The 56671-nt window shown below is 62.9% G+C and carries 49 protein-coding genes and 1 tRNA gene (1 of these 50 cut by a window edge); 30 read left to right on the top strand and 20 right to left on the bottom strand.

All coding sequences use genetic code 11. The annotated features are described in order from the left end of the window. The 5 genes from NKG99_RS26775 to NKG99_RS26755 form a co-directional block, all read left to right on the top strand. Positions 1-862 carry the 3' portion of a LysR substrate-binding domain-containing protein gene (locus tag NKG99_RS26775; protein WP_352871995.1) on the top strand. It extends 62 nt beyond the left edge of the window, so only the last 862 of its 924 coding nucleotides appear in the window; the start codon falls outside the window, past its left edge; it ends in the stop codon at positions 860-862. 122 nt (positions 863-984) lie between these two features. Beyond that, positions 985-2079, top strand: a complete 1095-nt coding sequence (locus NKG99_RS26770; RefSeq protein WP_352871994.1) for an ABC transporter ATP-binding protein — start codon at positions 985-987, stop codon at positions 2077-2079. 68 nt (positions 2080-2147) lie between these two features. Next, positions 2148-3263: an ABC transporter substrate-binding protein gene (locus NKG99_RS26765; RefSeq protein WP_352871992.1), complete on the top strand. Its 1116-nt coding sequence runs from the start codon at positions 2148-2150 to the stop codon at positions 3261-3263. Between the two features lie 25 nt (positions 3264-3288). Then, the gene (locus NKG99_RS26760) at positions 3289-4122 is read left to right on the top strand and encodes an ABC transporter permease (RefSeq protein ID WP_352871990.1); all 834 of its coding nucleotides are present in this window, start codon (positions 3289-3291) and stop codon (positions 4120-4122) included. Then, positions 4122-4928, top strand: a complete 807-nt coding sequence (locus tag NKG99_RS26755; protein WP_352871989.1) for an ABC transporter permease — start codon at positions 4122-4124, stop codon at positions 4926-4928. The genes NKG99_RS26760 and NKG99_RS26755 overlap by 1 nt, the downstream gene beginning before the upstream one ends. Before the next feature lie 90 nt (positions 4929-5018). On the opposite strand, the gene NKG99_RS26750 is transcribed toward NKG99_RS26755, so the two are convergent. After that, the gene (locus NKG99_RS26750; protein WP_352871988.1) at positions 5019-6086 is read right to left on the bottom strand and encodes a glycosyltransferase family 2 protein; all 1068 of its coding nucleotides are present in this window, start codon (positions 6084-6086) and stop codon (positions 5019-5021) included. Positions 6087-6688: 602 nt separating this feature from the next. On the opposite strand from NKG99_RS26750, the gene NKG99_RS26745 reads away from it, so the two are divergent. The 14 genes from NKG99_RS26745 (at position 6689) to NKG99_RS26680 (ending at position 22282) form a co-directional block, all read left to right on the top strand. Next, the gene (locus tag NKG99_RS26745) at positions 6689-7096 is read left to right on the top strand and encodes a DUF3168 domain-containing protein (protein ID WP_352871987.1); all 408 of its coding nucleotides are present in this window, start codon (positions 6689-6691) and stop codon (positions 7094-7096) included. 173 nt (positions 7097-7269) lie between these two features. Then, positions 7270-7569 carry a hypothetical protein gene (locus NKG99_RS26740; protein ID WP_126068492.1) on the top strand — a complete coding sequence of 100 codons (300 nt, stop codon included), beginning with the start codon at positions 7270-7272 and terminating at the stop codon, positions 7567-7569. Between the two features lie 91 nt (positions 7570-7660). Beyond that, positions 7661-8326, top strand: a complete 666-nt coding sequence (locus tag NKG99_RS26735; RefSeq protein ID WP_023812809.1) for a response regulator transcription factor — start codon at positions 7661-7663, stop codon at positions 8324-8326. Continuing rightward, on the top strand, positions 8310-9743 hold the full coding sequence (locus NKG99_RS26730; RefSeq protein ID WP_352871986.1) for an ATP-binding protein: 1434 nt from the start codon (positions 8310-8312) through the stop codon (positions 9741-9743). The genes NKG99_RS26735 and NKG99_RS26730 overlap by 17 nt, the downstream gene beginning before the upstream one ends. 188 nt (positions 9744-9931) lie before the next feature. Beyond that, positions 9932-10369 (top strand): RT0821/Lpp0805 family surface protein, encoded by a 438-nt coding sequence (locus NKG99_RS26725; RefSeq protein ID WP_352871984.1) that lies wholly within the window; start codon positions 9932-9934, stop codon positions 10367-10369. A 126-nt stretch (positions 10370-10495) separates the two neighbouring features. Continuing rightward, positions 10496-11635, top strand: coding sequence for a c-type cytochrome biogenesis protein CcmI (ccmI, locus tag NKG99_RS26720; RefSeq protein WP_352871983.1), 1140 nt, complete (start codon positions 10496-10498; stop codon positions 11633-11635). Positions 11636-11643: 8 nt separating this feature from the next. After that, positions 11644-12087: a cytochrome c maturation protein CcmE gene (ccmE, locus tag NKG99_RS26715; protein ID WP_352871982.1), complete on the top strand. Its 444-nt coding sequence runs from the start codon at positions 11644-11646 to the stop codon at positions 12085-12087. A 31-nt stretch (positions 12088-12118) separates the two neighbouring features. Then, complete coding sequence (locus NKG99_RS26710) at positions 12119-14110, top strand: heme lyase CcmF/NrfE family subunit (protein WP_352871981.1); 1992 nt, start codon at positions 12119-12121, stop codon at positions 14108-14110. Continuing rightward, a complete protein-coding gene (locus tag NKG99_RS26705; RefSeq protein ID WP_352871980.1) occupies positions 14107-14574 on the top strand; it encodes a cytochrome c-type biogenesis protein in 468 nt (155 codons plus the stop codon). Before NKG99_RS26710 ends, NKG99_RS26705 begins: the two co-directional genes overlap by 4 nt. A 131-nt stretch (positions 14575-14705) precedes the next feature. Continuing rightward, entirely contained in the window at positions 14706-16256 is a 1551-nt protein-coding gene (locus tag NKG99_RS26700) for a Do family serine endopeptidase (RefSeq protein WP_352871979.1), read from the top strand. A 310-nt stretch (positions 16257-16566) separates the two neighbouring features. Further along, positions 16567-17241: a response regulator transcription factor gene (locus NKG99_RS26695; protein WP_352871978.1), complete on the top strand. Its 675-nt coding sequence runs from the start codon at positions 16567-16569 to the stop codon at positions 17239-17241. Positions 17242-17248: 7 nt separating this feature from the next. Next, on the top strand, positions 17249-18724 hold the full coding sequence (locus tag NKG99_RS26690; protein WP_352871977.1) for a sensor histidine kinase: 1476 nt from the start codon (positions 17249-17251) through the stop codon (positions 18722-18724). Beyond that, positions 18724-21744, top strand: a complete 3021-nt coding sequence (locus NKG99_RS26685) for a bifunctional [glutamine synthetase] adenylyltransferase/[glutamine synthetase]-adenylyl-L-tyrosine phosphorylase (RefSeq protein ID WP_352871976.1) — start codon at positions 18724-18726, stop codon at positions 21742-21744. Before NKG99_RS26690 ends, NKG99_RS26685 begins: the two co-directional genes overlap by 1 nt. A gap of 58 nt (positions 21745-21802) precedes the next feature. After that, positions 21803-22282 carry an EF-hand domain-containing protein gene (locus NKG99_RS26680; protein ID WP_352871975.1) on the top strand — a complete coding sequence of 160 codons (480 nt, stop codon included), beginning with the start codon at positions 21803-21805 and terminating at the stop codon, positions 22280-22282. A gap of 45 nt (positions 22283-22327) precedes the next feature. On the opposite strand, the gene NKG99_RS26675 is transcribed toward NKG99_RS26680, so the two are convergent. Both NKG99_RS26675 and pepN read right to left on the bottom strand, forming a co-directional pair. Then, positions 22328-24649, bottom strand: coding sequence for a PAS domain-containing sensor histidine kinase (locus NKG99_RS26675; RefSeq protein WP_352871974.1), 2322 nt, complete (start codon positions 24647-24649; stop codon positions 22328-22330). A 193-nt stretch (positions 24650-24842) separates the two neighbouring features. Next, entirely contained in the window at positions 24843-27488 is a 2646-nt protein-coding gene (gene pepN / locus NKG99_RS26670) for an aminopeptidase N (protein WP_352871973.1), read from the bottom strand. Positions 27489-27643: 155 nt separating this feature from the next. Here pepN and NKG99_RS26665 point away from each other — a divergent pair, with 155 nt between their 5' ends. Both NKG99_RS26665 and NKG99_RS26660 read left to right on the top strand, forming a co-directional pair. Next, positions 27644-29950 carry a xanthine dehydrogenase family protein molybdopterin-binding subunit gene (locus NKG99_RS26665; RefSeq protein ID WP_352871972.1) on the top strand — a complete coding sequence of 769 codons (2307 nt, stop codon included), beginning with the start codon at positions 27644-27646 and terminating at the stop codon, positions 29948-29950. A 71-nt stretch (positions 29951-30021) separates the two neighbouring features. Then, positions 30022-30924, top strand: a complete 903-nt coding sequence (locus NKG99_RS26660) for a DMT family transporter (protein ID WP_352872009.1) — start codon at positions 30022-30024, stop codon at positions 30922-30924. Here NKG99_RS26660 and NKG99_RS26655 read toward each other — a convergent pair whose 3' ends face one another. From NKG99_RS26655 to NKG99_RS26645, 3 genes are read right to left on the bottom strand one after another with little or no spacing between them, the layout of a single operon-like run. Beyond that, positions 30925-31737: a helix-turn-helix domain-containing protein gene (locus NKG99_RS26655; protein ID WP_352871971.1), complete on the bottom strand. Its 813-nt coding sequence runs from the start codon at positions 31735-31737 to the stop codon at positions 30925-30927. A 47-nt stretch (positions 31738-31784) separates the two neighbouring features. Next, positions 31785-32666 carry a uracil-DNA glycosylase gene (locus tag NKG99_RS26650; RefSeq protein WP_352871970.1) on the bottom strand — a complete coding sequence of 294 codons (882 nt, stop codon included), beginning with the start codon at positions 32664-32666 and terminating at the stop codon, positions 31785-31787. Between the two features lie 48 nt (positions 32667-32714). Next, positions 32715-33359, bottom strand: coding sequence for a hypothetical protein (locus NKG99_RS26645; protein ID WP_352871969.1), 645 nt, complete (start codon positions 33357-33359; stop codon positions 32715-32717). Between the two features lie 10 nt (positions 33360-33369). On the opposite strand from NKG99_RS26645, the gene NKG99_RS26640 reads away from it, so the two are divergent. The 3 genes from NKG99_RS26640 (at position 33370) to NKG99_RS26630 (ending at position 35998) form a co-directional block, all read left to right on the top strand. Continuing rightward, the gene (locus NKG99_RS26640) at positions 33370-33516 is read left to right on the top strand and encodes a hypothetical protein (RefSeq protein WP_352871968.1); all 147 of its coding nucleotides are present in this window, start codon (positions 33370-33372) and stop codon (positions 33514-33516) included. A 63-nt stretch (positions 33517-33579) separates the two neighbouring features. Beyond that, positions 33580-35259: an electron transfer flavoprotein-ubiquinone oxidoreductase gene (locus tag NKG99_RS26635; RefSeq protein ID WP_352871967.1), complete on the top strand. Its 1680-nt coding sequence runs from the start codon at positions 33580-33582 to the stop codon at positions 35257-35259. Between the two features lie 139 nt (positions 35260-35398). Beyond that, positions 35399-35998 (top strand): DUF922 domain-containing Zn-dependent protease, encoded by a 600-nt coding sequence (locus NKG99_RS26630; protein ID WP_352871966.1) that lies wholly within the window; start codon positions 35399-35401, stop codon positions 35996-35998. 4 nt (positions 35999-36002) lie between these two features. Here NKG99_RS26630 and NKG99_RS26625 read toward each other — a convergent pair whose 3' ends face one another. The 5 genes from NKG99_RS26625 to NKG99_RS26605 all read right to left on the bottom strand — a co-directional run bounded on the left by NKG99_RS26625 (position 36003) and on the right by NKG99_RS26605 (position 39702). After that, on the bottom strand, positions 36003-37037 hold the full coding sequence (locus tag NKG99_RS26625; RefSeq protein ID WP_352871964.1) for an endonuclease/exonuclease/phosphatase family protein: 1035 nt from the start codon (positions 37035-37037) through the stop codon (positions 36003-36005). Between the two features lie 102 nt (positions 37038-37139). Further along, on the bottom strand, positions 37140-38603 hold the full coding sequence (locus NKG99_RS26620) for an AMP nucleosidase (protein ID WP_352871963.1): 1464 nt from the start codon (positions 38601-38603) through the stop codon (positions 37140-37142). 159 nt (positions 38604-38762) lie between these two features. Then, entirely contained in the window at positions 38763-38957 is a 195-nt protein-coding gene (locus NKG99_RS26615) for a hypothetical protein (RefSeq protein WP_352871962.1), read from the bottom strand. Positions 38958-38997: 40 nt separating this feature from the next. Continuing rightward, a complete protein-coding gene (locus NKG99_RS26610; RefSeq protein ID WP_352871960.1) occupies positions 38998-39156 on the bottom strand; it encodes a hypothetical protein in 159 nt (52 codons plus the stop codon). A gap of 204 nt (positions 39157-39360) precedes the next feature. Next, entirely contained in the window at positions 39361-39702 is a 342-nt protein-coding gene (locus NKG99_RS26605; protein WP_352871959.1) for a DUF2147 domain-containing protein, read from the bottom strand. A 449-nt stretch (positions 39703-40151) separates the two neighbouring features. Between NKG99_RS26605 and NKG99_RS26600 the strand changes: the two genes are divergently transcribed. Together NKG99_RS26600 and NKG99_RS26595 are read left to right on the top strand one after the other, a co-directional pair. Next, the gene (locus NKG99_RS26600) at positions 40152-40418 is read left to right on the top strand and encodes an SEL1-like repeat protein (protein WP_123167916.1); all 267 of its coding nucleotides are present in this window, start codon (positions 40152-40154) and stop codon (positions 40416-40418) included. A gap of 458 nt (positions 40419-40876) precedes the next feature. After that, positions 40877-41998, top strand: a complete 1122-nt coding sequence (locus tag NKG99_RS26595; protein ID WP_352871957.1) for an ABC transporter substrate-binding protein — start codon at positions 40877-40879, stop codon at positions 41996-41998. A gap of 90 nt (positions 41999-42088) precedes the next feature. Here the strand turns inward: NKG99_RS26595 and NKG99_RS26590 are convergent, their stop codons facing one another. From NKG99_RS26590 to NKG99_RS26565, 6 genes are all read right to left on the bottom strand, one after another. Then, positions 42089-44071 carry an acetyl/propionyl/methylcrotonyl-CoA carboxylase subunit alpha gene (locus tag NKG99_RS26590; protein ID WP_352871956.1) on the bottom strand — a complete coding sequence of 661 codons (1983 nt, stop codon included), beginning with the start codon at positions 44069-44071 and terminating at the stop codon, positions 42089-42091. Positions 44072-44264: 193 nt separating this feature from the next. Beyond that, a complete protein-coding gene (locus NKG99_RS26585; protein ID WP_352871955.1) occupies positions 44265-44792 on the bottom strand; it encodes an O-acetyl-ADP-ribose deacetylase in 528 nt (175 codons plus the stop codon). Between the two features lies 1 nt (position 44793). Then, entirely contained in the window at positions 44794-46401 is a 1608-nt protein-coding gene (locus NKG99_RS26580; RefSeq protein WP_352871954.1) for a carboxyl transferase domain-containing protein, read from the bottom strand. Position 46402: 1 nt separating this feature from the next. Then, entirely contained in the window at positions 46403-47566 is a 1164-nt protein-coding gene (locus NKG99_RS26575) for an isovaleryl-CoA dehydrogenase (protein ID WP_352871953.1), read from the bottom strand. Positions 47567-47625: 59 nt separating this feature from the next. Then, positions 47626-48276 carry a TetR/AcrR family transcriptional regulator gene (locus NKG99_RS26570; protein WP_352871951.1) on the bottom strand — a complete coding sequence of 217 codons (651 nt, stop codon included), beginning with the start codon at positions 48274-48276 and terminating at the stop codon, positions 47626-47628. A 71-nt stretch (positions 48277-48347) separates the two neighbouring features. Then, a complete protein-coding gene (locus NKG99_RS26565; protein ID WP_352871949.1) occupies positions 48348-48629 on the bottom strand; it encodes an acylphosphatase in 282 nt (93 codons plus the stop codon). Between the two features lie 165 nt (positions 48630-48794). On the opposite strand from NKG99_RS26565, the gene NKG99_RS26560 reads away from it, so the two are divergent. After that, on the top strand, positions 48795-49787 hold the full coding sequence (locus NKG99_RS26560) for a bifunctional helix-turn-helix transcriptional regulator/GNAT family N-acetyltransferase (protein WP_352871948.1): 993 nt from the start codon (positions 48795-48797) through the stop codon (positions 49785-49787). 38 nt (positions 49788-49825) lie between these two features. Here the strand turns inward: NKG99_RS26560 and NKG99_RS26555 are convergent, their stop codons facing one another. Both NKG99_RS26555 and NKG99_RS26550 read right to left on the bottom strand, forming a co-directional pair. Then, on the bottom strand, positions 49826-50938 hold the full coding sequence (locus tag NKG99_RS26555; protein WP_352871946.1) for a pyridoxal phosphate-dependent aminotransferase: 1113 nt from the start codon (positions 50936-50938) through the stop codon (positions 49826-49828). A 137-nt stretch (positions 50939-51075) separates the two neighbouring features. Further along, positions 51076-52239, bottom strand: a complete 1164-nt coding sequence (locus tag NKG99_RS26550) for a porin (protein WP_352871945.1) — start codon at positions 52237-52239, stop codon at positions 51076-51078. A 452-nt stretch (positions 52240-52691) separates the two neighbouring features. Between NKG99_RS26550 and NKG99_RS26545 the strand changes: the two genes are divergently transcribed. From NKG99_RS26545 to NKG99_RS26535, 3 genes are all read left to right on the top strand, one after another. Beyond that, a tRNA-Ser gene (locus NKG99_RS26545) sits at positions 52692-52782 on the top strand. Positions 52783-52930: 148 nt separating this feature from the next. Continuing rightward, positions 52931-54046, top strand: coding sequence for a porin (locus tag NKG99_RS26540; RefSeq protein ID WP_352871943.1), 1116 nt, complete (start codon positions 52931-52933; stop codon positions 54044-54046). A gap of 242 nt (positions 54047-54288) precedes the next feature. Next, positions 54289-55377, top strand: a complete 1089-nt coding sequence (locus NKG99_RS26535) for a tyrosine-type recombinase/integrase (RefSeq protein ID WP_352871941.1) — start codon at positions 54289-54291, stop codon at positions 55375-55377. Positions 55378-55435: 58 nt separating this feature from the next. Here NKG99_RS26535 and NKG99_RS26530 read toward each other — a convergent pair whose 3' ends face one another. After that, a complete protein-coding gene (locus NKG99_RS26530) occupies positions 55436-56335 on the bottom strand; it encodes an alpha/beta fold hydrolase (protein WP_352871939.1) in 900 nt (299 codons plus the stop codon). Positions 56336-56671 lie beyond the last annotated feature (336 nt).

The raw sequence follows: 56671 nt of genomic DNA, 5'->3' as shown, positions 1-56671 counted from the left end.
CTGGCGCGCCGCCGACGAGTTGCACCTGACCCGCAGCGCCGTCAGCCACCAGCTTCGGCTGCTGGAGCGCGACCTCGGCTTCGACCTGCTCGAACGCATCGGCAAGGGCGTGGCGCTGACGCCGCGCGGCCAGCGCTACGCCAGCGATGTGCGCAAGGCGTTGACCGTGCTGGGCGACGCGGTGACGCGCCATGCCGGCACCGGCGTTGGCGGCTCGTTCAGCGTCAGTTGCACGCCTGGCTTCGCCTCGTTGTTCCTGTGCACCCATATCGGCGAGTTCCGGCAGATGTACCCTGACGTGGCGCTGCGCGTCCTGACGCCACGCCGGCTGGATGATGTCAGCAATGCCGACGCCGATGCCTTCATCGCATTTGGCGTCGGCAACTGGCCGAACCGCGCGGTCGAGCTTCTGTGCGAGATCTCCTTCACGCCGCTGTGCAGCCCGACGCTGCTCAACAAGGTCGGTGGATTCTCAAAGCCAGCCGACGTTTTGCGCGCCAACCTCCTGCATCTCGGCGATACCGAGGACTGGGCGCGCTGGCTGGCATTGTCGAAGGTCGAGAACCCCGACCCGGAGGGCGGCATATTCTTTTCGGACATGAATCTCGTCTTCTCGGCCGCGATCGCCGGCCAGGGCATGGCTATGGGCGACGAACTGACCAGTGGCAAAGCGCTGGCCGAAGGCAGGCTGGTGCGTCCATTCGATATCGCGATCAAATCACCGCGGTCGTACTTCCTGGTCTCCGAACACGCCAAGGCCGCGCATCCGGTGCTCGACGCCTTTGCCAGATGGTTGCGGTCGAAGCTCGCGGAGAGCAATGCCAAGGGCATGGCGGACCACGGGCGCCACGCCCGGGTATAGCCGACCACGGCCGCCATCGATTGGATAGATGAATCAAATTTGCCGATCAGGCGAAAACTATTCGGTTGCGGTGAGGCCGCGCGCTGCCCTACGATTTCTCCTGAACCGAGGAAACAGGCAGGATGCAGCAACCCGGCCGGGCCGCAGAGATCAAGGCAATTGGGATCGGCAAGAGCTTCGGCTCGTTCCGTGCATTGGACAATCTGTCGCTCGATATCGGCCGCGGCGAGTTCCTGACCCTGCTCGGACCGTCCGGTTCGGGCAAGACCACATTCCTGATGATCCTTGCCGGCTTCGTGCAGCCGAGCGAGGGCCGGCTGTTCAGCGACGGCGTCGACATCACCGACCGGCCGGCCGAACAACGCGCCGCCGGCATGGTGTTCCAGGGCTACGCGCTGTTCCCGCACATGAGCGTCGATGCCAACATCGCCTTCCCACTCAAGGTGCGCAAGAAATCGGCGGCCGAGATCAAGCGCCGGGTCGGCGAGATGATCGAACGCGTCGGCCTCAAGGGCCACGAGAAGAAGCTGCCGGCGCAGCTGTCAGGCGGTCAGCAGCAGCGCGTGGCGCTGGCGCGCGCGCTGGTGTTCGAGCCTGGCGTGCTGTTGCTCGATGAGCCGTTCTCGGCACTCGACAAGGGTCTGCGCGGCCAGATGCAGGCCGAGATGAAGCGGCTGCACCAGGAGACCGGCACCACCTTCGTCTTCGTCACCCACGACCAGAGCGAGGCACTGGCGCTGTCGTCGCGCGTCGCCATCTTCAACCATGGCAAACTGCTGCAGGTCGGAGCGCCCGACGAGGTCTACGACCGGCCGGACAATCGCTTCGTCGCCGAGTTCCTCGGCGAGATCAACATGCTGCCGCTGAAGGGGGTCCGCCCAGCCGACAATGGCTTGACCGGCCTCTGCGAAGACCGTGCGGTCTCCGTGCGTTGCAAGGCCGAGGCGGTGCGCGGCGATGCGATCCTGGCGATCCGGCCCGAGTACATGTCGATATCAGGGGAGGCGGCGGCCGGTGAGAACGGCATCGCCGCGACAGCGACCAACTCCACCTATCTCGGCGCGGCAACGCGGCTTGACCTGACGACGCGGCAAGGCGCCAAGGTCACGGTCTCCGTGCCCAACGAGATAGCGGCGGCCGCGCTCAGCAAGGGCAACGCCGTCTGGCTCACCTGGCCGGCTGAAAAGGGTTTCCTCCTTCCGCATGGAGGACAATGACGAACGGTGTGGCGAGACACCTGCCCACCACTTTGCGGTACCATCAACGACAAAAAAGGGGAACTGACATGACACACGATACCAAGAAACAAGCCATCGAGAGCCTGTCCGCCAGGGCAGGTCGCGGCGAAATCTCGCGCCGCCAATTCACGCAGCTGGCAGCATTCGTGCTGGCCGGCACGCCGATGATGCTGCGCTCGACCGGTGCCTTTGCCGCGGCCAAGGAACTGGTGCTGGTCAACTGGGGCGGTGACGCCATCACGGCTTACGACGCCGCCTACGGCCAGCCCTTCACCAAGGAAACCGGCATCACCGTCAAGATGGATGGCTCGGGGCCGACCGAAGGCGCCATCGCTGCGCAGTTCAAGAGCGGCGCGCCGACCTGGGACCTCGTCGACGTCGACCCGTTCTCCGCCATCACGCTCGGCGCTCAGGGCGCCCTCGAGCCGATCGACTATGCGATCGTCGACAAGAAGAAGATGCGCGAAGGCTTTGGCTGGGAATACGCCGCCTCGACCTATTTCTTCTCCTATGTCATCGCCTACGACTCCGAGAAGTACGGCAAGGACGCGCCGACCGGCATGGCCGATTTCTTCGACGTGAAGAAATTCCCCGGCAAGCGCTCGCTCTACAAATGGGGCGTGTCGAGCTGGGAAGCCGCCCTGCTGGCCGACGGCATCGCGCCGACGTCGCTCTATCCGCTCGATCTCAAGCGCGCGCATGACAAGATCGCCGCCTTCAAGGAAAACGTCGTTGCCTATTGGGGCGGCGGTGCCGAAAGCCAGAGCGTGCTGCTCAATGGCGAGGCCTCGATGGCGATCGTCTGGTCGACGCGCGCTTCACTGATCGAGCAGGACTCGGGCGGCAAGATCAAGTTCATCTGGGACCAGGGCCTGATCTCGCCCGGCGCGCTCGCCGTGCTCAAGGGCAATCCTGGCGGCAAGGACGCGGCCATGAAGTTCATCGCCAGCACCCAAGACCCGCAAAAGCAGTTGGTCATGTTCGACAAGCTCGGCCAGGGCCCTGCAAATCCAGCTACCGACGCGCTGATCCCCGCCGACAAGAAGCGCATCAACCCGGTCGATCCCGAGAACATGAAAAAGCAGATCGCGCTCGACATGGACTGGTACGCCAAGAATTACGGGGCAGCGCTCGACGAATACACCAAGATCATCTCGGCCTGACCAGGGCCGGGATGATCGGGTCGAAATGAGATCCTATCTCTCCGACAGGATGGGCGCGGCGCTGTTGATGGCGCCGCTGCTCCTGTTTCTTGTCCTCGCCTATGCCTGGCCGTTCCTCGGCGTCGTCAAATGGAGCTTTACGCTGCCGCCGCCCGGGCTCGGCCAGTATAACGCACTGCTCACCGACGATCTGGTGCAGTCGGTGTTCATCCGCACGCTGCGCATCGCGGCGATCGTCACCGTGGTTTCGGTGGCCGCTGCCTACGCCATCACCGTCGTCTGGGTGCGCGGAACCCCGGCACAGCGCCTGATCGCCGAGTTCTGCATTCTAGTACCCTTCTGGATTTCCGTCCTGACCCGTGCCTTCGGCTGGGTGGCGCTGCTGTCCAATCGCGGCCTGATCAACACGTGGCTGCAGGCGATCGGCTTCATTTCCGAACCGCTGGCGCTGGTGCGCAACGAATTCGGCGTCATCGTCGGCATGACGCATTTCCTCATTCCTTTCGCCGTCTTCCCGCTGGCATCGGCCATGCGCAGCCTCGACGACCGCGTGCTGCTGGCCGCGCGCGGCCTCGGCTCCAGCCGCATGCGCACCTTCTGGACGGTGTTCGTGCCGATGACGCGCTCCGGCATCATCGGCGCGGCGATGATCGTCTTTGTGTTTTCGCTCGGCTTCTTCGTCACGCCGGCGATCCTTGGTGGCGGCCGCAGCGTCATGATCGCCGAGCTGATCTATCTGCGCATCTTCCAGAGCCCGGATTGGGGCCTGGGGGCGGCGATCAGCGTGGTGCTGGTGCTGTTCGTCGGCGCGCTGATGGCGCTGCTGTTCCGTTATGTCAGACCGAAGCAGCTGATCTGATGCCGACCTATCGGCCCGGTCCCGTCTCGCTGATCATCGCCGCCTTCGTCGCGCTGTTCCTGTTGATGCCGCTGCTCGCCGTCATCCCGGTGTCGCTGACGCCGAGCCGCATGCTGGCGATGCCGTCGGGCGAACTGTCGCTGCGCCACTACCGGTCGCTGGTCGAGGATCCGCGCTGGCTCCAATCGATCCTGCTCAGCATCCGCATCGGCATCGTCAGCAGTGCCTTTTCCACCGTGCTGGCGCTGTGCTTCAGCCTCGGCGTGTGGATGTTCCAGCCGCGCTTCACCGCGGCACTCGTCGGCTTCGTGCTGCTGCCGATGGTGGTGCCGCCCGTGGTTTCGGCGATCACGCTCTACTTCCTGCTCACCTCGATCTCGGGCTTCAGCTCGTTCTTCGGCTATGACACCTGGCTGGGTGTCGCCATGGCCCACTCGGTGATGACCGTGCCGTTCGCCACCGTTCTGATGCTGGTCTCGCTCAGCCAGCTCGACCGGCGCATCGACCTTGCCGCGCGCGGCCTCGGCGCCTCGGTGTGGGAGCGGGCCACCCGCATCATCATGCCCAACATCAAGTTCGGCATCGTCACCGCGGCACTTCTGTCCTTCGTGCTGTCCTGGGAGGAGATCGGCGTCACGCTGTTCATCACCTCGGTCAACGCCATCACGCTGCCCAGGCTGATGTGGATGGGCCTGCGCGACAACATCGACCCGGCGATCGCCGCACTCTCGGTGATCCTGATCATCATCACGGTGCTGGTGCTGGCGGTGCGCAGTTTCGTGAACCGGATGAACGCGGGGCAGTGAGAAGGCAAAGCGTGGCGCAGGCCCGCTTAAGACCTTCGGGCAAAGCTTTCCTCCCATCCCGCCGGACATCTCGCCCACAAGGGCTTCGGGCTACCCCATCGCGCGGCGGATTGTCCTGGACAGGCGGGCAAGGAATGTTGGTCGGGACGATGCGTCGAGCTTCCACGACAGCACCGCCATGGCCATTTGCCGCGGCAGCATGCCGACCGACAGGAACCAGGCGGCAAGCACGGCACGGCGGCGCAGGGACGCCGTCATTTCGAGGCTGGCGACAGCGCCCGCGGCCGCTAGCGCCAGGCGGGAATCGTCGGCCACGGGGTGCCGGTGCCTGTCCGCGCAGAGCGATGCCAGCCGTTCTTCCAGATGGACCGGATCATGGCGAACAATTTCTGCCGGCACGACGGTCAGGCCGGCCTGCGATGCCTGGTCCGACAGCGCCTCCATGCGGTGGAAATCGTGCTCTACCCGCCAGCGTGCCCGTTCGGCGAGCTTTTCACCGAAAACCGAATGGTTGGCGCCGTGGATTCGGTAAGCGCCGACACATTCATCGATGGACTGAACGTGACCATACAGCGGCGCCAGCGTCGCAAGATAGCCGTCGGCGCCCTGGCGAAAATCCGATTCCGGAATCGGCATGATCGATTCCAGGGTCGTCCGGTCAAAGGCCAGCCCGCTGGTTACGGTCGTCTGGTAGCGCCCCTTGCGCAGAAGTTTCGGCATGACATCGCCGCTGTCGAAGGGCAGTTCCGGCGGCGGAAAGACGTCCTTGATGCGTTGCCGGTCATCGACGATGTGCAATCTGGATTGCACCTGGGCGGTTGCCTCGTCCCAGGTGTCGACGATCCTGGAGACGGCTTCCGGATAAAGATAATCGTCGGCGTCGAGGAAGAGGACGATTCGGCCCGAGCTCGCGGCAAAGCCGGTGTTGAAGGCGGCCGCGTGCCCGCCATTCTTTCGTCGCGGACAAGCGAGGATCCTGTCGCCATAGGATTTCATGATCGTCGTGGAATTGTCCTGCGATGCATCGTCGACGACGATGACTTCGACATCGTCGTGGTCCTGCTCCAGCGCGCTGTCGATGCTACGTTCAAGGAAACGCGCGTAATTGTAGTTCGGAATAATGATGGAAACTGGGATTTTGTGGGGGGTGGACTGCATCGCATTCGACCTCGCATCTTGCTTTGGTTTTGGCAGACCCCGCTCGTGGGCTGCCTCCTCTTCAAGCTCGCTCCGCGAATTTGCCGAGGAAAAGCCTCGCCTTTTCGTCGGGTGACGGACCACGTCACTCTTTCACGACTTGATGAAAAGCCGCCATCGCCTTCGAGGATCGCGGTGGCTGACTGGGGTACGCCGGCCAGCCCAAAAGCTCCGACGCTCTTGGTTATCGACCAAGCCCGACGGAAATGGTGTCGCGTTTGGTCACAGTGGGACCGCAGCGGACGCCTTGAAGGCACGTTAGATACTGGCCTTTAAATGCGGCTGGAACAAGCCGCTATCCGAAAACTGATGTCCAGAGGCGTGGCCAGATGGTGTCAGACAAAACAAACCTCACCGAGACGCGGCCAATCCTGCCTAGATCGCAAGGCTGCTCGGCGCCCCGTGACGACGTTGTTGGCGAAGTCGTATCAGCATTCATCAGTTCTATGACGAATCGCCATCGCCTCCGCGCGTCGAATGGTTATATCTGACACAATATGCAGAACGCAGGCAGGCTTCCGAAAGGCAATGGTCGGCAGCGCAAAGGCTAGAGGAAGAGGACGATGACCGCGCCTGGCGATTTGCAGCAGGCACTGTTTCTGAGGCTCAAAAGCGATGCAGCCCTGTCGACCTTGCTGGGCGGCGCGGGATTGCTCGAACGGGCAACCGACAATGCCGCTTTTCCCTACGTGACTTGTGGCCAGACCTCTGCCTTTGACTGGGATACGGGCGCGGAGAACAATAACGATCAGCTGGTCACTCTGCATGTCTGGTCGAAAGCCCAGGGGGAAGCCGAAACACTTGCCATCATGGACGCTATCAAAGCGCGGCTCGCCAATGCGGCGCTGGAGATTGGCGCCCACGGCCAGACACGACTGTCGCTCGAATTCAGCGAGGTTCGCCACGACGAGGATCTGCTCGTGCATCACGGGCTGCTGCGTTTTCGCGCGATAACGCAGGAAAACGCCTGATACGCTTTCAATATGGTCGAAACGGAGTCTAGACTGGACTCTCGCGGGATTTCACGGTTGACGCGGTGAAATCCCAGGTTGACTGTCTCGCGTTGCAGGGGTGTGGCGAGGATGTTTTCGGCGCCGTTCACTGTTCATTTCACGTTCAGCACCGATGCGTTACAACGTCGACCATGAAAACGCTTCGCTCCCACTTCCGAACCGCGACACTGGCGCTCTGTGCTGCCGGGCTGTTTGCGTCGCAGGCGATGGCGATGCCGGTCATCGCGCCCGACCAGGCCAGCCCGATCCTGCTGGCGGCGTCCGATTGCTACGCGATCGGTCAGCAGGTGGCCGAACAGAATGGCGGAACGCTGGCCAAGGCCTCGCAATCGACACGTGGCGGCCAGCCTGTCTGTGTCATTGTCGTGCTCGTTCCTGGCAAGGACGGACAACGTCCGCGCCGTTCCGAAATCGTCGTTCCGCTGAACTGACCCACTCTTCCATTTTACAGACCTCCGTTTCCCAGGCCGCCGGAATCGGCCTATACCTGACCCTAGCTCTTCAACAGGTATCGAACTCCGCATGCGCGTACTCGTCGTCGAGGATGACAAGGATCTCAACCGGCAGATATCGGATGCGCTGGTCGATGCCGGCTACGTCGTCGACCGCGCCTTCGACGGCGAGGAAGGCCATTTCCTCGGCGACACCGAGCCCTACGACGCCGTCGTGCTCGACATCGGACTGCCGCAGATGGACGGTATCAGCGTGGTCGAGCGTTGGCGGCGCGGCGGCCGCAAGATGCCGGTGCTGATCCTGACGGCGCGCGACCGCTGGAGCGACAAGGTCTCCGGCATCGATGCCGGCGCCGACGACTATGTCACCAAGCCGTTCCACATCGAGGAGGTACTGGCGAGGCTCCGGGCCCTGATCCGGCGCGCCGCCGGCCATGCCTCGTCCGAACTGACCTGCGGACCGCTGCGCCTCGACACCAAGGCGTCAAAGGCCGATGTCGACGGCGTGCCGCTGAAACTGACATCGCACGAATTCCGCCTGCTTGCCTATCTGATGCACCATATGGGCGAGGTCGTCTCGCGCACCGAACTGGTCGAGCATCTCTATGACCAGGATTTCGACCGCGATTCCAACACTATCGAGGTGTTTGTCGGGCGGCTGCGCAAGAAGATGGGCATCGACATGATCGAAACCGTGCGCGGCATGGGCTACCGCATGCGTGAGCCGGAGGCGTAACTCGGAACCGCTCAAATCAATCGCAAGGACGCCGCTTTCGCTGCGTTTGTGGCCGCGTTCGCTGACGTTCCGCGTCATCGCCTTTTCCACGGTCTGGGCGATCGTGACGCTCGTCGTCATCTTCACCCTGATCACTACCCTCTACCGCCAGGCCAGCGAGCGCGGCTTCGACAGCCTGCTTTCGGCGCACCTGTTCAATTTGATCGGCTCCATCGGTATTTCCGACAACGGTGCGCTCACCGGCGCTCCCGACCTCGGCGATCTCCGGTTCTCGGAGCCGAATTCGGGCTGGTACTGGTCGGTGGAGCCCGCCTCGGAAGGCGTACATGGCGATCTCCACTCGTCTTCGATGACCACGACAATCCCGTCGCCGAGCGTTGCCGATGTGCCGTTCAACGCCAGCTTCCAGCGCAGCTATGCGGCCGAAGGCATCGACGGCGAGCAGCTCGAAGTATTCGAGAGCGAATTCGTTCTCGATTCCAAGAACCGCGCCGCGCGCTTCCGCGTCATGGGCAACCAGAGCGAGCTCGAACAGGAAATCGCCACCTTCCAGCGCCGCCTGCTGACTTATCTCAGCCTGTTCGGCGTCGGCATGATCGCCATCAACGCGATCGCCATTCTGCTCGGCCTGCAGCCGCTGCGCCGGGTCAGGAACGCGCTTGCCATGGTGCGCGAGGGCACAGCGCAGAGGCTCGACGGCCGGTTTCCGGCCGAGATCGAACCGCTTGCGAACGAAACCAATGCGTTGATTGAAAACAACAGGCGCATCGTCGAGCGATCGCGAACCCAGGTCGGCAATCTCGCCCATTCGCTGAAGACGCCGCTCGCGGTGCTGCTCAACGAGGGCAGGGCGCTTGGCGGCGCCAAGGGACAGCTGATCACCGAACAGGCCGCTTCCATGCAGAAGCAGGTCGAGCACTCTCTGCAGCGCGCCCGCGTCGCGGCACAACGCGACAGCGTCGTCTACCGCACGCCGGTGACGCCGCTGGTGCAGCGCATGGTCCGGGTTCTACAGAAGCTCAATCCGCGGACGAACCTGTCGCTGTCATTGCCGGCGACCGAAATCGTCTTCGCCGGTGAACGCGAGGACCTTGAGGAATTGCTTGGTAATCTTCTCGAAAACGCGATGAAATGGGCAAAAAGCGCGGTGTTGGTCTCGGTCGTGCCTTTGACCGGCAAGGACGATCCGACCGGCCTGTTTGAGATCAGCATCGAGGATGACGGCCCGGGCATTCCCGAGGACAAGGCGCGCGAGGCGCTGAAGCGCGGACGGCGTCTGGACGAGACAAAGCCCGGAACAGGTCTGGGGCTGGCCATTGTCGCCGACCTCGTCAACGAGTATGGAGGCGTCCTGGCGCTCGAACGGTCCGGCATGGGCGGATTGAAGGCGGTGGTGCGATTGCGGAGCCTTCAGTGATGTTCAGCCACGGCCATTCGACATCGATGGATGGGGCATGTTATGGCGGCATGTCGATTGGTCCCGGATTGGCCGGCAGCGGCCAAATTTCCGACAAATATCAATACTATGGCCACGTCAGCTTCTCCGATGACGCGGCCCCCGGCTCATTCATAACAGGCTCCAACTCAAGAAAACCGGTTGTTGGCATGAAGATTCGCGTCGCGCTTGTTTCCGCATTGCTGGCCGTTTCCGGCTGCACCACCTTGAGCGGCAAGGGGCCGACCGTAGCAGTGACACCGGCCTCGACGCCTCCTTCCAGCGGCAAGGTGACCACGACGATCATTTCGGCGATGGGCGGCGGCCTCATCGGCGGGTCGATCGGCGCCGGCCTCAGCGAGACCGAGAAGCGCAGTGCGCTCGAGGCTGAATACAAGGCGCTCGAGTACACGACCAGTGGCCAGAAGGTAACGTGGAAGGGCGCCCAGGCTTCGCACTATGGCGAGGTGGTTCCGGCACAGCCCTATCGCGTCGGTTCGCAGGATTGCCGCCAGTACACGCAGACGGTGTTCACCGGCGGGGCCGGAGTGACGGCGCGTGGAACCGCTTGCCGCAACACCGACGGCAGCTGGACACCGCTGACCTAATCAAAGACGGGTCCGGTTGGTATCCGGTCGGTTGATGTCGATCAAGGACATGTGGCGCGCCTGCCGTCAAAGCGTCGCAGGAAGCCTGTGTTGGCACGGCAGAACTCTGCCACTATTGGAAGAACCATGCTGTTCTGGGTCATAGCCGCAATTCTCACGCTGGGTGCAAGCCTGGCGGTGCTGCTGCCGCTGGCCGCCAGCTCGAAGGGCGCGTCGTCGAGCGGCGATCACGATCTCGAAGTCTATCGCGACCAGTTGTCCGAGCTTGACCGCGACGCTGCGCGTGGCTTGATCCAGCCGGCGGAAGCTGCCGAAGCGCGCGCCGAGATCGCTCGCCGCATCCTTCGCCTCGACAATGCGGCAACGACGGGCCAGGCGTCCGTCGGCCGAGCCTCGGTCGCGGCAAGGCTGGTGGCAACCGCGGCCGTGCTGGTAGTGCCGCTGGTCAGCTGGGGCCTTTACAGTCAGCTCGGCTCACCCGATTTGCCGTCGCAACCGCTCAGCGAGCGGTTGGCCAAGAACCCGGCCGACAGTTCGGTCGACGAATTGGTGGCGCGGGCCGAAGCCCATCTTGCCGCCAATCCTTCCGATGGCAGGGGCTGGGATGTGCTCGCGCCAGTCTATCTGCGCATGCAACGCTTTTCCGATGCGGCGGCGGCCTATCGCAACGCTATACGCCTCGATGGCGACAGCGCCGTTCGCCAGGCCGGTCTTGGCGAGGCGATCGCCGGTGCGGCAGGCGGCATTGTCTCGGCCGATGCACAGAATGCCTTCGAGGCGGCCTTGAAACTCGACCCGGCCAATGCGAAGGCGAGCTTCTACCTGGCCATGGCGCTGGCGCAGGAGGGCCGCACCAAGGAGGCGGCCACGGCCTGGCAGGCAATGTTGGACAAGCTGCCGCCGGAGTCGCCATGGCGCAGTGCGGTCGAGCAAGCGCTGGCTAGGTCCGGCAGTTCCGCAGTCGCTTCCGGCGGCGCCACCAACGGTCCCGATGCCGGCGATATCGACGCTGCATCCTCGATGTCTCCCGCTGATAGGCAAGCCATGATCAGCACGATGGTCGCGCGCCTCGACGACAAACTGCGGCAAAATCCGCGCGATCCGGAAGGTTGGATGCGGCTCGTTCGTTCCTATGTCGTGCTGGGCAAGGCCGATCTGGCACGTCAGGCGCTCGGTCGCGCCATTGCCGTCTTTGGGGCCGACAGTGACGAAGCGAAAAAAATCACCGCCTTTGCCGCCACGCTTGGTCTGACGGCGACGGAGTAGAGTAAGACATGACGCGCAAACAGAAACGATTGTCGGTGATAGCGGGCGGGTTGGTTTTCCTCGGTGTCGCCACCGGGCTGACCTTCTACGCGCTTGGCCAGAAGGCCTCCTATTTCTACATGCCGGCCGATCTCACAACCGCCAATGTCCAGCCTGGCCAGCGCATCAGGCTGGGCGGGCTGGTCGAAAAGGGCACGATCCAGCGCGGGCAGGGGGCGACGGTCGGCTTTTTGGTCACCGACACGCACAAATCGGTCAAGGTCACCTATACCGGCATCCTGCCCGACCTTTTCCGCGAAGAGCAAGGCGTCATCACCGAAGGCACCTTCGGCCCGGACGGCGTCTTCGTTGCCGACAGCGTGCTGGCCAAGCATGATGAGCGCTATATGCCCAAGGAGGTGGCCGACGGCCTGAAGGCCAAGGGCGTCTGGCAGGAGAGCAAGAGCGAATAGCTCTGGCAGGAGAGCAAAGTGAATTGCAGCCATGGTTGAAACCGGACATTTCGCCTTGGTCCTGGCGTTTGCGCTGTCACTGGTGCAGGCGCTCGTGCCGCTGCTTGGCGCACGCCTGAACAACCAGCGCCTGATGGCGGTCGGTGCGCCAGTCGCGGTGACCGGCTTTGCCCTGACGGCACTGTCCTTCGTGGCGTTGGCGACCGCCTATGCAAGCTCCGATTTCTCGGTGGCGAGCGTGTGGGAAAACTCGCATTCGCTGCAGCCATTGATCTACAAGATCACCGGAACCTGGGGCAATCACGAAGGCTCGATGCTGCTCTGGGTGCTGATCCTGACCTTCTTCGGCGCCCTTGTCGCCGCTTTCGGGTCAAATCTGCCGGCGACGCTGCGCGCCAACGTGCTTGCCGTGCAGGGCGCCATCGGCGCCGCCTTCTTCCTGTTCATCCTGGTGACATCCAATCCGTTCATCCGGCTCAATCCGGCGCCGATCGAGGGCCGCGATCTCAACCCGATCCTGCAGGATCTCGGCCTCGCCATCCACCCGCCCTTCCTCTATCTCGGCTATGTCGGTTTCTCGATCTGCTTTTCCTTTTCGGTCGCCGCCCTCATCGAAGGACGCATCGATGCGTCCTGGGCGCGCTGGGTGCGGCCGTGGACGCTGGTCGCCTGGATGTTCCTGACCGGCGGCATCGCCATGGGATCGTACTGGGCCTACTACGAACTCGGTTGGGGCGGTTTCTGGTTCTGGGATCCGGTCGAGAACGCCTCCTTCATGCCGTGGCTGTCCGGCACTGCGCTGCTCCATTCGGCGATCGTCATGGAAAAGCGGTCGGCGCTGAAGATCTGGACGCTGCTGCTCGCCATCCTGACCTTTTCGCTGTCGCTGCTCGGCACCTTCCTGGTGCGCTCGGGCGTCTTGACTTCGGTGCACGCCTTCGCCACCGATCCGACACGCGGCGTCTTCATCCTGTGCATCCTGACACTGTTCATCGGCGGCTCCCTGGCGCTGTTTGCGTTGCGCGCCTCGCGTCTGACGGCCGGCGGCCTGTTTCATCCGATTTCTCGCGAAGGCGCGCTCGTCCTCAACAATCTGTTCCTGACCACGGCCACCGCGACCGTGCTCGTCGGCACGCTCTATCCGTTGGCCGTCGAGGCCTTTTCCGCCGACAAGATTTCGGTCGGCGCGCCGTTCTTCAACCTCACGTTCGGACCCTTGATGGTGCCGCTGCTGCTGGTGGTTCCGTTCGGGCCGCTGCTGGCCTGGAAGCGCGGCGATGTCTTCGCCGTCGCCCAGCGCTTGATGGTGGCTTTCGCCGCGGCCCTCCTGGCAACGCTGGTCACCGCTTTGTTCATCGACGGCGCGTCGGTGTTTGCGGCCCTGGGCATCGGCCTCGCCGTCTGGCTGATCCTCGGGGCGCTCACCGACCTTGCCGTCAAATCCGGCTTTGGCAATGTCGCGCCGGGGATCGTGGTCAGGCGCCTGCTCGGCTTACCGCGCTCGGTCTTCGGCACCGCCTTCGCTCATCTTGGCCTTGGCCTGACCACGCTCGGCATCGTCGGCACGCTTTGCTTCGGCACCGAGAAGATCCTGTCGATGCATGCCGGCGAGACCGTCGAACTCTCCGGCCATACGGTGCGTTTCGTCGGGCTTTATCCGGCCCAGGGGCCGAACTACAGCGAGGATCGCGGCCGCTTCGAACTGATCGGCGTCGGCGGCGGTCCTGTTGCCGAAATCAGCTCCGCCAAGCGGTTTTATCCTGTGCGGCAGATGACGACGACGGAATCCGGCATCAAGACGATCGGCCTCTCCCAGCTCTACATCTCGCTCGGCGACGAGGGCAATGACGGTTCCGTCGTGGTGCGTCTGTGGTGGAAACCGCTGGTGACGTTGATCTGGGGCGGCGGCCTGGTGATGATGGCGGGCGCGGCGATGTCGCTGATGGACCGGCGCCTGCGCGTCGGCGCGCCGTCGCGGCGGAAAAGACAGGCGAGCGCTGTGACGTCCTTGGGCCTGCCATGAGCGCAAGATTTTCGCTGACCTCGCTTGTCCTGCTGCTGGCGCTGTTTTTCGCCGGCACGGCCCTGGCGGTGAAGCCTGACGAGATGCTGCCCGATCCGGCGCTCGAGGCGCGGGCGCGGGCGCTGTCGGAAGGCCTGCGCTGCATGGTCTGCCAGAACCAGTCGATCGACGAATCCGACGCCGACCTTGCCCGTGACCTGCGCATCCTCGTGCGCCAGCGCCTCGTCGCCGGCGATACCGACCAGCAGGTGATGGATTACGTCGTCTCCCGCTATGGCGAGTTCGTGCTGCTGAAGCCGCGTTTCGATCTGCGCAATGCGTTGCTGTGGGGCACGCCTGTCCTGCTGTTGCTGGTGGGAGGCGTTTTCATCGTGCTGACCGCGCGGTCGCGCCGCACGCTGGCGACAAGATCCCTGTCCGCCGAAGAGCAGGCATCGTTGGATGCCATATTGCGCCGCGATTGACGCCGCCGTCACTGCCAAACATTACCAAAGTTTCATGTGTCGGAAATGGCGCCGTAATGTGCGCTTCTCTAATTCTCTCTTCCCGAGGATGCCGATCGAGCAGCATCCATTTGAAAGAGGATACGAGAACCATGAATATTGCCCCCAATTCATATTCCCTCACCCGCAAGCATCTGCTGGCTGCCGTCGCGTCCATCGCCGTGGCCGGTGCGATCGGCGTCGGCGCGCTGACCAGTGGAACCAGCCCTGTTCTGGCCGACGCCGTGCGCGTCGAGGCGCCGCAGGTGCCGGGCTTCGCCGATGTCGTCGAGCGCGTTTCTCCCGCCGTTGTCAGCGTCAAGGTCAAGGCCAAGATCAGCCCGGCGGCCGATGATGGCTCCGACCAGTCCGACGATCCGGACGGAATGAACAACATGCCCGATAACCCGCAGCTGCGCCGCTTCTTCAAGGAATTCCGCGGCTTTGGCGACCAGAACGGTCAGGACGGTAACAGGCGCTTCAGCCACCGTGACCACAATAACGGCCAGCCGCGGCCGGTTGCGCAGGGATCCGGCTTCTTCATCTCCGATGACGGCTATCTCGTCACCAACAACCACGTCGTTTCGGAAGGCTCGGCCTTCACCGTGGTGATGAATGACGGCAAGGAACTCGACGCCAAGCTGATCGGCACCGACCCACGCACCGATCTCGCCGTGCTCAAGGTCGAGGGTGTCGGCAAGTTCACCTACGTCGACTTCGCCGACGATTCCAAGGTTCGTGTTGGCGACTGGGTGGTGGCCGTCGGCAATCCGTTCGGCCTCGGCGGCACCGTCACCGCCGGCATCGTCTCGGCCCGCGGCCGCGACATTGGCGCCGGCCCCTATGACGACTTCATCCAGATCGATGCGTCGGTCAACCGCGGCAATTCGGGTGGCCCGACCTTCAACCTCAACGGTCAGGTCGTCGGCATCAACACCGCGATCTTCTCGCCGTCCGGCGGCAGCGTTGGCATCGCCTTCGACATTCCCGCTTCGACCGCCAAGCAGGTCGTTCAGGACCTGATGAAGAGTGGTTCGGTGCAGCGCGGCTGGCTCGGCGTCGAAATCCAGCCGGTCACGTCCGACATCGCCGAATCGCTCGGTCTGAAGTCCAACAACGGCGCGCTGGTTTCCAGCGCCCAGGACAATGGCCCCGGCAAGAAGGCCGGCATCACCGCCGGTGACGTGATAACCCAGGTCGACGGCAAGGACGTTGCTTCGCCGAAGGAACTGGCACGCCTGATAGGCGCCTTTTCGCCCGGCAAATCTGTCGACGTCACCGTGTGGCGCGACGGCAAGAGCCAGACGGTCCAGGTCGATCTCGGCACTCTACCCACCAGTGACAAGCAGGCATCTGCCGACCAGCCGCAGCCGCCCGCTCCGGCCAAGCCCGACACTCTGGCCGATCTCGGACTGACCGTCACCAAGTCCGAAAGTGGCAAGGGGCTGGTGGTGACCGACGTCGACCCCGACAGCGATGCCGCAGATCGCGGCATCCAGCCAGGCGACGTCATCACATCAGTCAATTCGACCGAGGTGAACGGCACAGACGATGTCACCAAGGCGATGACCGACGCAGTCAAATCCGGCCGCAAGGCGGTGCTGATGCAGATTACCCGCGACGATACCAATCGTTTCGTCGCACTGCCCGTCGCCAAGGGCTGACGCTGTTCGACTTTTCCGGTGCGGCCGTTTCAAACACCCCCGAGCCGCCGCACGGGAAAGCATGGAGGAGCGCGCGTTAGTCAGTCATCGTGCTCTCCCCCGGCGGCAGCGGGCCTCCCATCGCCCGCTGCCGCACTATCGTCTGAAAGCCTGCTTGTCGTCTGAAAGCGTTTCGGCGGTCTTGGCGCAACCACATCGGGGACAAGGACTTTATCGCACACGGCTTCGGATGATCTTGATCGCGATGGCAAAGGCCACAATGCAGATGTCTGCCACTCAACCTTCCGGCGAAATCGCGTATAACCGTCCCATGAAGATTCTCATCATAGAGGACGATCGCGAGGCCGCGGATTACTTGCAGAAAGCCTTTACCGAGGCCGGTCACACCGCGCATGTCGCCGGTGATGGCGAAACCGGCTTCGCGCTCGCCGATGCCGGCGACTACGACGTGATGGTCATCGACAGGATGATGCCGCGCCGTGATGGCCTGTCGGTCATTGCCGGTCTGAGATCCAGGGGCAACACGACCCCGGTGCTGATCCTGTCGGCGCTGGGCGAGGTCGATGACCGGGTCACCGGCCTGCGCGCCGGCGGCGACGATTACCTGACCAAGCCCTATGCCTTTTCCGAGCTTCTGGCCCGCGTCGAGGTGCTGAACCGCCGCGCCAGCGCCAAGGAAGCCGAAACCGTCTACCGCGTCGGCGATCTCGAACTCGACAGGCTGTCGCATTCGGTCCGTCGCGCGGCGCGCGAGATCACGCTGCAGCCACGTGAATTCCGCCTGCTGGAATATCTGATGCGCCATGCCGGCCAGGTGGTGACGCGCACGATGCTGCTCGAAAATGTCTGGGACTATCATTTCGATCCGCAGACCAATGTCATCGACGTCCATGTCTCGCGGCTGCGCGGCAAGATCGAGAAGGGCTTCGACAAGCCCATCCTGCATACGGTTCGCGGCGCCGGCTATATGCTGAAGAGCAGTTAGCGGCAGCATGGCTCTTTCCGTGCCAGCCATCATGAAGACGACGGCAGCGCGGCTTTCGGCGCTCTACCTCCTGCTCTTCGCGCTCTGCGCGGTGGCGCTCGTCTTCTACATGACCTCCCTGTCGGCGCGCATGCTGACGGGGCAGACCCAGGACACCATCAACGACGAGGTGCTCGGTCTGGCTCGCGCCTATCAACGCGGCGGCCTGCCGGTGTTGGTCCGTGTGGTCGAGGCGCGCTCGCGCCAGCCCGGCGCAAACCTCTATCTGATCGCCGATGCCAACGGCCAGATTCTGACCGGCAATGTGCAGAGCCTTGAACCGGGCGTTCTCGAAACCGAAGGTTGGACCAGCAGCCCGTTCTCCTACCAGCGCTTTGGCGAAGGAGAACTCGAGCGTCTGCGCAATCTGCCCGCCGAGCAGGGTACCAACCAAACCGAGCAGAACGACGCGCAGGCCCAGGGCGAAACGGGCCACAACGCCATTGCGCTGGTGCTGCGGCTGCCAAACCAGATGATCATGCTGGTCGGCCGTGACCTCGGTGAGCCGGAGCGGTTTCGCGCCGTCATCCGTCGCGCCCTGATGCTGGCGCTCGGCATGATGGGGCTTGGCGGGCTGCTGATCTGGTTCTTCGTCGGCCGCGCGGCGCTGAAGCGCATCGACAGTGTGTCGGAGGCCAGCCGCCGCATCATGGGTGGCGACCTGTCCGGCCGGCTGCCGGTGACCGGGACCGGCGACGAGTTCGACCGGCTTTCCGAAAACCTCAATGTGATGCTGGCCAGGATCGCCACGCTCAACGAAGGCTTGAAGCAGGTTTCCGACAACATCGCGCATGATCTGAAGACGCCGCTGACGCGGCTGCGCAACCGGGCAGAAGCGGCGCTTTCGGGTAAGCACAAGACTGCCGACTACCGTCAGGCACTGGAAGGCACCATCGCCGAGTCCGACCAACTGATAAAAACCTTCAATGCCATCCTGATGATCTCCCGGCTGGAGGCTGGCTACTCCTCGGAGAACACCGACCGCGTCGATCTTGCGGGGGCCGTGCGCGATGTCGTCGAACTCTACGAGCCGGTGGCGGAGGAGGCGGGCGTCTCGCTGGAGACAGACGTGCGGGAGACGGTTTTCGTCAACGGTAACCGCGAACTGATCGGCCAGGCGCTGTCGAACATCGTCGACAACGCCATCAAATATTCGACCGACGTCGCTGCTCAGCCGGCTGTGCGCGTAGCCCTTGAGCGAACCGGCACGGATGTTCGGCTGTCGGTCGTCGACAATGGCCACGGCATCCCCGACGATAGCGACCGCGCTCGCGCGACGGAACGTTTCGTGCGGCTGGAAAAGAGCCGTTCGCAGCCGGGTTCCGGTCTTGGCCTCAGCCTCGCTAAGGCCGTCATGACATTCCACAATGGCCGGCTTGATCTCTTGCCTGGCAATCCCGGACTATCCGTGGTCATGAGTTTCCCGGTACGGGAGGATCACTGATGAGCACGGCTGCGAAGCGGGCGGTGGCGCAATGGCTGCTGAAGCCGTCTATCAGCCTTGCTCCACTTGACGAGAACCGTTCGCGGCAAGAACTGGCCGAGATCGCCTCCGCCGCAAACGAGGAAGGGCTGACACGGCTGGCCAGGTTCCTGGCCGGCAAAGGGGAGGGCCAGGATTTCCTGGCAGCCATCTTCGATCTGTCGCCCTTCCTGCGCGACACGGCACGTCGCCGGCCGCGGATGCTCGATGGGCTGTTCGAGCAGACGGTCGAGGATCGGCTGAAGGCGATCGGTGCTGCCATCGACCAGGCGCACCTGGCCGAGGCGGTCTCGGAAGCCGGCCTGATGATGGAACTGCGCCGGTGCAAGGCCGAGGCGCATTTCCTGATCGCGCTAGCCGATCTTGCCGGTGAAGCCGAAACGGCGCTGACGGTGCGGCGGCTGAGCGACCTTGCCGATGCCTGCACCCGCGCCGCCGTCGACTTCCTGCTGCGTGACGCGCATGGCCAGGGCAAGCTCAAACTGCCGGATCTCGACAATCCGTCGAAGCAATCGGGCTGGATTCTGCTCGGCATGGGCAAGCTCGGCGCGCACGAGCTGAATTTCTCCTCGGACATCGATCTTGTGGTTTTCTTCGATCCGGAAGCGCCGGCCGTCGTCGATCCGCTTGACGCCACCGAGCTGTTTTCGCGCCTAACGCGCCGCCTGGTGCGTATCCTGCAGGATCGCACCGAGCACGGTTATGTCTTCCGCACCGATTTGAGGCTGCGCCCTGATCCGGGTTCCACCCCGCTGGCGATTCCGGTCGAGGCCGCACTGCGCTACTATGAGGCGCGCGGTCAGAACTGGGAGCGTGCCGCCATGATCAAAGCGCGTCCGGTGGCCGGCGACCTGGCAGCGGGCGCGGCCTTCCTCAAGGAGCTCCAGCCCTATATCTGGCGCAAATACATGGACTACGCGGCGATTGCCGATGTCCATTCGATCAAACGCCAGATCCACGCCCACAAGGGCCATGGCGAGATCGCGGTCAAGGGCCACAACGTCAAGCTCGGTCGTGGCGGCATCCGCGAGATCGAGTTCTTCGTCCAGACCCAGCAGCTCATCGCCGGCGGCCGCTTCCCGGAACTGCGCGGCCGCGAGACCGTGCCGATGCTCGGCCAGCTTGCGGCGCGCGGCTGGATCACCGCCGATGCGCGCGACGCGCTGGCGCGTCAGTATTGGTTCCTGCGCCGCGTCGAACATGCCGTGCAGATGGTTGCCGACGAGCAGACGCACACGCTGCCGGAAGACGATGAGGGGCTGGAGCGAATCGCCCGTATGTTGGGCTTTGCCGACGCCTCCGCTTTTTCCCAAGCGTTCCGCACTTCGCTGCAGCAGGTCGAACGCCATTACGCGGCTCTTTTCGAAACCGCGCCGGAGCTTTCGACCGGCATCGGCAATTTGGTATTCACCGGCGATGTCGACGATCCCAATACGTTGCAGACCTTGCACGGTCTCGGCTTTCAGCGGCCAAGCGACATCTGCCGCGTCATTCGCGGCTGGCATTTCGGCCGCTATCGCGTCACCCAGTCGGCGGAGGCACGCGAGCGGCTGACGGAACTGACACCGGCGCTGTTGCGGTCCTTTGGCCAGACGCGCCGGGCCGACGAAGCCCTGATGCGCTTCGACGAGTTTCTCGCTGGCCTGCCGGCCGGCATCCAGCTGTTTTCCCTGCTGCAATCCAATCCAGCCCTGTTGAAGCTTCTGGCGACAATCATGGGTGCGGCACCCCGGCTGGCGGCGATCATCACGCGCCGGCCGCATGTTTTCGACGGTTTGCTGGACCCGGCCTTGCTGACGGAGCTGCCGGACCGCGCCTATCTGTCGGCGCGGCTTTCCGCCTTCGTCGAGGGCGACCGGCTGTATGAGGACGTGCTCGACCGGCTGCGCATATTTGCCTCCGAGCAGAAATTCCTGATCGGCGTCAGGCTGCTGGCCGGCTCGATCGACCCTGCGCGCGCCGGCCGCGCCTTTTCCGATCTGGCGGATCTCACCATCGAGGCGGCGCTGCAGGCGGTGACAACCGAATTCGCGGCGCGCCACGGCACGATTGCCGGGGGCTTGGTTTCCCTGCTCGGCTTAGGCAAACTCGGCAGCCGAGAGTTGACCGCCGGATCGGATGTCGACCTGATCCTGCTCTACGACCACGCGCCGGATGCCGAGGAATCCGATGGCGCCAAGCCGCTGGCGCCTTCGCATTACTACACCCGCATGACGCAGCGGCTGATCGCGGCGGTGTCCGCGCCGACGGCGGAGGGGGTGCTCTACGAACTCGACCTGCGCCTGCGGCCATCCGGCAACAAGGGCCCGGTCGCCACCCATATCGATGCCTTCAAGAAATATCAGCGTCAGGAAGCCTGGACGTGGGAACACATGGCGCTGGCACGGGCGCGTACCATTGCCGGCAACCCCAGCCTGTGCAGCGACGTCGAGGCGGAAGTGGCGGCGGTGCTTGGCCAGCCTCGCAACGCCGCAAAGGTGATGGCCGAGGCCTCGGACATGCGCGCCATGATCGAGAAGGAAAAGCCGCCGCGCGACCTTTGGGACATCAAGCTGATCCCCGGTGGCCTCATCGATCTCGAATTCATCGCTCAGGTGGCCGTCATCACCGGGCAGGTCGAGGCTGGGCCGCGTGCGCCGGCCGTGCCAATTGCACGTGCCCCGGCCGCGCCAATGGCACGTGCCCCGGCCGTTGCACGTGCCACCGGCACGGCCGAGATCCTGTCGCGTCTCGCGCCGGGCTTCGCCGATGCCGGGACAAGGCAGGACCTTGGCGACGCCTACTCGCTCTATCTGGCACTGACCCAGATGACGCGGCTGTGCCTCACCGGAGCCTTTGAACGCGACGATGTTCCACCGGGGCTGTCGGATCTGCTTCTGGCGGTGACCGATCTGCCGGATTTCGGTGTGCTGGAAGCACATCTCAAAGAGACGTCGCAAAAGGTCAGGAAAGATTTCGACCTTTTGCTTCGTACGGGATGACCGCGACGAGCGGCTATCTCGGACCGCATCGGGGGTGACGATGCAACAGGAGAAGACCATGAGAAAGACAACCAAACTTGCCCTTGCCTTCGTTGCCTTGGCCGGCGCCGTCGGCACCACGGCCTATGCCGAAAACAATGCCAGCGCAAAAATGCGTGAGGGCACGATGATGCGCCTCAACAAGGCGATGAAGGATTCGAACGGGACCATCAGCTTCGACCAGTTCTCCGACGCCATGAACGCGCGGCTGAAGAAACTCGTCGCCGACAACGGCGGCAAGCTGACCGTCGCCCAGCTCGCCGAGGCGCTGGAGAAGGCGCGCTTCGAGCAGATGGCCAAACGCATCATCGCCCGCTACGACACCAAGGACGACGGCACGCTGACGTCAGACGACATCACCGGTCGGGAGAAGAAAATCTTTGCCATGCTCGACAGGAACAACGACGGCAAGATCGAGAAGAGCGAATTGCCGAAGGGCGGCCGCTTCGGCCGTCACCCTCAATGGAGTGACGACGGCGACAACAGCGATATGCAGTGAGGCTGTCTGTGGCAGGCTCCGGCGGTGTCAGTCGGAGCCTGCTGCTCAGGCCGCGACCCTGATCGCCGGCGAGGCTTTCTTCAACGGAATGCGCACCGATACGATCGTGCCGACACCTTCGGTCGAACGGATCTTCAGCGCGCCACCCTGGAGCTCGGCCAGCGAACGCGAGATGGCTAGGCCAAGGCCGGATCCGGCGTGGCTCTTGGAGAACTGATTCTGCACCTGTTCGAAGGGCCGTCCGAGCTTGCCGAGCGCATCCTTGGGGATGCCGCAACCATTGTCCTCGATCGTCAGCACCAGCGCGCCGGATGTGTTTCGGGCCCTGACCGATATGTGGCCGCCCTGGCCGGTGAATTTCACCGCATTGGACAAAAGGTTGATGACGATCTGCTTGATCGCACGGCGGTCGGCGACCAGCGTCAGCGCGTCGGCGATGCGGGTTTCCATGGTGATGGCCTTTTGCGTCGCCTGCAATGATACGACGCGAACGGTTTCGCTGATCAGCGGGCCGAGATCGATCTCTTCGCGGTCCAGCGAGAACTGGCCAGCCTCGATCTTGGACATATCGAGAATGTCGTTGATGACGCCCAGGAGATATTTACCGCTGCTGTTGATGTCGGTGGCGTATTCCTCGTAGCGCTCCGATCCGAGCGGGCCGAACAGCCCCTGTTCCATGAGTTCGGAGAAGCCGATGATCGCGTTCAGCGGCGTGCGCAACTCATGCGACATGTTGGCCAGGAACTCGGACTTGGCTCGGTTCGCCGCCTCGGCGCGTTCGGTTTCCTTCATATATTTGCGGTTGAGGTCGACCAGTTCGCGCGACCGCTCCTCTTCCGCCCGCCGCGCAAGGCTGAGATCATGGATCGTCGCCATCAGCCGGCGCTCGCTGTCGACCAGCTTCTCCTGGTGCAGCTTGATCTGGGTGATGTCGGAGCCGACCGAGACGATGCCGCCGTCCCGGGTCCTCAGTTCGTTGACCTGCAGCCAGCGGCCGTCGGCCAGCTGCCGCTCGAAAGAGGCGCCGCCTTGCAGGCCGCTGGTGTTGGCAAGCCGCCGTTCGGAGGCAAAGGCCAGCATGCGTTCTTCCAATGCCGCGCGCGCGGTGCCCGGCATCACGTCACGGTCCGAAAGCCCGTTATCCTGCTGATATTTGGAATTGCACATGATCAGGCGCTGCGCCGAATCCCACAGTACGAAGGATTCGTTGATGTTCTCGATCGCTGTTCTGAGGCGAAGGTCGGCCGCTTCGGAACGCAGCGCCAGATGACGCTGTTCGGTGACGTCGACGGCGATGCCGATGAGCTGGATTTCCGGCGCTTCCGGATCGATGACCTGCGCCCGTGCGCGCATCCAGACCCATTGGCCGTCGGCATGCCGCATCCGGAACACCTGGTCGATGTGGTCGATCTCGCGCGCGACGATTCTGTTGGCGAGCTGGAACAGGTCGCCGTCCTCGGGGTGGATGATCTGATCGACCTCGCCGAAGGACAGCATCGTGTCGCAGGGCTTGTAACCGAGCATGTCGTACATCGATCGCGACCAGTACATCTTGCCGCGCACCATATCCCAGTCCCACAGGCCGCAGCGGCCGCGAACCAGTGCCATGTCGATGCGCTGATGCGCTTCGAGATAGATGCGGTCAGCCGCCTGCGCACGTGCCGCCTGGCCGAAATAGGCATAGAGGATGACGATCAGCACGCCGGCCGTCAGCACGAACAGGGTGACGTTCAGCGAAACAGTCTTGCGCCAGGCATCGAAAACCGCGTCCTGCGGCACCAAGGCCGCCGATGCGCCCTTTCCACCATTCGCCAGGCTGACAGCCGCATACCAGTCCCGTCCGTCGATGTTGACTTCCATGACGCCGGCGCGATCGCCGAACATGAACAAGGGCTGGCCGCCCTCGACCAGGCTGTCGAGCGAATGGCCCTGCCATGGCATCGAACGCGGTGTCTCCGCGACGATCTTGAAAGCACTGTCGGTGATGACGAGCACATGGCTGCGGCCCATCGCGCCCTGACGGCTTGTGGTCTCCAGCAGATCCTGGATGGCGCCAGGCACCGTGTCCGAGGTGGTGGCCAGCGAACTGGCCAGTTGGCCCGCCGCCAGCGTCAGGATCGCCTTGGCATTGCGCTCGACATCGTCGCGCTCGTTCATCAGCGATAGCACGCGCAGCGCCGCGATGACGATCAGGAAGGTGATGATGAGGACGGGTATCGATCGGCGCAGCAGCGGCTCGGCGGCCAGAAGCCGTCGGTAGGCCGGTTCGGCGATGAGCCGCGTATTCCCCGCAAGGCCGTCGCCGCGCGTCTCGCGATGCGCAAAAGCCGTCCCTTCGGGCGCGCCCCACGCGTCCGCCTTCGCCATAAATGGCACTCCCCGTATTTGCCTATGCTGCTTGGTGATCCGGCAAACGCCGCACATCCGAATCGTCAGTAAAGAATCAAAGGTGATTCGCCTTGTCCAGTGGTCCGGCCAAAAAAGATTAAAAATCGACTAAAATAATGCTGAAACGGCCTATCTCCCCCACTAGGGTCCCACGAGGGGGAGATCTTTCGCCTCAAGCCAGCGTGCGCTCGACGATATCCCTTAGATCCGCTGACAGGTTTTCGGCGTTGGCGATCGACAGCAGCGCTTCCTTGGCCTTGGCCTGCCGCGAAGGTTCGAGCGAACGCCAGGATCTGAGCGCCGTCGCCAACCTTGCCGCCACCTGCGGGTTGCGTTTTTCGACCTCGAGTACCGTTTGCGAAAAAAACCGGTAGCCTTCGCCGTCGGCCCGGTGGAAGCCGGTCTGGTTGGCGCTGGAGAAGGTGCCGATCAAGGAGCGTACCCGGTTCGGATTGCCCATCGAGAAGGCCGGGTGGCTGGTCAGGGCCCTCACTGTGTCGACGGTTTGCGGCCCCGGAACGCTGGCCTGGATCTGGAACCATTTGTCCATGACCAGCGGGTCGGACCCATAGATCGTCTCGAAAGCCGCCAGCGCCTCGATAGCCTCGGGCGAATCGTGGTGACGATGCGCGAGCACGGCAAGCGCTGCCGCGCGGTCGGTCATGTTGGTCGCGGACTGGAAATGCCCGGCGGCGAGTGCTGCTCCGCCCGGCTGCAGCGACAGATAATCCAGCAGGGTGTTGCGCAAGGCGCGTCGTCCGGCGCTCGCCGCGTCGGGGCTGAACGCTCCCGTGTCGGCGAGGCTGAGGTAGAGGACCGAAAAAGCGTCCCGGCTCGCGGCGCCGATCGCCAGCGCCAGCGCCTCGCGAGCCGCATAGATGGCATCGGGGTCGATATTCCTGCCGATGTCGCGGGCAATGTCGGCTTCGCCCGGCAATGCCAGCGCCAGCGCACGATAGGCCGGCTCCAGCGTCTCGTCGCCGGCGATGCTGCCGGCAAGCTCGGTCAGCCGCGCGGCGAAGTCAGGCTGCTTGCCGCCGAGGATCTCGCGGAAGGCTGATATCAGTGCGTCGGTCAGCAAGGTGTTGAAGGCCTGCCAGCGCGAGAAGGCGTCGCTGTCATGGCGGGCGAGGAAGAACTGGTCATCGGCTTTCTGCTCGACCGACAACGTTACCGGCGCCGAAAAGCCGCGGTTGAGGGACACGGCCGGGCGTTCGGCGACGCCTGAAAACCGCACCATGTGGCGGCGCTTGCGGACATGGATGACGCCGTCCTCGACGCTGGCACCCTCGACGCCGCTATACTCCACCGCCTTGCCGCCGGCGCCGATCAGGCCGAAGGCGAGCGGGATGTGCATCAGCCGCTTGCGGCTTTCGGAAGGCGTCGGCGGTACCGACTGTTCGATTTCGAGCGTGAACTCCCGCGCGGCCGGATTGTAGGTCGAACTGATCGTCAGGTTGGGGGTACCCGCCTGATGATACCAGAGCGCGAACTGCGACAGGTCGCGGCCGGACGCATCCTCGAACACCTTGACGAAATCCTCGATCGTCGCCGCGTCACCGTCGTGCCGCTCGAAATAGAGGTCCATGCCGGCGCGAAAGGCGTCGACCCCGAGAATTGTGCGGATCATGCGCACCACTTCGGAGCCTTTCTCGTAGACCGTCGCCGTGTAGAAATTGTTGATCTCGCGGTAGCGGCGCGGCCGCACCGGATGCGCCAGCGGACCTTGGTCCTCGGGAAACTGGTGGGCACGCAGCGTGCGCACCTCGGCGATGCGCTTGACCGCGCGCGAGCGCTGGTCGGCGGAGAATTCGTGGTCGCGGAAAACCGTCAGACCTTCCTTCAGGCAGAGCTGGAACCAGTCGCGGCAAGTGATTCTGTTGCCTGTCCAATTGTGGAAATACTCATGCGCGATGATCGCCTCGATATTGGCGAAATCGGCGTCCGTCGCGGTCTCCCGATCGGCCAGCACATATTTGTCGTTGAAGATGTTGAGGCCCTTGTTCTCCATCGCGCCCATGTTGAAATCGGACACCGCGACGATGTTGAAGACGTCGAGATCGTATTCCCTGCCGAACGCCTCCTCGTCCCATTTCATCGACCGCTTCAGGGCGTCCATCGCGTAGCCGGCCAGCTTCTCCTTGCCCGGTTCGACATAGATGCCGAGCTCGACGGTGCGGCCGGACAGGGTGACGAAACTGTCGGCGAGCTGGCCGAGATCGCCGGCCACCAGCGCGAACAGGTAGGACGGCTTCGGGAAGGGGTCGTGCCATCTAGCATAGTGCCAGCCGTCGCCGAGATCGCCTCTGTCGAGCGGGTTGCCGTTGGACAAAAGCAGTGGCGCCTCGTCGCGCAGCGCTTCGATCCGCACCGTATAGACGGACAGGATGTCGGGGCGATCGAGGAAATAGGTGATGCGGCGAAAGCCCTCGGCCTCGCACTGCGTGCAGTAGACATTGTTCGAGCGGTAGAGGCCCATGAGGGCTTCATTGGCCGCCGGCGCCAGCTCGGTGTCGATCAGCAACTGGAAGCGATGCGCGGCCGGCGGATTGAGGATGGTCAGCTGGTCCGGGCTCGCCAGAAAATCCGACGGTTTTACTTTCTTGCCATCGATCTCGATGCGCTTGAGCGTCAGGCCGTCACCGTCCAGCACCAATGGTGCCGACGCGGCGACGCCGTCACGTCGCTCGATCGTGAGCAAGGCGATGACGCGCGTTGCGTCTGGCGAAAGGCGGAAGGTGAGGTTGGTTTGCGGAATGAGGTAGTCGTTGGGGCGATAGTCTTCGAGCTTGAAGACCTGGCCGGTGTCCGTGCGCATTCCGTGGGTTTTCCTGTCGATTGCGTTGGCGGCGGATTGTGTCCGCTGGTCCAAGAAATTTGAAGTCCGCGCTCTTTACACGAAACGGCCCCTCGACAAAACTAAGGCAATGCCTATTTCAGGCGTTCTTCTCCCGTCATCATCACGAGGCACTCATGACCGTCGTCACACCGAAATTCGGCATGGGCGCATCCGTGCTGCGGCGCGAGGATGCAGCCTTCATCCAGGGGCAGGGCCGCTATACCGACGACATCCAGCCGGCTGGCGTCCTGCATGGCTATGTCCTGCGCTCGCCGGTCGCCAAGGCCAGTTTCACCATCGGTTCGACCGAAGCGGCGAAGGCGGCACCCGGCGTCCACTTGGTCCTGACCGGCAAGGACCTTGTTCATCTCGGCGATCTGAAATCCGGCGTCATGCAGGAGCAGCCGGATGGCACCACGGCGCCGACGCGCGACATCCCGATCCTGTGCCGTGATCGGGTCCACTATGTCGGCGATGCCGTAGCCTTCGTCGTCGCCGACAGCCGCGCTCTGGCGCAGGATGCCGCCGAACTGATCGATGTCGACTACGACAGCGAAGACGCGGTCTCCGGGACGGCAACGGCTCTTGCCGAAGGCACGCCGCTGGTCTGGCCGGAACTCGGCTCAAACCGCGCCTTCAGCTATCACATGGGCGACAAGAAAAAGACCGAAGCGGCTTTTGCCAAGGCCGCCCATGTCACCCGCATCGAATTCGTCAACAACCGGCTGGTCTGCAACTACATGGAGCCGCGCTCGGCGATCGGCGAGTGGAACGTGGAGGAGAACCGCTTCGTGCTGACCACGGGGTCGCAGGGCGTGCATTCCATGCAGTATATCCTGGCCGGCGTGTTCAAGATCAAGAAGGCCCAGCTGCGCGTCATCACGCCGGACGTCGGCGGCGGTTTCGGACCCAAGAGCTTCGTCTATCGTGAATACCCGCTGGTGCTGGAGGCGGCAAAGCGGCTTGGCCGCCCGGTCAAATGGGCGGGCGACCGCACCGAACACTTCCTGACCGACGCGCAGGGGCGCGACAATGTCGTGACGGCCGAGATGGCGCTGGACAAGAACGGCCGCTTCCTTGGCATGAAGGTGGACCTGCTCGCCAACATCGGCGCCTATATCTCGCAATACGGTCCGTTCATTCCCTATATCGGCGTCACCATGTCGACCGGCGTCTATGATATCCAGGCGCTCGACGTCTCGGTCACCGGTCTCTACACCAACACCTGCCCGGTCGATGCCTATCGCGGCGCCGGCCGTCCGGAAGCAGCGTTCCTGCTGGAAAAGCTGGTCGATGCCTGCGCCCACGATCTCGGCCTGCCCGTCGAAGAGATTCGCCGCCGCAATTTCATTCGGCCGGAACAGTTTCCCTACCGCACCCAAACCGGCCGCCTCTACGACACTGGTGAATTCGAGGGCCATATGGAGCGCGCCATTGAACGGTCCGAATGGAAAGCGTTTCCGCAGCGGCTGGCGCAGTCGAAGGCTGGCGGCAAGATCCGAGGCCTCGGCATGGCGACCTATATCGAGGCCTGCGCCTTTCCGGGCTCGGAGCCGGCCTTTGTCGAACTCAATGGCGATGGCACGGTGACGCTGAAGATCGGCACCCAGACCAACGGGCAGGGGCACGCCACCGCCTATGCGCAGTTCCTGTCGGAAAAGCTCAATCTCGATATCGACAAGATCCATGTCCGGCAGGGCGATACGGACGAATTGAAGGCAGGCGGCGGCACCGGCGGCTCGCGTTCGATCCCGCTGGGGGGTGTATCAGCTTCCCGCGCGGGCGAGGATCTGGCCAACAAGATCAAGCGTATCGCCGCCGACGAGCTGGAGGCCTCAGTCGGTGACATCGAACTGTCTGACGGCGTTGCCCGCATCGTCGGCACCGATCGCTGGATCGATTTTTCCACTATCGCCAAGGCCGCCAAGACGCCCAATGATCTCAAGGGCTTTGGCGAGTTCGTGCAGGACGAATGCACCTACCCGAACGGCACCCATATCTGCGAGGTCGAGATCGACCCGGATACCGGCGCCACCGAGATCGTCCGCTATATCATCGTCGACGATTTCGGCGTCACCGTGAATCCGATCCTGCTCGCCGGCCAGGTGCATGGCGGTGTCGTGCAAGGCATCGGCCAGGCACTGATCGAAGACACGATCTATAGCGAGGATGGACAGCTTTTGACGGCGAGCTTCATGGACTACGCCATGCCACGCGCCGACAATTTCCCGTTCTTCCATTTCGAGACCCGCAACGTGCCTTCGACCACCAATGCGCTCGGCATCAAGGGGGCAGGCGAGGCCGGCACCATCGGCTCGACCCCGGCGGCGCTCAATGCGGTGACCGACGCGCTCTGGCGTGCCTATGGCGTCAAGCACATCGATATGCCGGCGACGCCTGCGCGCATCTGGGCAACGATCCGGGAAGCTATGGGAGCGTGACAGCCAGCCCCGGCAGCCCCTCATCCACGGCCAGCGATCATGCTGGCGGGCACAACACGCTCACCGGCATCATGCTCAAGATCGTGTCGGTGGCGGTCTTCGTCGGCATGCAGACCTGCATCAAGGCCGCGGGCACCGTGCCGGCGGGTCAAATCGTCTTCTTCCGTTCGTTCTTCGCCATCTTCCCGATCATCGCCTTTCTGGCTTTCAGGCGAGAACTTGGCACTGCGTTCACCACCACGCGTCCGCTCAATCACATCGCCCGGGGCCTTGTCGGCGTCTGCGCCATGGGGCTCGGCTTTTTCGCGCTGACCCGGCTGCCGCTGCCGGAAGCGATCACGCTGAACTATGCGCAGCCGCTGCTGGTGGTGGTGTTCAGCTCGATCTTTCTCGGTGAAGCCATCCGCGTCTATCGCTGGAGCGCGGTTGCGGTCGGTCTGGTCGGCGTGCTGATCATCTCCTGGCCTGAACTGACGCTGCTCAGTTCCGATCAGGCGCTCGACGACCAGGAGGTGCTTGGCGTCATTGCCGTCCTGGTCGCCGCGGCGATCTCGGCGGTCGCCATGCTATTGGTGCGCAATCTCGTGCAAAGCGAACGCACCGCGACCATCGTGTTGTGGTTTTCGGTGACCGCGAGCGTCATGTCGCTATTGTCGCTACCGTTCGGCTGGCAGATGCTGACGCCGCTCCAGGCAGCTCTTCTGGTTGCCGCCGGCTTCTGCGGCGGCCTCGGCCAGATCCTGATGACGGCGGCCTATCGCCATGCCGAGGCTTCGGTGGTGGCGCCGTTCGAATACACCTCGATGATCCTTGGCCTGGTCGTCGGCTATCTCGTTTTCGGCGACGTCGCCACGGTTCACATGCTTGTCGGCGGGCTCATTGTCGTTGCCGCCGGGATATTCATCATCTGGCGCGAGCGCCAGCTTGGCCTGGAGCGCACCCGCACGCGCAAGGCATCTTTGCCTGAAGGGTGATTACGACAGCTCGGCCCGCTCCTTCGCCAATCGCACCAGCACCGTCCTCGTCTGCTCATCGGCTGGGAAGAACGATTCAATCGCCAGTTCCGACAAGGTCACGTCGAGCGGCGTACCGAACACGGTGACGGTGCTGATGAACGACAGCACCTGATCGCCGTGGGCAAGCCTGAGCGGGTGCACGATGGCATTCGGCTCGACCGGCGCCGGCCGGCTGCCTTTCAAGCCGGACGGGTAGGTCCGCAGCTCGCGCTCCAGGTCAACCAGCACCGGGTCACCGCTGGCGTCGTTCTGGTGTTTGAGGCGCTCAAGCAGATGCGCCCGCCATTCCTGGAGATTGACGATGCGCGGTGCGATGCCGCCGGGGTGCAGGCTGAGGCGAAGCACGTTGACCGGCGGCTTGAGCAGCGCCTCCTCGCTGACATCGGCAAGGAAGGGAGCGATGGCGGCATTGGCCGAAACCAGGTTCCAGTGGCGGTCGACAGCGAGTGCGGGGAACGGCTCATGCCCCTTGAGCACGATTTCGACCGCCGCCATCGCCGGCGCCAACATCGCGTCGCCAAGCGAGCGCTCGCCGAAGCTGGGGGCAAAGCCGGCGGCGAGAAGCAACTGGTTGCGTTGCCTGAGCGGAATAGAGAGCTGTTCGGCCAGATGCAGCACCATATCGCGCGAGGGTGCGGCCCGTCCGCTCTCGACGAAGCTCAGATGCCGCTGCGAGATCTCAGCCTCCATGGCGAGGTCGAGCTGCGACATGCGCCGGCGCGTGCGCCACTCGCGGATGAGACTGCCAGCGGAGGTTTGGGCTGTTGTCATCAGCGATGACTAGGCCGGAGAGGGGCGCATTTCAATTACCTGCGAGGTTATCGCTGGGTGAGCGCCTGCAATTTCGCCTTCACCTCAAGAAAATCCCGCCACGCCAGTTTCTTGTGCGACGGGGTTCGCAGGAGATACGCGGGATGCAGCGTCGGCATGGCGGGTATGGCGATGCCTGACGCAGTCGTGTGGACGCGCCAGTTGCCGCGCAGCCGCAGGATGCCTTCTGAGGTGTTGAGCAAGGTCTTGGCTGACGGGCCGCCAAGGTTGATCAGCACCTTCGGATTGACCAGTTCGATCTGCCGCTCGATGAACGGCCGGCAGATCTCGGTTTCGTGCGGCGTCGGCGTGCGATTGCCCGGCGGCCGCCAGGGAATGACATTGGCGATATAGACCGAAGTGCGGTCGAGCCCGATCGCCGCCAGTATGCGGTCGAGCAGCCGGCCCGAGCGGCCGACGAAGGGCAAGCCCTCGATATCCTCGTCGCGGCCCGGCGCCTCGCCGACCAGCATCACGGAGGCTTGCGGGTTGCCGTCGGCGAACACCAGGTTCTTGGCGGTGGCCTTGAGATTGCAGCCGTCGAACGCCGCCATGTGCTGGCGGAGCTCGTCCAGGGTCGTTGCCGTCGTTGCCAGCTGGCGGGCACGTGCTGCTTGCGCTTCGTCGGGAACCGTGGCCGACGGTGCGCGCACAACCGGTGGCGCATTTGCTCTCTCTCCGGCTTCGGCGCGAGACATGTCCGTCGAACGCTGCGGAGCGGCGGTGTCGCCCGAAGGCGTCGCCGTCGGCGCTCGTTCCATCGGCTTTGGCGCAACCTCGGCGAACCGGTTCACCGGCTGGTCTTCAAGCGCCTCGTCGACCCCCACGCTGGCATAAAAAGCCAGCAGGTCGGCGATGTCAGGTCTGTTGTTTGGGGAAGCGGCAGTCATGCCAGCACATTCGTCCGCGTGGCGGCAATTTGCAAGACTGGCCGCTTCCTACCCCGTTGGTATGCGCGGATCCTGCACCAGATAGAAGGTCCACCGCGGCGTATAGTCGGTCATCAGGAATTCGAACCTGGCGGTTTTCAGCGGGTCGACCTTGCCATTCCTGAACAGCAGCCGGTCATAGGGTTCGAAATCGCGATCGAAATCGGCGAAATTGCTCGACCAGATGTTGTCGGGGGTCTTGTTGCGCTGGTCGAACGAAAGCCCGTCGCCGAACACGCTCGGGCGGTTCAGGATCTCCTGCAGCTCGAACTGGAATTCGATCCAGGCCTGGCCGCTATTGTTGAGGACCTCGATGCGCATATACATGATGCCATTGGCGAATTCGCCGGACGGGCCGAAAGCCTGGATCGGCTTTGTCGTGCGGATGGTCAGCGTCACCGGCGTTGAGGAATTCAGCTCTTCGGTGATGACCAGCGGATCATCCCTGGTTCCGACGCCCGAAGCGCCGGTGATGTGGAAGCCGCCAAGTTCGTCGGAGAAGGAGTAGGCGCCAGCCGCCCAGACTTTCACTTCGTCCGCGAAAGCGCGACCCGGTGCCAGCACCAGAAGGCTCAAAAGGAGCGCCCGGCGGACCCGGCCGGGCGTGAAAGGAAAGCGCGTCGATGAAAAGCCGGCGGGCCCAGGAATGCGCATGGCGTGAAGTATGGCCGATAAGCAAGCCGTCGAACAATTAAAAACGTCGGCGCCGAGGGCCATGCCGGGCGAAAACGACCGCCGAGCCCTCGCAATGCGCGACTTTTTGGCCAAAAAGGCATTGTCACATATGCGCCGGTTTCCTGTCGCCGATTGATGCGCTATGCAGCGAAGGAGCCAGCTAGATACCCGAATGGGATAAGCCAGTGCGGAGGGGTTGATGAGCGATATCGAACGCGAAAGCATGGAATTCGACGTGGTTATCGTCGGCGCCGGTCCGGCCGGCCTCGCCGCCGCCATCCGCCTCAAGCAGGTCAATCCCGAGCTCTCGGTCGTCGTCCTGGAAAAGGGCGGCGAGGTCGGTGCCCATATCCTCTCCGGCGCCGTCGTTGATCCGATCGGCATCGACCGGCTCCTGCCGGGCTGGCGCGACGAGGAAGGCCACCCCTTCAAGACGCCGGTCACGGCGGACCATTTCCTGGTGCTCGGCCCTGCCGGCTCGTTCCGTCTGCCTAACTTCCTGATGCCGCCGCTGATGAACAATCACGGCAATTACATCGTCTCGCTCGGCAATGTCTGCCGCTGGCTGGCTGGTAAGGCCGAGGCGCTTGGCGTCGAGATCTATCCAGGCTTTGCCGCCGCCGGCTTGCTGTACAATGAAGGAGGCGCCGTCACCGGCGTCGTCACCGGCGACATGGGCATCGAGAAGGACGGCACGCACGGCCCGGGCTTCGCACCTGGCATGGCGCTGATGGGCAAATATGTGCTGATCGGCGAGGGCGCGCGCGGGTCCCTCGCCAAGCAATTGATCGCCAAATACAAGCTTTCCGATGGCCGCGAGCCCGGCAAATATGGCATCGGCCTCAAGGAGCTCTGGCAGGTAAAGCCGGAGAACCACAAGCCGGGCCTGGTCCAGCATTCCTTCGGCTGGCCGCTCGACATGAAGACCGGCGGCGGCTCGTTCCTCTACCATCTCGAAGACAATCAGGTGGCGGTCGGTTTCGTCCTCCACCTCAATTATAAGAACCCCTGGCTGTCGCCGTTCGACGAATTCCAACGCTTCAAGACCCATCCGGCAATCAGGGGCACCTTCGAGGGCGCCAAGCGCCTGGGTTACGGCTCGCGCGCCATCACCGAGGGCGGCTGGCAGTCGGTGCCGAAACTGTCCTTCCCCGGTGGTGCGCTGATGGGATGTGCGGCCGGCTTCGTCAACGTGCCGCGCATCAAGGGCTCCCACAACGCGGTCCTTTCGGGAATGCTGGCGGCCGAGCATGTCGCCGAGGCGATCGGCGCCGGCCGTGCCAATGACGAGCTGTCCTCCTACGAGGCGGCATGGCGGGAGACCGACATCGGCAAGGACCTGAAGAGGGTGCGCAACGTCAAGCCGCTGTGGTCGCGCTTCGGCACCATCGTCGGTGTCGGCCTCGGCGGCCTCGACATGTGGCTGAATACGCTGTTCGGCTTCTCGCCCTTCGGCACGCTGAAGCATGGCAAAGCCGACTACGCAACACTTGAGCCTGCCGCCCAACACAAGAAGATCGCCTATCCGAAGCCCGATGGCGTTTTGACCTTCGACCGGCTGTCCTCGGTGTTCCTGTCCAACACCAACCACGAGGAAAACGAGCCGGTCCACCTGCTTGTCGGTGACATGGAACTGCAGAAACGGTCCGAACACGATGTCTTTGCGGGGCCCTCGACACGCTATTGTCCGGCCGGTGTCTACGAGTGGGTCGACAAGGACGGCAACGCCGCCGCCGATCCCGCGGCAAAGGACGTGCGCTTCGTCATCAACGCGCAGAACTGCGTCCACTGCAAGACATGCGACATCAAGGACCCGAACCAGAACATCAACTGGGTGCCGCCACAAGGCGGCGAAGGCCCGGTCTACCAAGGTATGTAAGCCACGCGCTGGCCGGACATCTCGGCCGCCGCAAGCAAAATGTTGGCGAAGGCCCGGTCCACCGGGCATGTGAAATATTAGAACTGTTGAAACTGTCACGCGCTTGTGGTTCCATTGCCTGACGATAGGGAGATGGCCAATGCGCGTGGCGGTTCTGGCATGCCTTGTGGCGATCGGCGCGGTGTGCGGTTCCGCTCCGGCGGCCTCGGCCGACACCAGGGTGCTGGTCAAGACGCGGACCTATGACATCACCGGGACCACGGGCCTGGCGCTGATGAAGGCGATGGACCGCAAGGGGCCGAAGCACGGCTTCATGACGCACGCTATCGCGCAGACCGGCTACACCGTGGATTGGGACCTTGACGCCGGCCAGGACAATGGCTCCTGCCGTCTGCGGCGCGCCAACGGCACGCTCAATCTCTTTTACACGTTTCCACGTGCCGCCTCGGCCACCACGCCGGCGCTCCAGAAGCGATGGACGCGGTTCTTCGCCGGCGTCCGCGCCCACGAAGAAACCCATGGCCGCCTAGCCAAGGAAATGATGCGGGCCTCTGAAAGATCGATTTCCGGCCTCAGGATTGCCGACGACCGGTCCTGCTACAAGACGCGCCGCGAGGCGCAGCGGCGTATCAGGACCACCTATGCCGCATATGAGGCGAAGCAGATCGCTTTCGACGCCCGCGAGCATCGCGACGGTGGGCATGTCGAACATCTCATCACCGCTTTGATCAAGCCTTGATCTTTTAGCCTGGCGTCTTGCCGGTCTGGACTATCGCCGCGGTCGCGGTTTCATGCTCATCGACCGGCTTCTGTTGTGCCAGCCTGAGCGAGAATTCCACCATGACCGGCAGGTGGTCCGAGCCGGTGTCCTCCAGTCGTGTCGAGGAATGAATGGTCACGCCGCCCTTGCTGAAAACCTGGTCGATCGGCAGGCCGGCGAAGCGCCGCAGGACATCCGGCAGCTTGATGTGGATCCAGGTCGGCCCGGCGGACGGCATGACGGTCAGCCCGCCGAGCGAGGCGACGCGCCGTACGGCGGCACTCCACGATACGGCGTTGCAGTCGCCCGCCATGATGACCGTCTCGCCGAGCGCGGAGAGCTGATCGGTGAGTTCACCGATCTGCCAGTACTGCTCGCGTGGCCACGGCCAACTGAGATGGATCGCGGCGACATCGACGTCGATGCCGCCGAAGTCGACGGTCGCTGTCGCCATGGCGCCGCGCCGTTCGCAACGCGCCTCGGTGCCGGCGGCAAAGGGCCGCCGCGAGAGCAGCGCGACACCGAATATGCCGTTGGGATAAGGGCAGAGGATCCGGTATGGATACGCGCTGCTGATATAGCCTAGCTCGGTCGCCCACATCGCCGATACTTCGTCGAGGGTGATCACGTCCGGATTGGTCCGGCCGATCAGCGACAGCACCTTCTTCGGCGTCGGATTGTCGTAGCGCAGGTTCATCTGCAGCAACTTGTAGATCGCACGATCTTCGATCTTGGCTTCATAGGCAGCCTGAACCGGCCATGGACTAGGTAATGTGTTGAAGGTCGTGGCAACGGCCGCCACGGCAAAAAGCAGTGCCACGGCCGCTTGCAGGCGAAATGTCGTGGCCAGAAGCGGCAGTGCGCAAAGCGCCATCAGCACGGCAAGGTGGACGCGGAAATGCGAGAAGGAGTCGAAGGCCGGATGCACGGTACCCAAGAACCCGGCGACCAGCGCAACCGAGAACATCATCATCGCGATAAATGCCAGTGAAGCCGCCATGTGTCGACTGCGTCTCATCGGGTCAGGTCCGCGCGGGTTGCCGGAGAATACCGGCCTGCTTATCGGCAGAAATGCGGCCCAATCAAGATGATGAGATGCTCCGGCAGCGCGCAGATCGTCCTACTGGAACGCCGTCTCCGAAAAACTTCTGAGTTTACGCGAATGCAGCCGATCCATCGGCATTTCCGCAAGCTTCTCCATCGCCCTGATGCCGATGGTCAGATGCTGCGCCACCTGGCGCTTGTAGAATTCGGTCGCCATGCCGGGCAGCTTCAACTCGCCATGCAGTGGCTTGTCCGAAACGCACAGCAGCGTGCCGTAGGGAACGCGGAAGCGGAAGCCGTTGGCGGCGATGGTCGCCGATTCCATGTCGAGCGCGATGGCACGCGACTGCGACAGCCGCTGCACCGGGCCGCGTTGGTCGCGCAGCTCCCAGTTGCGGTTGTCGATGGTGGCAACGGTGCCCGTGCGCATGATGCGCTTCAAGTCGTAGCCGGACAGGCCGGTGACTTCGGCGACGGCTTCCTGCAACGCCACCTGGATCTCGGCCAGCGGCGGGATCGGCACCCAGACCGGAAGATCGTCGTCGAGGACGTGGTCCTCGCGCACATAGGCATGCGCCAGCACATAGTCGCCCAGCGCCTGGGTGTTGCGCAGACCGGCGCAGTGGCCAAGCATCACCCAGGCATGCGGCCTCAGCACGGCGATGTGGTCGGTGATCGTTTTGGCGTTGGAGGGACCGACGCCGATATTGACCATGGTGATGCCGCCATGGTTCGGCTTTTTCAGGTGATAGGCCGGCATCTGCGGCAGGCGCGGCGGCGCGATCCCGGCACCGGGCGCGCTTTGCCCAGCCAAGGTGACGACATTGCCCGGCTCGACGAATTCGGTATACCCGCCGCCGCCATTGGCCATCAGGTCGCGGGCACGGGCGACGAATTCGTCGATGTAGAACTGGTAGTTGGTAAACAGCACGAAGTTTTGGAAATGCTGCGGCGTGGTCGCCGTATAGTGCGACAGGCGGTGGAGCGAATAGTCGATGCGCTGCGCCGTGAAGGGCGCCAGTGGCCTCGGCTCGCCGAAGGCCACTTCGAAAGTGCCGTTGGCGATCTGGTCGTCGGTGCCGTCGAGATCCGGCACGTCGAACAGGTCTCGGATCGGCCGCTTGATGCGCTCCGCCGCCGCGCCGTCGACATGGGTGCCTTCGAGAAAGGCGAAATGCAGCGGGATCGGCGTGGTCGATTCCGACACGGTAACCGCAACCCCATGATTGCGCATAATCAGGCGCAGCTGTTCGACGAGGTACCTTGCGAACAGACCCGGCTGGGTGATGGTGGTGGCAAAATGCCCCGGCGTCGGCATATGGCCATAGGCCTGGCGGGAGTCGATCTGGGTGAACGAGTTGGTGGTGACGCCAATCTCCGGATAAAAGGCCCGGTAGCGCTTGCCATTATCGCCGCCCGCTGCCGCCAGTTCCGCAAAGGAGTCGCGCAGGAACTTGGTGTTGCGGTCGTAAAGCACCCGCAGTGCAGCGACGGCCTTTTCGGCGCTATCAAAGCTTTGCCGGCCAAAAGGCTCCGGCATGACGACAGATTCGATGGCTTGAGGGTAGATTCGCTTTTCCATGACTCAATATAGAGACTTGGACCGGCACTTGGGAGGGGTATCGCGACCGAAGGCGGCCAAAGCGTCGGGTTTCTTTCCGATGCATCTCGCGGGATATCGACATGCACAAGACATCTCTTATCCGCGCCGCAGGCTGACCAGGAGCACAAAGCCGACGCCGGACTTCTTCAAAGCTGGCGCTTCGATCGTCGAGCCGGCATCGGCGCGCATTATCGGCACGGCCAGAACCGGAGCGGCAATAACCGTCAGGATAAGCGCCGCCCGCGGCAGAAGCCGAAGGGTCTTGAGAGCATTGGCGGCGAAGCGGTTCATGGGGTTTCAGCTTTTCTTTTCGAGGTCTTGGGTTCTTTGTTCAGTTGCGAAGATGGGTGGGGCAGGCGAGGCGGCAGGTTCTGGAACTGGCTTCGTCCCAGGTGCGGGCCGGACGGCCCGCTTCAGCGACGAGGATGGCGAAGAACATTCCAAACAGGCTCATCAGCAGGCAGACAATGGTGAAGCGGCGAGCAAGCATTGGGTCGGGTCTCCTTCAGCACGCCGGAGAATGCCCTGATGCAACTGAACCGGCTCTGATGACGGCGTTCATCTGCGGTTCAAAATGATTGACGGGATTTTGGCGGCGCCGGCGTCGGTTTCGACAGGGTGCCGGCATTGCGCCGCGACAAAACGAAAACGGGGCCCGTCGGGCCCCGTCTTCATGTCACAAGGATGCGGTCGATCAGAGCTTGTGCCAGGTCTGGCTCTTGCAGATCAGTCCGCCGAGCACGCAGCCGCTCATCTTGAGCGAGCTGCCCGAAAGGGTCGCCTTGCCCGAATAGGTCCTGTCGTTTGCCGGATCGGTGATGTTGCCGGCATATTTGTTGTCGCCTGCCGCCTTGAGCGAGCCGATGGTCTTGCCGGCATATTTGCCGGACTTGAGCGTGATGGAAAACGAGCCGCCGCCAGCGATGGCCGCGGTGTCGCCGGCCTGCGTCTTCCAATTGCCTTCGATCGGGTCGGCCCACGCCGCGCCCGCCATGATCAATGTGGCCGCAAGGGCCAGGCTCGCTTTTCGAAACATGTCTTCCTCCCTTTGGACGTCCGGCCGCACGCTCCGCCTCGCCGGTCTGCCCCTTACGCAAACGTAAGCTAATCCAGCTCCCGACAAAACAAAAGCGGTGCCGCGACGGAAGACTTTGCGATTTTGAAGAGGCCTGAATGCGCCTCCTCGGCGAGGAAATGAAACGATCGGTGCAGTGCCTTTGGTTTCCGTGGTTAGCGGAGTCTTGATTTGTCAGTTTAAAATTTTCGTCAAATTTGACGCAAGCGGGCTGAATTGCTGGCTTTGTATCCTTAACGAATTTCCGCGTTTACCTCTTGTTTTAGCTTTGTTTTCCTCAAATTAAGCACGCCATTTAACGACAGATTCAAGCCTGCACGGCATTCTCGAAAGCATCGGAAGAGCAGCCGGCAAGCACGAAAGAGGCAGCTCTCGGGAGCCTGACAGGGGCCGGAAACAGGGGATTTGAAATGGCACGTTTTGAAATGCTTGAAGCAGGTTTCGGCGCCATGGGGGCAACTGCCCAGGCCGACATTCTTTTCGAACTGGGCATGATGTATGCGACCGGCCGCGATTGCGAGACCGATGTCGTTGCCGCCCACAAATGGTTCAACATCGCCGCGATCAAGGGCTCGGCCCGCGCCGCGGAACTGCGCTCCGAACTGTCGGCGGCAATGTCGAAAGTCGAGATTGCCAAGGCACTTCGCGAAGCCCGCGAATGGATGACCATCCACTGAGATCCGCCGATCGCAGATAGGCCTACCGAAGACAGGGAAGCTCCGGGATCAAGACCGCGCAGACGGCCAGACCCGGCACATTGGAAGGCCGCGCAAGACGGTCGATAACCCAGAGCGTGTGGAATTCGGTTTTCTCGGACTAACGGAAACCGTTTGTCCAGAGAGCATGCTCTGAAGAAAGAGAACGCGGCAGGCCGCAAGGTTCAGTCGCGCACGACACGGGGAAGGCGAGCGGGATTATTAGGCGCGGGGGCGCCTGGAGATTGCTCGACGGGCAAAAAAAGCCACGACCGGCCGGAACAAGGCTGGCGTGGCTTTTTTGCGTGGATGACGTCTTGCAGGCCCAATCGAGCGGCGCCAATGCGCCTAGACAGGCCCAAGGAAGGGTGAAATTGTCCCGCCTCTCTGGAAGAAGTGCGGCCGGGGCGGCCGCGCGTGAGTGGAGGAGTTCTACTACAATGAAAAAATTGAGTATTTTGAACGCGGCCATATTCGGCCTGATGATGAGCACGCCGGTCGCATTCGCCGACGACATCACCTTTGCGGTGGTCGGCCCGATGACGGGACAGCTCGCCACCATCGGCGATCAGTTCAAGCAGGGCGCACAGGCCGCTGCTGACGCGATCAACGCCGCGGGCGGTGTCAACGGGTCGATGATCAAGCTCGATATGGAAGACGACCAGTGCGATCCCAAGCAGGCTGTGTCGGTCGCCAACCGCATCGTCGCCGATGGCGTCAAGTTCATCGACGGCCATGCCTGCTCGGGCTCCAGCATTCCGGCCTCGGCCGTCTATGCCGAAGCCGGCGCTTTGATGATGAGCCCGGCTTCGTCAAACCCGGTGCTGACCGACGCGGCGGCCAAGGCCGGCTGGCCGACGATCATGCGCCTTTATACGCGTGACGATGCGCAGGGCGCCTTCATCGGCCCATGGATCGCCAAGAAGTTTGCCGGCAAGAACGTCGTCGTCCTGCACGACAAGAGCGCCTACGGACAGGGCGTGGCTGACGCCGTCAAGGCAACCATGAATGCCGGCGGCCTCAAGGAGGTCTATTATGACGGCATCAACGCCGGCGAGAAGGACTATTCGGCTCTCGTCACCAAGCTCAAGGACTTGAAAGCCGACGTCGTTTATTTCGGCGGTTATCATCCTGAAGCTGGACTGATCCTGCGTCAGTCGGCGGAACAGAGCGTCAAGTTCCAGCTGATCATGCCGGACTCCATTGCCTCGCCCGAATTCTGGCAGGTTGCCGGCCCGGCCGGCGAGGGCACCATGTTCGTGTTCCCGTCGGATCCCCAGGCAAAGCCGCAAGCCAAGGCAGCCGTCGAGAAGATCAAGGCCGGCGGCTTCGTGCCGGAAGGCTTCACACTGTTCTCCTACGCGGTGATCCAGGCTTTCGCTGAAGGCATCAAGCGCGCCGGCAGCGACGATCCGGCCAAGGTTGCCGAAGCGTTGAAGAACGGTACTCCGATCAGCACTGTTGTCGGCGATGTCACCTTCGACGAGAAGGGCGACCTCAAGAATGCCAGCTACGACATCAACCAGTGGCATGACGGCAAATACGCGCCGATCGCGCAGTAATCGCCGCCCTGGTGGCTGAATAGCATAGACAAATGGCCGGGCTCGTCCCGGCCATTTTCTTGTATGCCCTGTCGTTTGTCTTCCGAGCAATCATCTCGCCGCCGCGGTCGAGGCGTTTTGGTCCTCGACGAACCTCACCAGCACCGTCCCGTCGGTGACCTGCGCGCCCTCCGTGGCGATCTCGGCGATCACGCCGTCATGCGGCGCGGCGATGGTGTGCTCCATCTTCATCGCCTCGAGGATCAGCAGCGGCTGGCCCCTGGTTACCGCGTCGCCTTTTGCCACACGCACCAGCTTGACCAACCCCGGCATCGGCGCACGCAGGCTGCCGGAGCCGGCCGCTACTTCGTCCGCCCGCGCCAGCGGGTCGGGCACAGCGAAGGTATAGCCGACGGCGTCTTCGAACACGGTGATGTGGCCTGGCCAGCGGGCGAGGCGTGGTGCAGCACGAAAATCATGCGAATTTGTGCTGTCATAGGGTGCATCCAGCGCCACCTGGAACCGTCCATCCGGCCGCACCGAAACCCTTGCCGCGATATCGTCTTCGCCGAACTTCAGCCGTGTGCGCCGCGCCACGCTGTGGAAATGCGCATAGCCGGGAAGGGATGACCAGGGATCGTCGGATGGCGGCGATGCTCCGGCAGCCGAGGCTGCGACAGCGGCGGCGGCAATGGTTTCGCCGGTCGGCGGCGGGATGATCGTCAATGTCTCCTGGTGCCGGCCGATCAGGCTGGTGTCGACGTCGCCTGCGGCAAAGTCCGGATCGGCGGCCAGAGCGGCAAGAAAGGCGGTGTTGACGGTGGAACCGGCGATCTCGGTTCGCGACAGCACCGCACCAAGCGCTTCGAGTGCCGCCTGCCTGTCCTTCGCATGGACGACCAGCTTGGCGATCATCGGGTCGTAATAGGGCGAGATGGCGTCACCCGCCCGCACGCCGGTCTCGACGCGCATCGTGGCGCCTTCGGGGGCTGCATCCGGAAATTTCAGATGATGCAAGGTGCCCGTTGCTGGCAGGAATCCCTTTGCCGCATCCTCGGCATAGATGCGCGCTTCGAAGGCATGACCGGCGAGCGCGATCTCGCTTTGCGTCTTCGGTAGCTCTTCGCCGCTGACGACCCGCAACTGCCACTCGACCAGATCGATGCCGGTGACCATTTCGGTGACCGGGTGCTCGACCTGCAGGCGGGTGTTCATTTCCATGAACCAGAAGCGGTCGGCCTTCAGGCCCTGCGAGGCATCGACGATGAATTCGATGGTGCCGGCGCCGGAATAATTGATCGCCTTGGCGGCCTTTACCGCCGCGTCCGTCATTGCTTTGCGCAAAGCCGGTGTCATGTCGGGGGCGGGCGCCTCCTCGATCACCTTCTGGTGGCGGCGCTGCGCCGAGCAGTCGCGCTCGTAGAGATGCACGACATTGCCGAGGCTATCGCCGAACACCTGCACTTCGATGTGGCGCGGCTTGTCGACATATTTCTCGACCAGCACGCGGTCGTCGCCGAAGGCGGCTTTCGCCTCACGCCGCGCGCTGGACAGCGCTTCGGAAAACTCGTCGGGATGCTCGACGCGGCGCATGCCCTTGCCGCCGCCGCCGGCACGCGCCTTGATCAGTACGGGATAGCCGATCTCGCGTGCTTTGGACGCAAGCAGCACGATCTCCTGCGCCTCGCCATGGTAGCCCGGCACGACCGGCACGCCGGCCTTTTCCATGAGCCGCTTGGCGGCGTCCTTCAGCCCCATGGCACGGATCGAGCCCGCCGCCGGCCCGATGAAGATGAGCCCCGCCGCTACCACCTGGTCGACGAAATTGGGGTTTTCGGACAGGAAGCCATAGCCGGGATGAATGGCTTCAGCACCCGTCGCCAGGGCCGCGGCGATGATCTTGTCGCCACGCAGATAGCTTTCGCCGACGGGTGAGGGGCCGATATGCACGGCCTCGTCGGCCATCTCGACATGCAGGGCCCTGGCGTCGGCGTCCGAATAGACGGCGACGGTGTGCACGCCAAGCCTGCGGGCCGTACGGATGACACGGCAAGCGATCTCGCCCCGATTGGCGATCAGGATCTTGGCGAACATGGAGCCTCCACAACCGAGAATCTGGCGACGGCAGGACAGAGGGGAGCGCTGTCCCGCCAGCCTATCCGTGCTCGCGTTCGCCGATGGTCAGACAGGGTATCAGCAGCGACTCGGCGACCTTTCCCCGGCGCCGCCAGTTCCGTAACCGAAATTCGCACTTCGCCACGCAAATGGATCACCTTGCCCATGTAGTCTACCCTCCGCCGAGGGCGGCAACGACCTGCCGGTATAATTCCGCCATCGGCTCATCGAAGCAGCAGAAGATGACGGTTCCCAGCACTATGTTTTGGTTCATGAAGTCAGCCACCGTGCTGACGGCGATACGGGTCGCCTCGTCTTTCGGGTAGCGGTAGACACCGGTCGAGATCGCCGGGAACGCCACTGTGCGGCAGTCATTGGCGGCGGCGAGTTCGAGCGACCTGATATAGCAGGAGGCCAGCAACTCGGCTTCGCCCTTGCCGCCGCCCTGCCAGACTGGGCCGACTGTGTGGATGATGTGTCGAGCCGGCAGTTTGTAACCCTTGGTGATCTTCGCGTCGCCGACCTTGCATCCGTTCAGCATCCGGCATTCGAACTCAAGCTCGCGGCCTGCGGCGCGGTGGATGGCGCCATCGACCCCGCCGCCGCCGAGCAATGAGGTATTGGCGGCATTGACGATGGCGTCGACCGCTAGCTTGGTGATGTCGCCGGTATGAACCTGAATTCGCGGGCGTTCGTTCATCTCACATCCTGAACACGCCGAAGCGCGTCTCCTCGATCTCGGCGTTGAGCGAGGCTGACAGGCTGAGTGCCAGCACGTCGCGCGTCTTCGCCGGGTCGATGATGCCGTCGTCCCAGAGGCGAGCGGACGAGTAGAGCGGATGGCCCTCATGCTCGTATTTCATCAGGATCGGCTTCTTGAATTTCGCCTCTTCCTCGGCGCTCCATTCTCCGCCCTTGCGCTCGATGCCCTCGCGCTTGACCATGGCCAGCACCGTCGCCGCCTGTTCACCGCCCATCACCGAGATGCGGGCGTTCGGCCACATCCACAGGAAGCGCGGTGAGTAGGCGCGGCCGCACATGCCATAATTGCCGGCGCCGAACGAGCCGCCGATGATCATGGTCACCTTCGGTACCCTGGCGGTGGCGACAGCCATCACCAGCTTGGCGCCATCCTTGGCGATGCCGCCGGCTTCGTATTTCCTGCCGACCATGAAGCCGGTGATGTTCTGCAGGAAGACCAGCGGGATCTTGCGCTGGCAGCACAGCTCGATGAAATGCGCGCCCTTCAGCGCGCTTTCGGAAAACAGCACGCCATTGTTGGCGATGATGCCGACCGGCATGCCATGGAGATGGGCAAAGCCGGTGATCAGCGTGATGCCGTAGTTCTGCTTGAACTCATCGAACTCGGAGCCGTCGACGATGCGTGCGATCACCTCGCGCACGTCATAGGGCTGGCGCAGGTCGGTCGGCACGATGCCGTAGAGTTCATCCGCCGGATGAAGCGGCGGAATCGACTTCTGTAAGTTCAGGCTTACAGTCTTGTTCCGATTCAGGTTTTTGACGATGCGCCGGCAGATGGCGAGCGCATGGTCGTCGTCCAGCGCGTAGTGATCGGCGACACCGGAAAGCCTGGTGTGCACATCGGCGCCGCCGAGATCCTCCGCACTGACGTCCTCGCCGGTGGCCGCCTTCACCAGCGGCGGGCCGCCGAGGAAGATGGTCGCCTGGTTGCGCACCATGATCGTTTCGTCCGACATCGCCGGCACATAGGCGCCGCCCGCCGTGCAGGAACCCATGACGCAGGCGATCTGCGGAATGCCGGCGGCCGACATGTTGGCCTGGTTGTAGAAGATGCGGCCGAAATGCTCGCGATCGGGAAACACCTCATCCTGGTTGGGCAGATTGGCGCCGCCGCTGTCGACCAGATAGATGCAAGGCAGATTGTTCTGCAGCGCGATCTCCTGCGCGCGCAGATGCTTCTTCACCGTCAGCGGATAATAGGTCCCGCCCTTCACCGTGGCGTCGTTGACGACGACCATCACCTCGGTGCCTTCGACGCGGCCGATGCCGGCGATCATGCCGGCCGACGAAATCTCCTCGCCATACATCGACCATGCCGCGAACTGACCGATCTCGAGGAAGGGCGAGCCGGTATCGAGCAGCTGGGCGAGGCGCTCGCGCGGCAACAGCTTGCCGCGCGAAACATGGCGCTCACGCGCTTCGTCCGAGCCACCGCGCTCCACGGTCGCGGCTTTTTCCGCGATGTCGGCGACCAAGGCTCGCATGCGCTCGGCATTGGCGCGGAAGGTCTCGGAGGAGGAGGAGATCTGGGTTTGGAGTACCGCCATGCTATACTCCCTCCGCCATGATCTCGCGCCCGATCAGCCAGCGGCGGATCTCGCTGGTGCCGGCGCCGATTTCGTAGAGCTTGGCGTCGCGCAACAGGCGGCCGGTCGGATAGTCGTTGATATAGCCATTGCCGCCGAGCAGCTGGATGGCGTCCAGCGCCATCAGCGTCGCCTTCTCGGCGGCAAACAGCACGCAGCCGGCGGCATCCTTGCGCGTCGTCTGGCCGCGATCGCAAGCGGCGGCGACGGCATAGACATAGGCCCGCGCGGCATTCATCATCGTGTACATGTCGGCCAGCTTGCCCTGCACCAGCTGGAACTCGCCGATCGCCTGGCCGAACTGCTTGCGCTCATGCACATAGGGGATGGCCACGTCGAGGCATGCCGCCATCAGGCCGATCGGGCCGCCGGCCAGCACGGCGCGCTCATAGTCGAGGCCCGACATCAGCACTTCAATGCCGCGCCCTTCCTCATGCAGCACGTTGTCGAAGGGCACTTCGACATCCTCGAATACCAGTTCACCGGTGTTGGAGCCGCGCATGCCGAGCTTGTCGAGCTTTTGCGCCACGGAAAACCCGGCCATCGCCTTCTCGACGATGAAAGCGGTGATGCCGCGCGAGTTTCGCTCCGGATCGGTCTTGGCATAGACGACCAGCGTCTCGGCGTCCGGCCCGTTGGTGATCCACATCTTGGTGCCGTTCAGCACGTAGCGGTCGTTACGCTTTTCAGCGCGCAGCTTGAGCGAGACGACATCCGAGCCGGCGCCGGATTCCGACATCGCCAGCGCGCCGACGCGTTCGCCCGAACACAGCGGCGGCAGGAATTTTTCCTTCTGCGCGGTCGTCGCCCAGCGATTGATCTGGTTGACGCAGAGATTGGAATGGGCGCCGTAGGAGAGGCCGACCGATGCCGAGGCGCGCGAGATCTCCTCGACGGCGATGACATGCGCGAGATAGCCCATGCCGCTGCCGCCGAAATCCGGATCGGCGGTGATGCCGAGCAGGCCAAGTGCGCCGAGTTCGCTCCACAGATGCGCCGGGAATTCGTTCGAGCGGTCTATATCGGCGGCGATCGGCGCGATCTTGTCCTGCGCGAAGCGTCGCACCAGATCGCGCAACGCCTCGATATCCTCGTCATGCCCGAAGCCGAGCGTGTTCGTGTACATGGTTCCTCCTGCCGCATGACCCCGAAAATCGACTTCGATTGTCGGGGTCATGCGCGAAATCAAAATGCTACAGCGTCCTTTGCGCGTCCGAAGGCACGCGCGGCGCTGTAGGCGTCGATCTTCGCGCCGACGAGCCGCATTGTCATCGAAAGATATGTCGCCGTCACTTCAGTGATCGACAGCCGCTCGCCCGGTCGAAACCAGACGATGACGCCGGTCATCATCTGGATCAGCGCCATCGCCGTCAGCCCGGTGTCGTCGATGCTGAAGGCGCCCGTCTCGGCGCCGTCGCGCAGGATGGCTCGCAGTTCCTTTTCGTAGGCCGTACGCATCCGCAGGATCTGCGTCAGCCTTTCTGGCGACAGGCTGCGCAATTCCATGTTCGACACATGCGTGGCGTGCCGGCGCTCGATATGAAAGGCGATGTGATTCTCGACATAGGCTGACAGCCGTTGCACGGGATCCCCACTGATAGGGCGGGCTGCTTCCCACGTATCGGTCAAACCTTCCATGTGCTCGCGCATCAGGGTGAACAGAAGCTCTTCCTTGGTCGGGAAATAGCGGTAGAGCGCGGCCGCCTGGACGCCGACTTCGGCGGCGAGCTGGCGCATCGACATCGCCTCGTAGCCAAAACGGGCGATCAGGTTGACCGCCGCCTCGCGGATGGCTGCCTCGGTCTTTTCACCATCTGATCCGGTCGTACGCGCCATGTCTGCCCCTTCGCGGGACAATAATAAAACGAACGTTCAATTAATTCAAGAGCGCTAAACCAAATCCACCATCATGCAACAATCCTGAACTCGACAGATGTGTTTCCGGGTGCCAACTCCTCGACGTCGACCCTGGAGACGGAAGCCCCGGACGGCCCTTTCCACAGTCGTTCGATCATTGTCGAAACCGCCTCATCGAGGCCTGACATCTGGGTCGTTACAGACCCGTCCGCTTCATTGCGAACCCAACCCGCAAGACCGAGGCTTGTGGCCTCGTCCCGGGCCCAGATTCTGAATCCGACGCCTTGCACATTGCCGTAGACGCGCGCCCGCACTTCCCGAGGATCAGTCATGACTGTCTCCAAGCCTGTCTCCTTGGAATCTGGCGCATGGCCCGGGGAAAGCAACCTGGGAATTATGCGCACAAAGCAATAACTGGGCTCTCTGGCTTTCGAAATTTAATTGACTCAGTCCATTAATTTTGGAAAATGGGGCTGGCTATTGGGAGTTGGACGCAAATGTTGGACGAACGAAAAGCACTGGTGGCCGATATCAGGCACTTCAATCGCTTCTATACGCGCACCGTTGGTCTTCTCGACGAGACGCTGACACAAAGCGCATTCACCTTGACCGAGGCGCGCGTGCTTTTCGAACTTGGCCACCTTAATCGTCCGGCGGCTTCTGAAGCCGTTGGGGAGCGGGGTTTTCTTGCCAAGGTTTTTCATCTGGAGATAGGCCCCACTGCTTCCGATATCGCCAGGCAACTGCGTGTCGATGCCGCCTATCTGACGCGAATTCTGCGCAAGTTCGCCGGCGAAGGGCTGACCGAGACCCGGACCGATCCGGCCGACAAGCGCCGGCGGATTCTGTCGCTCACGGCAAGAGGCGAGGCAGCCCTTTCAGGGCTCCAGGCCGCGGCGGATCGCGATACGGCGCGGCTTATCGAGAATTTGCCTGACCACAGATTGCAGGAACTGGGCAGCGCCTTGCGCAAGGTGGGGGAATTGCTGGGTGATCCCGCCTGTGAGAACGGCGAGGTGACGCTGCGGCCGCACCGCGTCGGCGACGTCGGCTGGGTCGTGCAGCGGCAGGCCCAGCTCTATGCCGAGGAATATGGCTGGACCATCGAGTTCGAGGCCATGCTCGCCGAGATCGGCGCCGATTTCATCCGCAATTTCGAGCCCGGCCGCGATTTCTGCTGGATCGCCGAACGTGGTGGACAGCCGGTCGGCGCGGTGTTCCTTGTTCATCAGGATGACGAGGTGGCCAAGCTGAGGCTGCTGCATGTCGAGGCGACGGCGCGCGGCCTTGGCATAGGCAAACGCCTGGTCGCGGAATGCGTCAACCAGGCTCGGGCTTGTGGCTATAGCAGGCTGGTGCTGTGGACCAACGACGTTCTCGTCGCGGCGCGCGCGATCTACGAGCGCGCCGGCTTCAGGCTGGTTTCCGAGCAGCATCACCACAGTTTCGGCAAGGAATTGACCGGCCAGACCTGGGAACTGGATTTGTAAGCGCGCGCCTTGTGATCTGGTTTGCCTGCTGGCGGATCCTAGTTTCCGCGCGCTGCCGCCAAAGCACCGGGAAGTTCCTCGGCAAAAATATCGAGCTCGTGATCGAGGCCGACGCTGACGCGGATGCAGCGGTCGAGCACCGGCACCATCGGCTTGCGGATGAAGACGTCGCGCGACAGCAGGCCCTGCAGCACTTTCAGCGCGAAGGCGCCGTCGCCACCACAATCGATGGTGACGAAGTTGGTCGCCGACGCCAGCGGCATCAGCCCGTTCTGCTCGGCAATGCCGGCGATGCGCCGGCGGCCGGCAGCCACCCGCGCCACCACGCTCCTGAGATAGTCCTGATCGGCAAGCGCCTCGACGCCGGCGATCTGCGCCATGCGGCTGACGCCATAATGATTGCGGATCTTCTCGAAGTCGCGAATCACCTGGGCCTCGGCGATCGCATAGCCGCAGCGTATGCCGGCGAGCCCATAAGCCTTCGAAAAGGTGCGCATGCGGATGACGTTTGGCCTGGAGATATCGATCGGCGGCAGCGCCGAGGCCGGGCCCAGTTCGCCATAGGCCTCGTCGAGCACCAGCATGGTGGTTTCCGGCAATGCCTCGATGAAGCGGACGAGTTCGTTCTCCTCCCACCAGCTGCCCATCGGATTGTCCGGGTTGGACAGATAGACCAGCGGCGCCTTGTCCTTGCGCACCGCCGCCAGCAGGCCGTCCAGGCTTTCCCTGTCGTTCTCATAGGGGACCGTAACCAGCCGCCCGCCAACACCGGCAATGTGGAAGTTGAAGGTCGGATAGGCGCCGAGCGACGTGACCACGGCATCGCCTGGCGCCACATACATGCGGGCCACCAGGCTGAGCAGGCCGTCTATGCCTTCGCCGACCACAACGTTCTCGGCCTTCACGCGGTGATGCGCGGCGACCGCCACCTTCAAATCATGATTGTCGGGATCGCAATACATCCACATGTCGCCGGCGATCTCGGCCATGCGGGCGATGACTCGCGGCGAAGGCCCAAAGCTGCTCTCATTGGCGCCGATGCGGGCGCGAAAAGCGCGGCCGCGCTCGCGCTCCTGCGCTTCGGGTCCGACAAAGGGCACCGTCGACGGAAGCGCGTCGACAAGCGGCGTTAGGGGAGGGCGTTGGCGCATGGCGGGAGCTCGCTTGAAAAGGGGGCTTCTTGCTAGCGCGCCGGGTGGGTGGGCGCAAGTTGCCGCGAGGCCTGTCTTCGATGCAAAAAACCCGGCGGTTGCCCGCCGGGTTTTCAATTTCGCCGAAGCGAAATTTATTAGAACGAGCGCTGGAAGCGGAGGAGGCCGCCGACACTGCTCTTCTTGTCAGCATTAGTCCAGTTGGAGAAGTCGGCGTCGTCGAACTTGCCTGCATTGAGGTAGTCGACTTCGGCCGTGATCGTCATGCCGGGAACGATGTCGTAGGCGATGTTCGCCGCGACGCCGAGGTTCTTCCAGTCGTCATACGAAATCTGGGCGTTGAACGAGGTCTTCTCGTTGAACTTGTAGGTGCCACCGCCCCACACTGCCCAGTTGCCGCCCCACTGCTTGTAGAAGCCGCGACCGCCAGCCGGAATGGCATAGGTGCCGTCGTCAAGGTTGTCGTCGGTGCCGTAACCGCCCATGACCCACAGCTGTATGGCGTCATTGACGTTCACGTCCAAGCGGACCTTGCCGGCGACTTCTTCGTAGTTGCTGTCATAGGCAATGACGCCGGTGATGGCGCCCCAGCCCTGCGTGTACTTCACGCCGCCGACGACATGCGGAACGTAGCTGTCGATGGTGCCAACGACACCCGAGCCTTCTTCGAGAGAGAGAACGGCCGAGAAGCCGTTGCCAGCGTCGAAATAGTACTGGATGACGTTGGTGTCGAAATCGCCGTAGGGAACCAGCGTATCCTGGATGACGTTGCCGGCGTAGCCGATGAACGTATCGAAGGCCGATTCGTCCTTACCGACGCGCAGGCCACCGAGCTGGATCCAGGCGAAGTTCAGCGAGGTGCCCTTGTTGCCGGCAGTATTGCCAATGGGAAAGCCGTCGGCGTCGAAGGCGCCGTAGCCGTTGCGGTTGCCGAAGTTCCAGCGGGTCTCGGTGTAGGTCTTCAAGGTGCCGAGCTCGGTTTCCTGGCCGGTCCAGGTCTTCAGCGTGAAGCGGGCATTCTTGTACCAGGTGTCGTTTTCGGAACCGTCTTCGTGATCGAAGCTGCGAGCGCCGTCGAACGAGCCGACGTCGCCGCCGCCAATGTCGTAGCGGACATAGCCGCCGATGCGCAGGCAGGTCTCGGTGCCGGGGATGTAGAAGTAGCCAGCGCCGTAGACGTCGCAGATCTTGACGTATTCAGCGGGTTCCGGCTCGGCGACGACGACGGCGTCGGCGGCGCGCGCACCGGAAACTGCGATCAGGGCCGCAGCGGAGCCGAGGAGAAGGCTCTTAATGTTCATTTTCTGACCTCCAGTCAAAAGTTAAAAAACGGGTCTGGGTATTCTTTGCTGAAGGACAGCGTTCCCTGCCCCATCCCCACTACCGAAAAAGATGCGCACCGCGCCGCTTCCTCGAAACCGACATTACCCATGAGGCGGCGGCGTTCAACCACGATCGTACCGGCGAAAGGGCTATTCGGCTGCTATGCCCGGCCTGTGTTGCAGAAACGTCACGATTTGGCCTCACTTAGAAAGCTCTCGTTAACTATCCGGACCGCCGCAACCCCTTGTTTACCGCCGAATCCGGCGATCGGCCGACGGAATCGTGACAAGACCACGAGTCATCCGCCAGGGAATCGCCACGGATCCGCCGCATCCGAGGAAAAGCCGATGTTCGGCGCGCTCGGACTTTTCCATATAGTGACGCGGGTTTGTTGATTGTGCCGATGCTTTTCTCTATCCAGCGGCGCAACGGAGAGGTGGCCGAGTGGTCGAAGGCGCTCCCCTGCTAAGGGAGTAGAGGTCAAAAGCTTCTCGTGGGTTCGAATCCCATCCTCTCCGCCACTTCTGCCTGCTTGAAGAAGGGCTTCCGAAAATTACTTCATTAAAACAGGCTGATAGCTGGATATCCCACTGTCATCGCCGCGCGATTCGGCGCCAAAATGCTCCCGAAACACCGCTGTTTTGTTCGATTCTGACTGGAGGTCAGAAAATGAACATTAAGAGCCTTCTCCTCGGCTCCGCTGCGGCCCTGATCGCAGTTTCCGGTGCGCGCGCCGCCGACGCCGTCGTCGTCGCCGAGCCGGAACCCGCTGAATACGTCAAGATCTGCGACGTCTACGGCGCTGGCTACTTCTACATCCCCGGCACCGAGACCTGCCTGCGCATCGGCGGCTATATCCGCTACACCATCGGCGTGGGTGATCGCGAAGGCGTGCAGAACGTTCCGGACCACATGGGTGATGGCGACAACGACACCTACTACAAGCAGGCCCGCTTCAACCTGAGGACCTGGACCGGCCAGGAAACCGAACTCGGCACCTTGAAGACCTACTCCGAGACCCGCTTCAATTTCGCCAACAGCAGCGGCGACTACGCTGATCAGGATGGCGTCTACCCGGTCGGCTACAACCCGGATGGCTGGCAGGCTGGCAACAAAGGCGTCTCGCTGAACTTCGCCTGGATCCAGCTTGGTGGCCTGCGCGTCGGTAAGGACGAATCGGCCTTCGACACGTTCATCGGCTATGCCGGCAACGTCATCGACGATACGCTGGTTCCTTACGGCTCGTTCGACACCAACGTCATCCAGTACTATTTCGACGCTGGCAACGGCTTCTCGGCCGTGGTCTCGCTCGAAGAGGGCGCTGGCGCCGACACGATCGACAGCTACGTTCCGCATGTCGTCGGCGGCGTGAAGTACACGCAGGGCTGGGGTGCGATCACGGGCGTTATCGCCTATGACAGCAACTACGAAGAAGTCGCGGGCAAGGTCCGCTTGGACGTCAATGCCTCCGACGCCCTGTCGCTGTTCATCATCGGCGGCTACGGCTCGGACAGCAATGCCGACTACAACTTCTTCAAGCTGTGGGATGGCAACTGGGCGATCTGGGGTGGCGGCACCTACAAGATCAACGAGAAGACCTCGTTCAACGTCCAGGCGCAGTATGACGAAGGCAAGACCTTTGGTCTGGCTGCCAACGTTGCCTACGACATCGTCCCCGGCCTCACGGTCACGGCCGAAGTTGACTACTTCAACAAGGCTGACAGCGACTGGCACGACAGCAGCGACGGCGTCGGCGGCATCCTCCGCTTCCAGCGCTCGTTCTAAGGGCTGGTTCCTTACAAGTGAAATCCAGCCCGGGCGCTTCTACGCCCGGGCTGTTTTTGTTTCGTGACTGGGCTTGGTCAGACAGAAGGAAAAGGGGGATTCGGTAGCTGAATAAAATCCGAGGAATGATTTCGTGGGATCCGCCGCCCGGCGGATGAAATCAGCCGCACGATTTTAAACTCTTGAAAGGACGCCTCCAAACGGATAGGGCTGAATCTATCCACTCGGGGGTGTGGCAAATAATGACAAACGAAGCGATTCAAGAGGGTGGGCCCTCTGATCATTTTACGATGTTTTCTTCTCAAAATTCGACGATACGATACAGTTACAATAAGATCAGAGAAGTAAAATCGTATAGGGTCGGAGAGCTGTTTTCAGCATATCGGGATATACTTTGGGATGATGGGCGGCATAAATATAATGTCAGCTCATTCATCGGCGAGATAGATGAGCTTCTCCTTGGGGAGCGGTTCAGCGCCTTTGACCAGAGTACCCTGGACAATCTCATCGGCACCTTGCGCCAGCGCGGCAACAGCAACGCAACCATCAATCGAAAGATGGCTGCTCTCAGCAAACTGCTGCGCAAGGCTCACAAGATGGGGGATATCCACAGCCTGCCCGAGTTCCGCCGCCAGAAAGAGCGGGCGGGACGGATTCGCTTCCTCGAGAGGGACGAAGAGGCACGGTTGTTCGCCGCTATCAAGAGCCGCAGCGAGGACGCCTACAGGCTTTCGGTCTTCCTGGTCGATAGCGGATGCCGTCTCGGTGAGGCGCTTGGGCTGATCTGGAATGACATCCAGGAGCATCGCGTCAGTTTCTGGATCACCAAATCCGGCCGCAGCCGCACCATTCCGATGACCGAGCGGGTCAAGGAGGTCATCAAGCTGCCGCCCGCCGAAGGCCGCCGGCCCAAGGGACCGTTCACCAAGCTCAGCCAGGCACAGTTCCGTGCCATCTGGAACGACGCGAAGGCCGAAGTCGGCCTCGGCGCCGACGACCAGGTGGTGCCGCACATCCTGCGCCACACCTGCGCCTCGCGTCTTGTCCAAGGCGGCATCGATATCAGACGCGTGCAGATGTGGCTCGGCCACCAGACACTGTCGATGACCATGCGCTACGCGCATCTGGCCACCAACGATCTCGATGGCTGCGTCATCGTGCTGGAAACGCCTCGATCGTGCCAGCCGGCTGGCAACTGCGCGCAAGGCTCCATGTTTTCATCGCCCGTGACGACGCCTTCGTCGCCGAAGGCAGAGCGGAAACAAGTGAACGAGGCCACCGCGGCAAAGGAATCGCAGAAAGCGCCCAGGAAAAGTTCAAAAGCCAAGTAGGCTGGCGAGCCCGACCTATACTATGTGGCAATCCCAGGACCTCGTTTGGTCTTGGGATCTACTTCAGGCTGTTCCGCCGCTCGGCGCGTTCAAGAAAACCTGCGATGTCGTTGGGCAGGCTACCAGTCTCAAGGAATGGCGCGTGGCCCTGGCCCACGACCGTGAACGCTTCCATCATGGAATGGCGCTCTCTCATCTGTTGCAGGGTGTCTATGGACAGCAGTCTCGAATTGGCGCCGCGAATGGCGAGCAAGGGAATGGCTGCCAACGCCTCGAATTGCGGCCATAGAACAGGCGGCGGCTGCGCCAGGTCGAGACTGGCAACGGTGTCGACCAGCTTCGGGTCGAAATCCGGCACCAGGCCACCGTCCGTTTCACGGTAGAGAGCCCAGACCATCCGATCCCAATCCGGCCCCGCAAGGGCGGAGAAGTCCTTGCCATGCACGCCGCGCTGGGCGGCAGCCGCCTCTGCGCGGGTTTTCGGTGTCGGGTCGCGCTCGAGATAAGACTGGATATGGGCAAGCCCAGCCACCTCGATCACCGGTCCGATGTCGTTGAAAACAATGGCTTTCAGGACAGCCGGCCGCATCATCCCGAGCACATGGATGATCAGCCCGCCGCGCGACGTCCCGATGAAGGCTGCGTCTTCGATGTTCAGCGCCGCCAGCCCGGCAAGGACGTCGCCGGCCTCGACACCGACATTATAGTGGCTGATATCGGGGTCGTAGGCGGATTGCCCGCGCCCGCGATAGTCGAAGGCAATGACCTTTCGCGGATTTGCCGCATGCGTCGACAGATAGAGCGCCAGCTCATGAAAATCCCGGGCATTGCGGGTCAGGCCCGGCAGGCAGACGACCGGCCAGTGGCCGGGACTTGCTTCGCCGTAGACGCGCGCATGGAGGCTAAGCCCATCGGGTGCGGCGTAGAAGAAATCGGAAAAGCCTTCGTGGTTTGGCATGCGGACTCCTCCGTCGTGTAGATGGTCTGCGACTGCTACAGGCGGGGGCACGGACGGTCAAATTGAAGGACGTGGCGCGGGAAATTTTGAAATTTGGCGGGACAGTACCCCCCTCTGCCCTGCCGGGCATCTCCCCCGCAAGGAGGGAGATTGGCAGCGTCGGCGCTCAGCCCATCCTGTTGCGTTGGAGATTGGCGAAGGCCGACGTGACATTCGATCTCCCCCCTTGCGCAGGGCTGTCCGGGGAAATTTATTCATATATGAAGGCCATCTGATTGAGGGAGGATCGGTCTCTTGGTCGGCTCGGATTGACCGGCGGCGGCTTGTCGATGGCGT

Source organism: Mesorhizobium sp. M1409, from assembly GCF_040317535.1.
Classification (GTDB): Bacteria; Pseudomonadota; Alphaproteobacteria; order Rhizobiales; family Rhizobiaceae; genus Mesorhizobium.
This window is presented reverse-complemented; position numbering and strand designations above follow the sequence as displayed.

What these genes read in the sequence shown, in the direction of transcription:
- NKG99_RS26530 (WP_352871939.1), bottom strand. Translation starts at nt 56,335, where the DNA reads ATGCCAAACCACGAAGGCTTTTCCGATTTCTTCTACGCCGCACCCGAT.
- ccmE (WP_352871982.1), top strand. Translation starts at nt 11,644, where the DNA reads ATGACGCGCAAACAGAAACGATTGTCGGTGATAGCGGGCGGGTTGGTT.
- NKG99_RS26740 (WP_126068492.1), top strand. Translation starts at nt 7,270, where the DNA reads ATGAAAACGCTTCGCTCCCACTTCCGAACCGCGACACTGGCGCTCTGT.
- NKG99_RS26745 (WP_352871987.1), top strand. Translation starts at nt 6,689, where the DNA reads ATGACCGCGCCTGGCGATTTGCAGCAGGCACTGTTTCTGAGGCTCAAA.
- NKG99_RS26555 (WP_352871946.1), bottom strand. Translation starts at nt 50,938, where the DNA reads ATGCGCCAACGCCCTCCCCTAACGCCGCTTGTCGACGCGCTTCCGTCG.
- NKG99_RS26710 (WP_352871981.1), top strand. Translation starts at nt 12,119, where the DNA reads ATGGTTGAAACCGGACATTTCGCCTTGGTCCTGGCGTTTGCGCTGTCA.
- NKG99_RS26600 (WP_123167916.1), top strand. Translation starts at nt 40,152, where the DNA reads ATGGCACGTTTTGAAATGCTTGAAGCAGGTTTCGGCGCCATGGGGGCA.
- NKG99_RS26620 (WP_352871963.1), bottom strand. Translation starts at nt 38,603, where the DNA reads ATGCCGGAGCCTTTTGGCCGGCAAAGCTTTGATAGCGCCGAAAAGGCC.
- pepN (WP_352871973.1), bottom strand. Translation starts at nt 27,488, where the DNA reads ATGCGCACGGACACCGGCCAGGTCTTCAAGCTCGAAGACTATCGCCCC.
- NKG99_RS26565 (WP_352871949.1), bottom strand. Translation starts at nt 48,629, where the DNA reads ATGACTGATCCTCGGGAAGTGCGGGCGCGCGTCTACGGCAATGTGCAA.
- NKG99_RS26750 (WP_352871988.1), bottom strand. Translation starts at nt 6,086, where the DNA reads ATGCAGTCCACCCCCCACAAAATCCCAGTTTCCATCATTATTCCGAAC.
- NKG99_RS26590 (WP_352871956.1), bottom strand. Translation starts at nt 44,071, where the DNA reads ATGTTCGCCAAGATCCTGATCGCCAATCGGGGCGAGATCGCTTGCCGT.
- NKG99_RS26550 (WP_352871945.1), bottom strand. Translation starts at nt 52,239, where the DNA reads ATGAACATTAAGAGCCTTCTCCTCGGCTCCGCTGCGGCCCTGATCGCA.
- NKG99_RS26680 (WP_352871975.1), top strand. Translation starts at nt 21,803, where the DNA reads ATGAGAAAGACAACCAAACTTGCCCTTGCCTTCGTTGCCTTGGCCGGC.
- NKG99_RS26700 (WP_352871979.1), top strand. Translation starts at nt 14,706, where the DNA reads ATGAATATTGCCCCCAATTCATATTCCCTCACCCGCAAGCATCTGCTG.
- NKG99_RS26610 (WP_352871960.1), bottom strand. Translation starts at nt 39,156, where the DNA reads ATGCTTGCTCGCCGCTTCACCATTGTCTGCCTGCTGATGAGCCTGTTT.
- NKG99_RS26625 (WP_352871964.1), bottom strand. Translation starts at nt 37,037, where the DNA reads ATGAGACGCAGTCGACACATGGCGGCTTCACTGGCATTTATCGCGATG.
- NKG99_RS26630 (WP_352871966.1), top strand. Translation starts at nt 35,399, where the DNA reads ATGCGCGTGGCGGTTCTGGCATGCCTTGTGGCGATCGGCGCGGTGTGC.
- NKG99_RS26650 (WP_352871970.1), bottom strand. Translation starts at nt 32,666, where the DNA reads ATGACTGCCGCTTCCCCAAACAACAGACCTGACATCGCCGACCTGCTG.
- ccmI (WP_352871983.1), top strand. Translation starts at nt 10,496, where the DNA reads ATGCTGTTCTGGGTCATAGCCGCAATTCTCACGCTGGGTGCAAGCCTG.
- NKG99_RS26665 (WP_352871972.1), top strand. Translation starts at nt 27,644, where the DNA reads ATGACCGTCGTCACACCGAAATTCGGCATGGGCGCATCCGTGCTGCGG.
- NKG99_RS26605 (WP_352871959.1), bottom strand. Translation starts at nt 39,702, where the DNA reads ATGTTTCGAAAAGCGAGCCTGGCCCTTGCGGCCACATTGATCATGGCG.
- NKG99_RS26615 (WP_352871962.1), bottom strand. Translation starts at nt 38,957, where the DNA reads ATGAACCGCTTCGCCGCCAATGCTCTCAAGACCCTTCGGCTTCTGCCG.
- NKG99_RS26655 (WP_352871971.1), bottom strand. Translation starts at nt 31,737, where the DNA reads ATGACAACAGCCCAAACCTCCGCTGGCAGTCTCATCCGCGAGTGGCGC.
- NKG99_RS26685 (WP_352871976.1), top strand. Translation starts at nt 18,724, where the DNA reads ATGAGCACGGCTGCGAAGCGGGCGGTGGCGCAATGGCTGCTGAAGCCG.
- NKG99_RS26705 (WP_352871980.1), top strand. Translation starts at nt 14,107, where the DNA reads ATGAGCGCAAGATTTTCGCTGACCTCGCTTGTCCTGCTGCTGGCGCTG.
- NKG99_RS26695 (WP_352871978.1), top strand. Translation starts at nt 16,567, where the DNA reads ATGAAGATTCTCATCATAGAGGACGATCGCGAGGCCGCGGATTACTTG.
- NKG99_RS26585 (WP_352871955.1), bottom strand. Translation starts at nt 44,792, where the DNA reads ATGAACGAACGCCCGCGAATTCAGGTTCATACCGGCGACATCACCAAG.
- NKG99_RS26570 (WP_352871951.1), bottom strand. Translation starts at nt 48,276, where the DNA reads ATGGCGCGTACGACCGGATCAGATGGTGAAAAGACCGAGGCAGCCATC.
- NKG99_RS26645 (WP_352871969.1), bottom strand. Translation starts at nt 33,359, where the DNA reads ATGCGCATTCCTGGGCCCGCCGGCTTTTCATCGACGCGCTTTCCTTTC.
- NKG99_RS26675 (WP_352871974.1), bottom strand. Translation starts at nt 24,649, where the DNA reads ATGGCGAAGGCGGACGCGTGGGGCGCGCCCGAAGGGACGGCTTTTGCG.
- NKG99_RS26765 (WP_352871992.1), top strand. Translation starts at nt 2,148, where the DNA reads ATGACACACGATACCAAGAAACAAGCCATCGAGAGCCTGTCCGCCAGG.
- NKG99_RS26635 (WP_352871967.1), top strand. Translation starts at nt 33,580, where the DNA reads ATGAGCGATATCGAACGCGAAAGCATGGAATTCGACGTGGTTATCGTC.
- NKG99_RS26725 (WP_352871984.1), top strand. Translation starts at nt 9,932, where the DNA reads ATGAAGATTCGCGTCGCGCTTGTTTCCGCATTGCTGGCCGTTTCCGGC.
- NKG99_RS26535 (WP_352871941.1), top strand. Translation starts at nt 54,289, where the DNA reads ATGACAAACGAAGCGATTCAAGAGGGTGGGCCCTCTGATCATTTTACG.
- NKG99_RS26755 (WP_352871989.1), top strand. Translation starts at nt 4,122, where the DNA reads ATGCCGACCTATCGGCCCGGTCCCGTCTCGCTGATCATCGCCGCCTTC.
- NKG99_RS26540 (WP_352871943.1), top strand. Translation starts at nt 52,931, where the DNA reads ATGAACATTAAGAGCCTTCTCCTCGGCTCCGCTGCGGCCCTGATCGCA.
- NKG99_RS26660 (WP_352872009.1), top strand. Translation starts at nt 30,022, where the DNA reads ATGCTCAAGATCGTGTCGGTGGCGGTCTTCGTCGGCATGCAGACCTGC.
- NKG99_RS26580 (WP_352871954.1), bottom strand. Translation starts at nt 46,401, where the DNA reads ATGGCGGTACTCCAAACCCAGATCTCCTCCTCCTCCGAGACCTTCCGC.
- NKG99_RS26575 (WP_352871953.1), bottom strand. Translation starts at nt 47,566, where the DNA reads ATGTACACGAACACGCTCGGCTTCGGGCATGACGAGGATATCGAGGCG.
- NKG99_RS26690 (WP_352871977.1), top strand. Translation starts at nt 17,249, where the DNA reads ATGGCTCTTTCCGTGCCAGCCATCATGAAGACGACGGCAGCGCGGCTT.
- NKG99_RS26770 (WP_352871994.1), top strand. Translation starts at nt 985, where the DNA reads ATGCAGCAACCCGGCCGGGCCGCAGAGATCAAGGCAATTGGGATCGGC.
- NKG99_RS26760 (WP_352871990.1), top strand. Translation starts at nt 3,289, where the DNA reads ATGAGATCCTATCTCTCCGACAGGATGGGCGCGGCGCTGTTGATGGCG.
- NKG99_RS26640 (WP_352871968.1), top strand. Translation starts at nt 33,370, where the DNA reads ATGGCCGATAAGCAAGCCGTCGAACAATTAAAAACGTCGGCGCCGAGG.
- NKG99_RS26560 (WP_352871948.1), top strand. Translation starts at nt 48,795, where the DNA reads ATGTTGGACGAACGAAAAGCACTGGTGGCCGATATCAGGCACTTCAAT.
- NKG99_RS26595 (WP_352871957.1), top strand. Translation starts at nt 40,877, where the DNA reads ATGAAAAAATTGAGTATTTTGAACGCGGCCATATTCGGCCTGATGATG.
- NKG99_RS26735 (WP_023812809.1), top strand. Translation starts at nt 7,661, where the DNA reads ATGCGCGTACTCGTCGTCGAGGATGACAAGGATCTCAACCGGCAGATA.